Genomic DNA, 41,512 nt, shown 5'->3' on the forward strand with positions numbered 1-41,512 from the left:
TTCCATACAACACGAACCCTAGATTCTAAGGCCTGCTTGAGTATTGATTCAAATCCGATTTCATAGCAAATGGCTGCCAAGATGGAACCTCCTTCTGACAACGGAAGCAAGTTGAGTTCACTACCGGGTAGGTACCGACGAGCATTTGGAAGCCAATCTCTTAGGAATGGGAAACTCTCTTCCCCAGGTAGGTATTCACCGAAAGGTACCAACTTTTGCTTTATTTGTGAGGCTCTAACGATTCCAGTTGAGCCAATCATTTGAGCGACATTGTAATAAGCGAATTGCTCCCCCCGAATCACTTTGGGATCATCAACTGTGCTAGATACCATGAAAAGAGGACGCTGCCACTTTACAACTGCCTGTCTAATCTGTTGCCTTTGCTCCACCTGATCCACCCAAGATAGTGGAAATGGGACCTCGGGCCAGAAAACTGCTTCAATGTTTGGGTCAGTCTGAATCAATTCATTGCTTTGCTTCAAAAGACTTAGCAGCTGTTCTTTTGAAACGGGATTTTCCTCATCTGGAATCGAGGTGAAATTAGGTTGAACCCAGCCAATTTGTAATTCTTGGAAGGGTCTCTTTTTACTTCGGTGTAATTCATAACTACCCCAACTGAAAATGATAACTGGAATGAAAGTGATCAAAATTAGATGATTTCTCATCCTCCGATAGTCATGCTTAAATCGTAAAAAGCTATGTATAATCAGCCAGTTGACCCAGATCAACAGTAAATGCAAGGTTGGGGTTCCTGCCCAATGAACAACCTGTAACCAAGCAGCCTGTTGGCCGAGGGCATGGACAGGAAAAACGGGAGCAAGAGATGGGATCCACTCGATCAAGCAAACCCACAATAATGCAGTTCGTAACGCTCCAGCTGGTTTTTCAATCCAGTGCAGACGGGCTATTAGTAGCCCGAAAATCAAATAGGGAATGCTAGCAATGAGACAAAGAAAAAACCAAAAAATGATTGAGATCCACCATGGTAAACCTGGTTGATAAGTCAGCGTGGTGTGAAGTCCCCAGGTTTGACTGATCCAGAGAATTGTTCCAAAACACCCACCAAGCCATGCTCCTTGCTTAGGAGTTGCTCCATACAGAGCTAGGCCAAGAGGGACCAAAGAAACCCAGATTAGAAAAGATGTGCCGCTCCAGTTGAGTGTAGGAGAGCAGATGGATAGGAGCCCCGTTGATCCTAAGGCAAGGATCGTTCGGTTCTGAGGGAGGAAGGCTTTGGGCAGCGGCAAGTTGTCTTATTGCAGGGCAGCTTGACGGACCCAATCTTTTGGTTCCTGCTGGATCAAAAAATCGAATTCGTCAGGACTGATTGTCCGAATTGCTCTCGCAACAGTTAAACGCAATTCAGGATCAGGGTGATCATGAAATTGCCACGCTAGATCACGCACGGCCTTTGGTTGATCTGCCGAAAATGCTGAAGCGTAGGCTTCCAGTCCGTGGCGCAGCAGAAGAGGTGGTGCAGTCGGCTGAAGCAAAGATTCCAAAAAAGTAGAAACCTCTGGAGTGGGATAATGCTCTAGAACTCTCAGAGCACGAAATCGGTAATAATTGGGAAGGTAATCATCTTGAATAATACTAAGTAAGTGAGGAATCTCTTCCTCACCCAGAGTTGTGTAAAATTTAGGAGGGTCCCAGTGGCGGCCTTCCAGGCTCTCCTTCACTTGGCTGTAGGAAACTTCAGCTTGGACAGGAAAGACAAATACGAACGTCCAAATGCTGAAGGCTAGCCAATTTGAAAAACTCCTCATGATTTCTCTTTCGTTGGTGCTTTAAACAGGGTTACTTTTGTTTGTTCGCCTTGGAGCGCGGCTCGAATCAGGGTATTTTCCCCTACCATCACTTCGACAACGCATTTTGTACTTTCACTGTAAAATCCTGCTTTGTCTCGGATGCTAGTGAGGGATCGAACCAGGCGATTTCGATTGCTTCGCCATTCAGTGATTGTGGGGTCATCCATGAGCAGCAATGCAAGGCATTTCCCACCTTGTTCAAAATTTGCCCTCACTTTTAATAATTCAGGATACTCCTTGTGAACTTCTTTGACAAACTTCATCGCAGGTGTGTCTTCATCATCTTTTTCTTTATTTTCCCCACTACCACCTGATACCTTTTTCTCTGAACTTTCTCGTCCAAAATCCATATTTCCATCTTTAGGTTTTGGACTATTGAGGGGCTTTTCTTCCACGGAAGCCGCTGGTTTGTCTTCCTTAAAGACTTCCTTGAACAGATCGGTGTAGGTGTTGATGATAGCGATTGTAATTACCAGGAGAAGTATGATTCCTGCGATAGCTAAAATTCTCTCCAGTTTCATTCCATCCCCTCTTTGCGGCTAGAGTAGCCATGCTTCAATTCGTGAGTTCGAACTCCAATAAAGCTCGTGAGTTGGAGGAAATTCTGCAAATTTCCATCCAAATGAAACCACTAGAACTGATGGAGATTCAGACAGATGATCTTACAGAATTGGTCGTTCATAAAGCCAGAAACGCCTTCCAGTTAAGCCCAACCCCACTGCTTGTCGAAGATACTTCTCTGTATTTTGAGCAGTGGGGGAATCTACCTGGACCACTCATCAAGTGGTTCATAAAGAGCCTCACCCTAGAAAAATTGGTGGAATTATTGTCTCAGGGAGAAAACCACAGAGCTCGTGCAGTCTGCGTCTTAGCCTTCACCTCTGATGGAGAAAAAGTCCATTGCTTTGAAGGAGAAGTGTTAGGTGAGATTGTTGCCCCAAGAGGTAAACATGGATTTGGATGGGATCCAATTTTTCAACCGATTGGCAGTCAAAAAACTTTTGGCGAGATGACTTCTACTGATAAACAAAGCTTCTCGATGCGAGAAAGGGCAGCAATAGCGTTTAAGCAGTCCGCAATAGCGCAGGCAATGCAAAATTGACATTTTCATCAACAAGTTTCAACTCTCTTACACTATGTTGAGGAGCTAACTCACAAAGCTTTGCAACGATGCTTTGTACTACGTCCTCGGGAGCTGAAGCACCAGCTGTAATGCCAATAGACCTCACCCCCATCACATCAGCTCTTTCAATCTGAGACGCCTCCTCGACCCGGCGAGCTTCCGTGCCCTGCGCCTTGGCAACCTCAACCAGCCTCAGTGTGTTGGAACTATTGGACGCTCCGACTACTAGAATTCTCTCTACCTGAGAAGCCAACTCCTTGACGGCATTTTGACGGTTTTGAGTTGCATAACAAATGTCGTCTTTCGGAGGGCCTTCAATGCTTGGGAAGCGTTGCTTTAAGATCTTTATAATCTCAGAGGTGTCATCAAGTGAGAGGGTAGTCTGTGTCAAATAGGCGACTTGATTTGGATCAGGGAGTTGAACTTTTTCAGCATCTTGAACAGTTTCAATGACGATCATTTGCTCTGGAGCTTCCCCCATTGTCCCTTGGACTTCAACATGATCCGCATGGCCAATGAGCAGAATAGTAAAGTCTTTGCGGCGGTAACGCTGTGCCTCTCCATGTACCTTAGTCACAAGTGGACAGGTGGCGTCAACTACTTCCAAACTTTGTTCTTGGGCTTGTTGTCGTACTGATGGGGATACTCCGTGTGCAGAGAAGATAGCATGGGCTCCCTTGGGGATGTCCTCGATTTCTTCAACAAAGATCACACCTTGAGCTTGTAGGCGTTCTACAACTTGCCGATTGTGCACAATTTCATGGCGTACATAGATAGGCGCCCCCCACTTTTGGAGTGCCTTTTCCACAATCAGAATGGCGCGATCAACTCCAGCACAGAAACCGCGAGGACTAGCGAGCACAATTTCCAGCTTTTCTTCATTCATTGCATCACAAGTGTAAACAGGTCAGGGAGAAATATTCTATCATTTCTGAGTTCCTGAAGATTAATGTGCTTCTAGCCAATTGTCACCCAAACCGATTTCTACGACAAGTGGGACTTCCAAGACGATGACATTTTCCATTTCTTCTTTGATGATCGAACTAGCTTTTTGTATTTCTACCTCAGGTACGTCGAAAACCAACTCATCGTGAACCGAGAGAACCATTCGAGTATCCATTGCCTCCGAACGGAGTCTTCGTTCAACAGAAATCATCGCAAGCTTAATAATCTCAGCCGCACTCCCCTGAATTGGAGTATTGATTGCTGCGCCCTCTGCAAGACGCTTTGATAACCCTTTCCCGTTTATGTCTGGTATCAGTCGCCTGCGTCCCAGAAGAGTACTCGCATAACCCTCTTTCCGAGCTTTTTCGAGAAAATGTTCCTGCAGAGCGTGAATAGTGCTGTAGCGCTGAAAATATGCTTCAATAAAATGCTTTGCTTCTGCTTTGGGGGTTTGGGTCACAATGGAAAGTCGCTCTGGGCCCATTCGATAGATTAGTCCAAAATTGACTTCCTTTGCCTTGGATCTCTGTTCTCTAGTCACTTCTTCAGGCTTAACCTGGAAAATTGTAGCAGCTGTCAATGCGTGGATGTCTCTTTCATGTCTGTAGGCATCTAAAAATGTAGGGTCTTTTGAATAATGTGCGGCAACGCGAAGTTCTATTTGGCTATAATCTGCAGCTAGGAGTTGATTGCCAGGTTTTGAAGGCAAGAAAACCTTACGAATGCGGCGACCTTCGGCACTTCGAACTGGAATGTTTTGTAGATTTGGATTGTCTGACGATAGCCGGCCTGTTGCAGTCGAAACTTGGTGAAAGGTTGAGTGAATTCTTTTTGTTATTGGGTGAACGTAAGTCGGTAATTGATCGATGTAGGTGTTTTTGAGTTTGTTTAAAGAACGGTAGTCAAGAATGGTTCTGGGAAGTGGATATTCACTCATTTTCTCCAAAGTTTCTTCATCGGTGGAGAGCCCCATGCCAAGTTTGATTTTTTTGGGTTTGATACCACAGGCTTCGTGTAATTTGAACTTTGCATACAGAACTTCCTGGAGTTCAACCACAGAGTTTAGATTGAACTCTTGGTCTGCAATGCTTTGAACTTTGGATCTCAATTCGTTCAATCTTTGTTCAAATTCTTTTGAGATTTCTGACAATTGTTTGGTGTTTACTCGTATTCCCTCGTATTCCATTTCGGCAATAGAGTGTGCAAGGGGCAACTCCAGGTATTGAAATAAATCTGCGAGTTGATTCTGCTTTAAATGCTTCGATAAGCTCTCCCAAACCTGCAAAGTAGCTGATGCACGTTCTCCAAAATACTCCCTACGTTCTGGATCAGGTTCAGCCAGCATCGAAAGCTGTGCAGAAGAATTGCTTGGCAGCTGTTGAGTCAGTTTTTTGTTAAGACGCCGCTGAACAAGGAAATCTAATTCGAATCGTTTCTCTAAAGAATCTGTCAGATGAGCAGCAATCATCAAATCACCAACAATACCCTGAACTGATATTCCCTGATTCTGGCAAAGTTGACACATCTGTTTCAGATCACCAACTACTTTTGGGACAGTGGCATCTTCAAGAAGCTCTTTGAGTTGCTTTGGAATTGTCTCACCAAATGGCCAGTAAATGGCTTGTTTGCGCTGGGCGCTTAGGGCTATTCCCATCCATAGGACATCATGCTGATTAATAAAAGTTGCGTCAGCAACCATCGCCAGAGGTTTTTCCTGTGTGATTAAGACAGAGGAAAGCCAGTCCTGCCAGGAATTCTCCCCAATGATGTCTGTTTCAACTTCGATGGGTTCCAGGGCAGAAGGATTTTCCTGTTCGGAATCAGTTGGTAGGCTTGGTTTTTCGAGATGCTTTGCTGGACTAGATTTAGAAACTGCCGTTAGGCGCTTCAAAAGCGTATTGAATTCAAGTTCTTCAAGGATTTGATGAAATTCGACATTATCAGAAAGCTTCATCTCACTTGGCTTCAAATCCTCGAGTTGAATGCTCAAGGGTACTTCTCTGAAAATAGTTACCAATTCCCGCGAAAGAATGGCGGCCTCACGATCTGTCTCCAGTTTTGTGCGGAGGGAAACACTCTTGATGTTAGCTAAATTCTCGTAGACTGAAGGAATAGATCCAAATTCTTGAATTAATTTAATAGCTGTCTTCTCTCCTACTCCTTTCACTCCAGGAATGTTATCGGAGCTATCACCCATTAGTCCTAAAACTTCGATGACTTGCTTGGGCGTACACCCAAATTTGTTGAAAACACCAGCTTTGCCGACCCGATCACCGTTGTGGTTGAGTAATGTGATTTTGTCGGTGATTAATTGCATGTAGTCTTTGTCACTGGTGACCATGACACCTTCCAAATCCGACTTGAAGCACCAATGCATCAAGGTGCCGATGATGTCATCAGCTTCGTAGCCAGGTATGATCAGGTAGGGTAAATGTAAGGCTTCAACCAGTCTTGGTAGATAAGGCAGTTGTTCCACCAAATCTTCTGGCATTTTCTCTCGTGTCGCTTTATAGGCCGGAAATCTCTGATGTCGGAATGTTGGTTCGCTTGAGTCAGAAGCAACCGCTAAGTATTCAGGTTTGTCTTCCTCTAATATTTTAAGAATTTGCTGAATTACTCCCCTTAAACCACTTGTATTGAGACCTTTTGAATTGATCAAGGGGTTCCGAATCATTGCAAAATAACTACGGTAGAATAGTGCCATCGAGTCAATGGCGAAGAGGCGTGAGGATGCTGACATCTGTTATGCTTCAGTAATAGCGGAGGTGTGAATCAGTTGTGACGATCGGAATTTAACTCCTTCAAAAGTGCATATTTTAGGAAGGTGTAAAAGAATGTACTAAAGCCTGCAATGAGTCCCGGAAAACCATCTCTGAATCCTTGTCGCAGAAAATAAAGACGAATGAATGCAACAAGCGGATTGAGGAATAGGTTCCAGTAGTGGAATTTCTTGTTTCTTCGAGAATAGTCTTCTGCTGAAAGTTTCGCATAATTCAGAGTTTTTTCGAAGTGATGGTTTATATTTCTGTAGGAATAATGGATGAGGGGCGACTCAAGAGTAAAGATTGAAACCCCAGAATTTTTCAAAACTAAATCCTCATGAACAATTTCTCCCACCCATTCTGGATTAGAACAGCGATTGACCAGTCGAGTTTTAACATCTGGGTACCATGCATAATTCAAAAGGCGGCCTAGATAGAAAGTTTTGCGTTTTAAAGCAAAGGCTTTTGACGGATCTGATGAGCTGACTACTAATTTGATTTCTCTTGACAACTCTGTTGACAATTCTTCGTCAGCATCAAGAAAAAGCAGCCAATCTCCTGAGGTGATTGTCAGCGCATGGTTTTTTTGCTTTGAGTAACCTAGCCAGCTTTGAATAGCAAATTTAGCCCCTGAATCTTTTGCAATAGACTCAGTTCGATCTGTTGAACCTGAATCCAAAACCAAAACTTCAATTTCCAGCTTTGACTGTTTAAGTTCTCTTAAGCTTTCAAGTGTCCTGGGTAAATTCTTTTCCTCATTTAAAGTGATAATGATGACACTTAAATGCATTGGTGGCTGGATGTAGAGGGCAAAGAATAAATGAGATAGAATTTGTTGAATCGTATGGTTTGTCTAGGATAGACAGACTAGACAGCTGAAGAGAAATTACCTAAACAAATTTTTTCCAGTAAGTTTTGGAAAAGAGGTCTTACGTGCTGTTGTTGGAACTTGATGCTCAAATCTATCTCAGCCAGATACACTTGAATATTTTCGAGTTCGGTTAGAGTAAAGCCTTTGGTGTTCTGGAGTAGTTGTCGTCCAAGAAACGGATGGATACGCAGTTTGGAAAAAATTTCTGTTTCAGAAAGCCGCTCATTCAAAAAATATTTAACTATTAGAAGTCGGCGGACCTGAGAAGTTAGAACACCGAAAAGCTTTACACCATCTCTGGGATTTTCTTTGAGATGAGTTTCAAGAAATTCTAGAGATTGAGCGAGTTCTTTTTTTGAAACGCTCTCGCTTAGAGCATATACAGAATAGTGTTTATGGCCCTTTACAATCTTAGGAATTTGATTTGTATCAACGACTGAATCAGCACCTAATAAGAGGTAAAGCTTTTCTAACTCATGGTCCAAATCATTAAGATTGTTACCAACTAATTGAATTAATTCGATAGCCACATTTTCAGGAATCTGCAGTCCTTTACTCAATGCACGTTGGCACGTCCATTCAATTGGTTGATCGTTATCATAGGCTACAAACTTACGAACCCTGCCACCTTTCTTACAAGCATTTAAAAGGGGTTTGCTTAAATCATTCTCACGAATTGTCTGACTACAAAGGATTAGACAGATTTTCTCCAAGGGTGAGTTGAGAAAATTTAGAATAGCATGAAACAACCGTGTTTCCTTGCTTTTGTCACTTTGACTTCTCGGATTCTTTATCCTTTCAATATTGTCTAGACGCAACACTCGGCTTTCTTCTAAGAAAGGAAGTGATTCAAGACTTTGAATTAACTCGCTAAGTTGGCCTTCATTTTCACTTCCCTTCAAAATTTCTTCAACACTGAAGCGCTGAAAACCAAGATCACGTGTGTCACATGGTAAGATTTTATTTATGAGTTCAAGTACCTGCTCATCTATCAGGAGGTTTTGATTACCATAGAATAAGAATACCTGTGGATCGCCTCTCATACGGTTTATCGCTCATGAAATCGAGAAATTTTCTGTCTCACTTCCATGGCTGATGCAGCTTCATGCAAAGCAAAATCTGCAATCTCTTCTGCCTCAGAGAGAGTAAACATTGACATCCGTTCCTTAACTAGAGGAATCAAAGATGCGCTCATTGAAAGTTGGCGTAATCCCAAGCCAACTAAAATGACACTACCGTCAGGGTCTGAAGCCATCTCTCCACATAACTCTATGGGCATATTCACCTCTGCACAATTCTTGGCCAAATGTTTAATAATTTGGAGAACTGCTGGGTGTAGTGGGTCATAAATATCTGATACATTTGAATTATTACGATCTACTGCCAATACATATTGTGTTAGATCGTTTGAGCCAATTGAGCAGAAATCTATTTCTGACATCATTTTGTGGCTAATGAAAATTGCAGCGGGTACCTCAAACATCACACCAATTTTTAGCTGAGGTGCATGATATCCCTCTTCAATCAATTCTTGCCGACATTCCTCATAAATTCCCTTGACACCCTTAACTTCTTTTAGATTTGTAATCATTGGGAACAACAGTCGAACATTCTCACACCCTTCCGAAGCTAGGAGAATCGCCTTTATTTGAGTTTTGAGAACCGCCGGGTGTTTCAACTGTCTACGAATTGCTCGAAAGCCTAAAAATGGATTATCCTCTTTTTGAAATCCCATATAGGGCGCAGCTTTGTCCGCTCCTAAATCAAGAGTTCGAATAACAACTGGGAAATCACTTGGTACCCTTTCAATGATTTTTCGATAAGTTTCACATTGATTTTCAAGGGAGGGGTAGCTGTCTAAAGATATAAAATAAATTTCAGAACGGTATAACCCAATGCCCTCAGCTCCAAAGTGTTTTAGCTGTAGAGTCTCACTTTCTAGGGCAACATTTGCCAAAATGTGTATACGCTCTCCGTCCTTAGTTAAGCAGGGGAGAGTTCGAAATCTCTCCAGTTGGCTTCGATGGCGATCTTGGGCTACTAGTAGTGCGGAGAAACTCTCAATAGTTTCCTCACTCGGTCGAATAACTATTAAGCCATCTCCTCCATCAACAGCAAGCATATCTCCCTCATGAATTTCATGAAGATACGCTTCACTAACGCAGATTGCAGGGATCAAAAGGGATCGTGCAAGGATAGCAGCATGTGATACAACCCCACCGCTAGAAGTGATGATCCCTTTAATTTTTGTACTATCGATGCGGGCTATATCACTTGGTAGAACCTGCTTTGCTACCAAAATTCCCTCTTTGTCTGTGATCTCCCCGAAGCTATGACCCAAGTGGTGTAGCAACCGAATTCCGACATCTTTAAGATCCTGGCTTTTCTCTCGCAGATACGGATCTTCTATGTTGCTGAAAGCGATTAGGTATTCGTGGATGACTTGGTAGATAGCCCATGCCGCACTATTGCCCTGGCCGATGTACCCTTCAATCTTTTCCTGAAAAACAGAGTCTTCCATAAACATAATATGGGCATGGAAGATTGCGGCCTCATCAGGACTCACTAATCCTGAGAGTCGGTCAATCAAGCCTAGGACATCTTTGATTGTTTGGTCCAGGGCAGTACGAAAAGCTTTGTTCTCTTCATGAATGCTCCATGGAGACGTCCGTACTGGCTCTTCCATTGAACCTTGTTCAAGAACAAGCGCTTTTCCTAACCCAACACCTTCGGCTACTCCTTGACCTCGAAGCGTATATGTTTGAGGCACTGGGTGAGAGAAATCAACTAAGGTGCTGCTATCCAATTCCTTAATCAACAAAGCCTTGGAGACAAGGCCCGCAATTTGGGAGGCAATGGTTGTCATCAAACGTTCTTCGTTTTCTGAAAAACTTCGACGTTTGAAGGTATGAACCGTAAGTACACCGATGGCACGGCGGTAGATCAGAAGTGGGACTCCCAGAAAAGACTGGTAGACTCCCTCACCAATATTCGGGAATAACTTGAATCGAGGATGTTGATGCATCTCGAGTACTTGTAGAGGACGAGATTCCTGCAGCACAAGACCGGTGAGTCCTTCATCAGGTCTCATGGTAACGGCATCGACAGCCTCTGGGACTAAGCCGATTGTGGACTTTAGCCGTAGTTGATTTTCTCGTGCATCGTAGGCGTAGATCGCGCAGGCATCGACCCTCATGCGCTCCGCGATCATTTTGGCAGTTTGTTGAAGTGTTTCGTCTGCGTTATGGGAAGTAGTGATGATTTGGCTGACGTCAGCCAAAATTTGTAAGGCAGCGTCCTGGGATAGTTGGATCTGATTCATTGCATACTAAATTGAAATCATAATGCATTCTCATCAACCTCACCGGTTCGAATGCGAAGTACCTTGTTCAATTCATAAACAAAAATTTTCCCGTCCCCGATTTTTCCCGTCTTGGCTTTGTCTTGGATCACATGGAGAACTTGTTCAAAATTTTCGTCTGACACTGCAACTTCTACCTTGATTTTCGGTAGAAAATCAATCTCGTATTCTGCCCCACGGTAAAGCTCTGTGTGGCCCTTTTGTCTCCCAAAACCCTTAATTTCTGAAACGGTGAGACCTTTGATCCCGATCGCAGCTAAGCCATCTTTCACTTCATCAAGCTTAAAAGGCTTAATGATCGCTTCAATCTTTTTCATCGCCTACTCCTATTATTGAACTTAGCAATTACCCTCCCCGGACTTTGATCCTTAACCTTTCTTCAACGCTTGTGCCAGTGCATTAATTCTCAGCATTGATCAGGGGTGACAGGGAAGAATAAGTATAGGATCTTGCCTAAAATTTAGACAGGATGCTCAAATTCTTGAAGATCTCATCTTATTTTTTTCGACTTATTCTGTTTTGTTTAGCTTTATTTTCCAATCTAACAACAATCCTTCGTTTTCAGGCAGTGGATATTGTTTTTCATCCAGCCTGATTTGTACTACCTCAGTATTACCAATGGAAAGGGTATAAAATTCTTTAGCTGTTTCCCAACTTAGAAATTCGCCAGCCTTCAGATAATGAAGGGAAGGTTGATCCTTATCAGATTGGACAGCTATCCAAACAGATTCCTCTGCTCGCAATTCAAGGATTGGAGAAATGGAACGATTTTCTGTGGGAGCTAAATAATTAGCTGATGATTCTGCCTGAATAGTTGGTTTGATTTCTTCAGTTTCAACACCTTGTTCCATCGTGATATTAATCATTTCATTTTGGCTAGTCTCATCTCCAGATCTCTTTCCCTGTTCATCAGAAAGATTTTCATCAACTTTTGATTCAGTGATGCCCTCACTTGTCACACGAGTAGTTGCTTCAGTTTGTGGTGCATCCTTCTGCTCGTCCTTGTTTCTAGAAATGGAGTTTTCTTTATCAGAGACAGTAGTTTCAGTGATATTTTCAATACTCTCAACTGAATCCCAAGAATTCAGTTGCCAAATCAGTAAAAGCGCAGCACCCAATCCCAACCCAGAGATCCATTTGCGAAGATTAATACTCTTTTGTTTGCTTTCTAAGGGATCCAAATGAACAGGCGTAATTTTTTCTTCAGATGTAGGTCTTTGCTCAATAACTTCTTTGAACAACTCTAATTCTGATGGGGGCATCTGTAAAAACTGAAGATAAATTCTCAAAAAACCTCTCATGAAAACCTTGCCTGGTGGGGCTTCCAGATTTCCTTCTTCCAAATGCCGAAGAACAAGTACGTCTAATCGCGTTTGACTGGATACATCTTCCAGAGACCATTCTTGAGAAATTCGGTGATTTCGGAGAAGCTGGCCTAATTGCTGTTGATTGGAGATATTTTCTGAGGAGTTAGCCATTCAGGTTCTTTTGTCAACTTTCATGACTTGTTCGTAAATCAGACGGACTTTGTCAGAGGTTTGTCCTAAAGTACTGGTGATATCATCAAATTGCCCTTGGCGAGGGAGAAGAGTTTCCAAATGCAACGTTTGAGTTCTATTGAAGTTTAGGGTGTTTACTGACTGGTCAAACAAAAGACGAAGAGCTGTTTCAATTTGCCTAATCCAGCGATAAGCTTCTTGTAAAAAAGTGGCTTCATATGAGGAAATAAGCGCTTCCTTTCTAATAACTTCCAAAGCTTTCAACGTCTCGGGAGTACGTAGTTTGGGAAATCTTTGAACAAACTTTAATTGAAGATACTGTGTCAAAAATTCAATGTCTAGTAAGCCACCCTTCCCCTCCTTCAAGTTCTTTTGTTCAAAGGTCTCTCCTGAAAGTTCTTCTTCTTTGCGTCCTCTCAGATAGGCGATTTTCAGATGCAGATCATCTGGAATTTCCCATTCATAAGCTGATTTTGATAACAACTTGTCTACAGATTCTCTCCACTTTTCATCTACGTCCCCTCCTACTACCCTAGCTTTAATAAGTGCCTGATGTTCCCAGGGCTTTGATTGTTGATGGTAAGCATCGAATGAACTAATCGTTGTAACGAGTACGCCTGCATTTCCAGAGGGTCTCAACCTTGTATCTAATTTGTATGCGTACCCACAACTAGTAACCGAGGACAGAAAAGATATAATGCGCTGAATAAGTTTTGCGTAAAAGAGTTGATTAGATACTTGTAACTGCCCATCAGTTTCTCCAATACCTGAATAAAGAAAAATAAGATCTAAATCGGAATGATAGGTTAACTCTCTCCCCCCAAGCTTTCCCATGCCAACAATACTGAATTTTGCAGGTTCCCCATTTTCATCTCTCGGTATGCCATGACGCTGAATGAGGTCGCGAAAACAAACTTCATGAGCCTTTTGAAGAACAATCTCAGCAAGTATCGTCAAGCCTTGACGTGCCTGATTGTATTCAAGAAGACCATCTAATTCTGCACTGCCTAAGAGGAAGGTCTGGGTATGTTTGAAGCGTCGAATGGCATCCAATTCCTCTTCCTGATGAGCGCATTTATCTAAAGCTCTGTCAACTTCTTCCTTCAAATGTTTAGCATCAATTCGTAATGCTTTAGGCTCAAGTTTGTTCAGCAAGTCTGTGTTTGTCAGTAGGTGGTTCCACAAGGTGTCACTGGTTGCAGCAATCGAGGCTAAGCGACTCCAAGAGGCTGGATGATCGAAAAGGGGCCTGTATTTCTCGAGCTGTGCACCTATGGTTTCGAAAAGTCGAAAGAATCGCTTGTCTAGTAGATCTTGTCCAGATTGACGAAGGATAGGAGTGAGTTGTCTTGCCAATGACTCCAGTAAATGAGCCTCTTCAGGTTTGAAATTCCGGAGTCTTGTGCTGTTGCGAAGTGCTGCCTCAACTTCAAGATGCTTTTGGTCAAACAAACCTCCAAAGATGCTGCGGACTTTTGCCATGGTGTTGCGGAGATGATGAAACATGCTCTGCCGATCCGCCTCTGCATTTGAAGAGTAGAACCCCATCATCCGTGCAAAGCACTGTTGCTCAAATTGAGTACTTGGCAAAGTGTGAATTTGCTGTTCATCGATCATCTGTAATCGATGCTCATACTTTCGTAAGATGAGGTAGCACTCTCTAAGTGTACTCCCATCTTCGACAGAAAGAATACCTGCTTGGGTTAGGGCAGATAACACCTTCAAGGTATTTTGTTCTCGCAACTCAGAGCGGATGCCTCCATAAAGCAATTGAAAAATTTGAACAAAAAATTCGACCTCTCGAATCCCACCAACACCTAACTTTACGTTGAGTTGACTCTCCCGAAGATGCTCTTTTTCAATCTTTTCTTTGATCTCAACAACGCCTTCTAGAAGATTTTCGTCGACACTTTTTCGGTAAATATAAGGGTTGATGGATCTGAAAAAAATCTCACTAATTTCCTTGTCTCCAGCAACATAAGATGCCTTAATCAAGGCTTGTTGCTCCCAAAGTGCTGCTCTTGACCAGTAGTAAGCCTCTACCTGCTGTAATGGTAAAACGAGAGCTGAGGTATCACCACCAGGACGCAAGCGCATGTCAACACGAGCTAAAAAACCTTCTTCTGTGTGCTCGGTGCACCACTCAATAAAAATTCTAGCAATTTTTTGACGCAGCTTTTGATCTTTTGCTTCATCGCCTGTGATGGGATTTTCATCATGAACAAATATCAGATCAACATCGGATGAATAATTTATTTCTTGGCCGCCCAATTTGCCCATACCTAGGATGAGAAAAGGTGGCCGTATTCCATTTGCCAACAGATCTTTGCTTGAAAGTTCAAACTGTTTAGCCTCCAAAGTGGCTGCACGAAATGCCCAGTCAAGTGTGATTTTTGTCAACGATGTAAGTTCTGCCAAAATTACTTCTTCTGTTGCGAGATTTAGCAAATCACGGACGGTCAGTCGGTAATATTCTTGGTATTTGAACCGTCTGAGGAGATTTCTCAGATCTTTAGAACGCCAGATCGTTTGAGAGTTAATTCTGCTAATCAGAATCTTTGATAGTTCATCATCGAATCTGGGTCGGTCTAAATTGTTTGATTCCTGTAGTTCCTTAACCCAACTTGGATAGCGAATCAGTCTTCTGGAAAGAAAATGGCTATAACCAAGGACGGCTAATGATTGATTGACAACTGATTCATTGCCTTCAAGGCAATTGGGAAAATATTCGAGTAGATTCTCTAGATCAGCTATTGCCTGCTGGGGGAATGGAGAACACATAATCCAAGACTTTAATCCAGGAGAGATTTTTAAACCTCTCTGAGAAATTGATTCAAATCCAGAACTTAGTTGTTCTTCATGATTGGGTTCTACCATGAATTTATTAGGGTCTTTATTTGGGTGTTGGGATCCGACTTTTTCTCAAAGATTTAACTTTGCTAGATTCTAGGGTGGGAAGTCTAAAAACAGCTTTGTGCACTTTTTGCAAACCGACCCGAACCAATAAAATTTTTGCAAATTCACTGTAGGATATGAACAAATTTAAGCTCCAAACAGCGCTGAAAGTTCGCGAGAGACTTGAGAAACTATACCAAAAATCCTTTGCTGAACAAGTACAGGTCACCCAGAGATTGACGGATCAATTGAATATTTTGGAAGAAGCATTTCAAGAAAACAATTCTGCTGTCGATCTAGCTAAGCGAAATGGTTTCACGATTGCTGACTTGGCTGGAGCGAATGGATTCGGCCAGCGGCTGAAATATCACCAAAATGTAGTGCAAGATCAAATGATTGAACAGCAAGAGTTGATGGAACGTCGCAGGCAAGAACTGGTTTCGGCAACTCAGCAGAAGCGCGTTCTGGAGATTTTGCGTGAGAAGCACGAACTCAGACAGAGGGAGAAGCTTCAAAGAGAGGAAACTTTTGAGTTAGACGAAGTTTCACTGAATCTAAGACGTTATCGTCAGGAATCCTAATTCGAAATAGAACACATCAGCCAATGTTTCTTCATTCACATCGTATTTCTCTTCAACTCATGATGCCCTTGCTGGTAATCTCTCTACTGGTGGCAAGGCCCGCTTATAGCATTCCAACCACTCTTGAAGAAGGGCAACAATGGATTGGGGAACTGTGTGCAGATTTCGGGATTGAATTCTGTGCGTATGTCACTCAGGAAGATGAGGTGGCTGCAAAAAAACCTTTGAGGTTGACTGCTACAGAGCGTCAGGTTCTAACCAGATTGGTTGAGCAGCAGGAAAATCTAGAGAGAAGAGGACGTGATCTTGATCGCCGCGAAACCCAATTACAGGCCCTTCAGGAGGACGTTCAACGGCAGATAGTTCAACTTGAGCGAATACAACAGGATATTGAGCAGTCGATTGAAACGAAGAAGGCTCAGGATATTGAGCAGCTTGAAAAAGCTGTTTCTTTTTACACTCGGATGGATCCTGCAGCTGCAGCTTTATCAATAGTAAATTTAGATCAAAAAACAGCTGTGAATATCTTAATGAGAATGAAAGATAAACAAGCATCTGCAGTACTAGAGAGTATGACTGCAGAGCGATCCTCAGAATTGATAGACTCAATTGCGCGCAAGCGCTAAAAACTAGGAGCCCCAAAGATGATAGATGCCTTACAACTAGCTCCCACTTCTAGCAAATCTCCGTTGGCAAAGAAGCTTGAACCATACAGTAGTTCTTTCAAGGAAACTTTGCAGCAGGCTGATGGTTCAGATCAAGAATATTTGGAAACAAGTTCAAATGTGCGTGATCCTGTAGAAACCAGACCAGACAACCGAGAAGAGATCCGTAGAAAGATAGCCGAAGGTAAGGAGAGCAAAGGTGATCATCGTATCAAGATTGTTGACTCAGATGAGGAGATGCCACGGGGACCAGAAGAAATAGCTGTCTTGGAAAGAGCGTTGCGAGCACTGGATGAGAAAGCCAAGGTACTTGAGTTTAATGACAGTGAATTTGTTGGCGGACTTACTGAAGAACAATCAGTAGAACTGGCTAGATTGCGAGCACTGATTGAAGGTTTGCTAAGTGGTAAAAAACCTTCTGAAGAATTAATTGCTGAAGATCAGGAAGCTTTCACTGCACTTCTAGCCACCCTGAATTTAGAGGAAGGTGATGCAGCTAGACTAGAGCGCGATCTTGGATTTTCTGGATTTGGAGAACCGACCGGAGAGGAAGTGCGCAATGACGGTAGTATCACTGTGAACGGTTTTGGTAGTGGTTCTAGTTCTCGAGCTAACGATCCAAATCTCGGCGAATTAAAAGAGAAAGTTGGGGACAGTTCAGAAAGTGGGAATCCTGATCTTGAACTCGTAGCCCTCAAAGAACGTAAGAATTTGATGAATTTGACAGAAGCGCAGAAAGCTGAAGAACTTGATGCCAATGATCCTAGATTCAATTCTGGCACAATTGATTCTGATCGCGCTGAAATGAGTATCGAAGAACAAATTCAGATGGCTAAAGCAAACCGGCTTGTGAATCAAGAATTGGAAGCTGCTACGAAAGCGGCTTTTTCTAAACAGGAAATCTTAAAAAACTCGTCAGGATTAGCGATTCATAAAGATTTGACGCAGCAACAAAAGCTTGAAGAAATCCTGATGCATCAACATGTTGATGGAAAGAATCTTGAGGCAGAACAAACTTTAGAATCACTAAAAGCTCAACAAATGATTCTTGGTGGCAATACTTCAACTAATGCCAATTCCATCGACCATGCCCGCTTAGCCACATCGATGAGTGGATTGAATGCCATTGCTCTGGAAATGCAGCAACAGCGTGAGAATGCAAGTGTAAAAGATTTTCTCAACAATGGAGAACAGGAATCAAATAATTCTGGCAATCTCCCCCAAAGCCAACTCTCAAAGATTGCATCGGCGTCTGACGCCAAATCTGCAAGTGGTATGACCTTTGCGCAAGTTGAGGATTTGTTGGCAGAATCTCCGTTTGATATGTCTCAATTGACGCGCAATCTTCGGAAAGGTAGAGAAGGAGAATCCCAAGAAGTGACGTTGCGTTTGCGCCCTGATGAGTTGGGGACATTGACAATGAAAGTAAAGCAGCTTGGCGATCGCTTGCAGGTTGAGATGCAGGTTGAAAATCCTCACGTGAAACAACTTGTTGAATCAGATCTGGAACAACTTCGAAATCGTTTCCTTGATAAAGAATTTAATTTCTCTGAAATGGAGCTCACTGTGAATATTGATGCACGCTCAGACGCAGATTCACAGGCGTTTGCGAATCAGGGCCGTTACCAGGAGGATACAACGGCAGTCAGTCAAAAACAAAGATTGAACGCTGCTCAGGAGAGTGCTTCAGTAGTTCGTCCACAAACCCGCTCAGACGGCAGCTTGAACCTCTATGCTTGATGCAAAAAGGAGATTTTGATGAATATCAATGATGTCAATCAAACTATTAATGTTGCGCAGACATCCCAACGTCAACTGGCCACTAATAATTCAAAAGATGGCAAAGAACTTGGTAAGCAGGACTTTCTGAATTTGCTAATGACACAAATGTCCCATCAAGATCCGATGGATCCAATGAACACGGACAGCATGATGCAGCAGATGGCTTCACTGGGTACGGTGGAACAACTCCAAAATCTAAATGCTAAGACCGATTCGCTGCTGAATTATCAAGAACAATTGATGCGTTCAGGTTCTGCTGGTTTCTTAGGTAAGGATGTAGAGGTTCAAGCAAAAGAAATTCAACTGATGAACGGAGCATCCGCCCCAGTTTCTTATGAACTGGTTGGTGATGCAGATGAAGTTGTTATTCAAATTATGAATGACATTGGTGATGTCGTTCGTCAAATCCCCCAAGAAGCAAGAAGTCAAGGTCATCACAATGTGCTCTGGGATGGCATGGATAACGAAGGTGACCCTCTAACTGATGGCACATACTCAGTTAACGTGGTTGCCAGAACACAAGAAGGAGCATTTGTAGATACTCTGCTCTCAAAGTCAGGACAGGTTCAGGATATTCGTTTTGAAGGTGGAGGTGCACAAATCAAAGTGAACAATGAGTGGATCTCAACAGGAGATATCAAAGGATTGGGTGATAAGACAGATCGAAGATTCGCACAAGCCCAGCCGATGCCCCTGCATACAGAACTGCAACTTCGTCAAGCTTATGGCCGCTTAAGAGACCAAGAATAAATTCTTTCCCCATAGCAACTAATTAGGAGCAATTCATGGCACTACTTGGATCATTGCAAACAGGCGCCAGTGGCGTTCGAACTCACGGAAAAGCGATGGCTGTCGTTGGTAACAACATCGCAAATGTCAACACCTTTGGCTTTAAAAGAAATGAAGTTGCATTCGAAGATGTAATGGGGAATGAGTATCCTCAGGGAGCATCTTTTACTCAGGTCACTAATGGGGTAAAAATCGGTGCAGTGAAGCAAGACTTCACTCAAGGCACCTTTGAAAATACAAGTTCACATACGGACATGGCAATTGGTGGAAATGGGTTTTTCACTCTAATCAATCCTAGATCAGGCCAGGAAATTTATAGTCGAAATGGTCAATTTACTTTTGACAAAGAGGGTTTTCTTTCCACTGAACGCGGAATGCGTGTACAAGCAATTGAAGTTGATCGAAACACCAAAGAAAGCAAGGGTCTGCCTGGATCATTGAAAGTTTTAGGATTAGTGGACCCGCCTCAGGTAACAGGTAACGGAGCTGATGGCACTGGAATTCGAGTATCCGCAAATTTGGATTCAAATGCAGTAATCAAAGATGTCCCTTTTGATCCGACCAATGTCCGTGACTCGATGTACAACTTCTCGACATCAGTAACGGTCTACGATCGATACGGAGACCCACATACAGCCACGGCAGCCTTCAGAAAACGCCCTGACTTGCCAGAGCAAATCGATCCAGCAACTGGTCAGCCAATTCCTGGAACAGGTGTGATTAATCAGTGGGAGTACTATCTAATGTTTGATGGTGGTTCGATCGGGCAGATGCCAGGGAATCAAATTGCAGTTGGTGGAGGCTTTCTGCAGTTTACTGAAGATGGAAAGTTGATCGCTGCAACTAGTGGCAGCTTTGAAGCTCAACCTGGAGGAGTCGATGCTCAAGGGAATCCTCTTCCATCAGGCCCCCCTAGATTAGTTCCCCAGCCTGTTGACCCGGAGACTGGAGTTCCTCAATTCGCAGTACCGTTCAATGGTGAAACTCCTGTTGTGATTGGTGTTCACTTAGGTGATGGTTACAACCCTGATGATCCCACAGATCCTAGAACTGGGCTCGATGGCTTAACTCAATTTGCAGGTCAATACTCAGTTAGCAAAGCCAACGCAGATGGTAATCCTTCTGGACAACTTGAAAATATCTTTGTGGAACCAGATGGCACAGTTAATGGAGTATTTGATACAGGTTACAGCAGGCCGGTAGGCAGACTGATCCTGACAAAGTTTGACAATCCCGGCAAGCTGATGCAGATTGGTGATAATATGCTTCAGGAATCTCTTGGAGCAGGTAAGAAAGTTGCGGGTGAACCGGGCACACCAGGATTCGGAGAGGTGCGTAGCAAGAGTCTTGAGCAATCCAACGTGGATCTGTCTCTAGAATTTGTGAAAATGATCGAATCGCAAAGAGCTTTCCAAGCGAATGCGAAGACCGTCACCGCAACTGATGAAATGATCACGGACCTGGTGAATATGAAGAGATAATTCTTGAAGCCTCTGTAGGGGCCATCAACACATTTTTGCAGCCATGTTGAAACTTTCCATGGAATTTAATCTCCTGAGAAAGCCATTATTAGTGGCTACTATTCTAATTGGGCTGCAAACCGGAGTCATGGGACAGACAACGGAAGCCCAAAATCAGGTAGATCAATTTTCCGCTGTAAGCATGGAAGCACAACGGTTAATTTTCGAAATGTCACAGATTGAAGGTGACAGGGCAAAAGGCATTGCCCTTAAAAGACCAATTAGGAAAAATGTAGGGCGATTCGGTAATACGATTGAATATAAATCCCCCCGAAGAAGACCAAGTTCGTCACGCAAATTGATAATTGGACGTTCCCAGTCTTATATGTCCGCAATCCCCTAATTCATGAGGCTAATTTCGTTCAAAATGAGATTAGCCGCATTCAAATAGTCAGTCCGTCCCACAATCGGCCTTCCTACTACCAAAAGATTAGCTCCCTCTGAGACTGCCCTTGCAGGGGTCACAGTACGCTGCTGATCTCCTCTATCATCTTTGAACCCCCGAATACCCGGGCAAACTCTTAATAGAGTTCTATCCGGATCAGTTTGATCAAGCAGATGTAAGTCCTGTGGAGAACAGACAACACCAGTTATTCCAGTTTTGCTGGCTTCTCTAAAAAGCTTGAGGAGGGTTTCAGTAGGAGATCCTCCATAAATCCTTTTACATTCATCAGGAATTGAAGAAGTTAAGAGAGAAACCCCTAGAATTCCTACCCCTTTGTCAGCAATCCTTTCTAGTGTTGATCGGCCCATTGAGAGATGCACAGTTGCTAAGTCAACATTTAAACTCGAAAGCCAAACGACAGCATTTTCAACCGTGTTCGGAATATCATATAGTTTTAGGTCGACAAAGACTTTCCCAAGTTTTTTCAGTTCAGCAACCCATTCAGTTCCCACAAAAGTCAGAGAGTGACCAATTTTAAAACCCCACAACCCATTTGATTGTAAATGGGACAAGTCACTTGCCAACTGTAAAGCCTTATCCGGGGCCATGCCATCCAGTGCTACAATCAATTCACTCATAAGCGGGCTCCTGTGATTGATGAATGAAAATCTCTAGCCTCATGCAATGTGGTCAGTGAATAGACGGGTACATTTTTTACAGCTAGACCACTAGGAGAACGTCGATCAACTCCCACGATAATAGCTTCAAATTTAACATCAAAAGCCTTCAGGACTTTTTCCATTCCATTGATTTTTGTAGATGCACTCGTAATCACATCATCTACAAAGACAATAACATCTTGACTTGTAGGAACCGTACCGACAAAGCTTCCTCCGTCTCCATGCTTCTTCACCTCTTTACGATCGAATAGATAACCAACGTCTTTACCTCGAAGTTCAGCCAATTCTACGGACACAACACAAGCCAGAGGTATCCCCTTGTAAGCGCTGCCATAGATCAAATTACATTCTGGGATTTCTAGCTGAATGGCTTTCGCCAAAAATCTTGAAAGCTTTCTGAGCTTTTTTCCTGAGTTGAATGATGAGGAGTCAAAAAAAACATCTGAATTGCTTCCATCTTTCAGAGTAAAATCGCCAAATTTGAAGGCCTGACACTCAACTGCAAACTTTAAGAACTCTTGCCCTAAATTCGTCTGCAACGTATTCATAAAACTCGGTTATCCTAAGAAATGATTTGGAGAGTGAATTGTATTTAGTTGGGTAATTTTTCAATCATGCACTAAGATTGCGTTTTTCCAGTGCTTTCAGTAACTTGATTTCTTTTATCTGGGGCAGAATCGGAACTGTGCCTTGAGAATATATTCTTCTAGCTAGAGAAAAATGATGAGCCAACATCGTTTCGAAACTCTTCAATTACATGCCGGCCAAGTACCTGATCCTACAACAAAATCCCGTGCAGTCCCAATCTACCAAACTACATCTTATACTTTTGACAATGCAGAGCACGGAGCAAACCTATTTGCTTTAAAAGAATTTGGAAACATCTACACACGGATCATGAACCCTACTACAGATGTTTTCGAGAAGCGAGTAGCAGCACTAGAGGGAGGCGTTGCTGCATTAGCAACAGCATCAGGGCAATCAGCTCAATTTCTCGCTCTAACGAATATTATGGAGACTGGTGACAACATTGTCAGCACATCCTTTCTCTATGGGGGAACATATAACCAGTTCAAGGTTTCCTTCAAGCATCTTGGATTGGGTGTTCGGTTTGCCGATGGAGATGGAGTAAATAGTTTTGCAGAGAAGATTGATGATAAGACAAAAGCAATTTATATCGAAACGATGGGTAATCCTAGGTTCAATATTCCTGATTTTGAAGGCTTGGCTCGACTTGCAGAAATGAATGGCATCCCTCTAATTGTGGATAATACTTTGGGTGCTTGTGGAGCCTTGTTTCGACCCATCGATTATGGTGCGAACGTTGTGGTTGAATCTGCAACCAAGTGGATTGGTGGTCACGGAACCAGTATCGGTGGAGTAATCGTGGATGCAGGAAACTTCAATTGGGGCAATGGTCGCTTCCCCTTGTTTACAGAACCTTCTGAGGGCTACCATGGAATGAAATTCTGGGAGGTCTTCGGAACAGGGGGTCCAGTTTGTCAAATGCTTGGATTGCCTGCCGAGTTAAATATTGCATATATCACTAGAGCCCGAGTAGAAGGTCTGAGAGATTACGGATCAGCTTTGAGCCCATTCAATTCCTTCATGTTGCTTCAGGGCTTGGAAACATTATCTCTACGTGTTGAACGGCATAATGAGAACGCTCAGGCTTTAGCAGAGTGGCTTGAAGCTCACCCGGCTGTAGAATCTATAAGTTATCCTGGATTGAAAAGTAGCCCTTACCACGATCTGGCAAAAAAATACATGAGCCAGCGCGGGCATGGAATGATGTTCTCTTTCACTATGAAAGGTGGCTATGAGCAGGCGGTTAAATTTATCGATGGACTGGAATTAGCCAGTCACCTTGCCAATGTAGGAGATGCCAAGACATTGGTTATTCATCCTGCTTCAACGACCCATCAGCAGCTCAGTGAGCAGGAACAGAGATCTGCAGGTGTGGAACCAACGATGGTTCGTGTCTCTGTTGGGCTTGAGCATATCGATGACATTCGTGAAGACTTTCAACAAGCCTTTGATAAAGCTGCTGCGTAAACTGTAGATAAATGGAGGCGAGGTTCATTGGGATCTCGCTCTCCATCTATCCTCTTCAAATATTCCGATAGTAACTTTCATAAATGACCCTAGTCATCGATCGGTCAAACCATATTTTTCCGCTTATTTGTCAGGAACGTATTTCTTGGATTACATCAGAGGATGCTGAGCGCCAGGATATTCGTCCCTTGCGGATTGGTATTTTGAATATCATGCCCTTTGGAAAGGACTATGAGTTCAATCTCCTCCATCCACTGGGTTTGTCTATTCTTCAAGTTGAGCCAGTTTGGATTCGTTTGGAATCACACGAGTACTTGTCTGGTGATCAACAACATATGTCTGACCTCTATCAGACCTATGAAAAGGCAACTCAGTTATCTGGGCTGGATGGTATGGTTGTTACGGGCGCCCCAGTTGAAAAAATTCATTTCCATGAAGTGCGCTACTTGAGTGAGATTTCAAAGATCATTCAAGACTCACAATTAAATTGTCCAAGTACTTTGGGGATTTGCTGGGGAGCTTTTGCTCTGGCTTTTCTGCTTGAAGTGGACAAGTTGACCTACGACAACAAACTATTTGGTCTCTTTAAACTGCAGAATCTTGATTTTGGACACCCTATTACAGGAGAACTGGATGATGAATTCTGGTGTCCACAAAGTCGCTATGCGGGTATTGATGACAGCCTGATGGAAGGAGCACAAAGGGATGGAAAATTGAATCTGCTAGCCTATGGAGAAAGGGCTGGGTATTCGATTTTTGAAACTCCTGATCATCGATTCGTGATGCACAGCGGTCATCCAGAGTACAATTCAAGGCGAATTGTGTATGAGGCTGAACGCGATAAACTAGCAGGAGATGTTTTGCCTCCAGAGAACTTTGATCTCAGTAATCCACTAAACTGCTGGCGAGGGCACCGCAATACCTTTTTTACCCAGTGGTTGAAGTTCTGTTATCAGCAGATCAGTATGCCTAGGTGAGTGTTAAACAGAGATCGACTAGAGGTGATTAGTCATCGTCGAAAGATGACCCAGAGCGCTCCATTACCTCCCCAGCGTGGTGGAGCCTCTCGGACCTGTGCAATATACTTTTTTCCATTTTTTACCAGCCACTGCTCTACGATCTGCTTGAGCACAGGGCCAGCTTGTGAACGGTTGCCTTTACCAGTAACAATCAATAGTGAGTCAAGTCCGTGTAAAGTACCGTAATGAACGTAATTCTCCACCAGCATTAAAGCTTCGTGCCGATTTTTACCATGGAGATCAAGAGTTTCGTCAGGAGCGGTATAGCTTTGAAAAGCTTTGCGAGAGGTCTTTATTTTGGCTGGTTTTGATTTCTGATCAGGCAATAAACTTGGGTCTGAATCTTCCTCTTTGTCAGGAATTTTACAAATACTAGTAAAGATTTGATCCATCCAATTTGATTCTGTCGTTGAATCATTGAAAGAAAGGCTGGATTTTCTTTGATTATGAGGTGGGTTGGTTTTGGACTTCAATGACACCTCCTGACCAAAAAGGTAAGGGAGACAGGGACAGTTGCCCCTGATCAATTTTCTCAGAAATAATAGCGGGCGGCGAGTGCGTTGTAAAATCCTTGTTCTGTGCTTCCGAGGCCCTGCTGACGTCGGAGCCCAAGTTCTGCGGACAAGCCAACATTTGGGTAGTTGATAGGGAAAAATTCTGAACCAGTGAAGAGCCTGAAAAGAGTCCCTCGTTCATCTTCTTCGCTTTCGAAGCCAGCCCCAGCACCGAGGAAGAGATTATGTCCACCTTCATTCAGAACTACTCGAGCGAATCGGCCTTCTAATGAGAAATGAGTGATATCCATTTCTTCATGATAGCCAATCAACAATTCGAGGGAATCAATAGGGCTTAGCCAGTTTTTCAAACTTATACGCTCTTCTGGGACCGCAGATGGACGGTAATGGAGGCCAATTCCGAGCTTTCGAGCAAGATTTCTTTCGGCAGCTTCAAATTCAATCAGGCGAATGTCCACTCTTTCAACCTTGAGTACACCGAATCCTCGATCTGACTCAAGGTAAAGCATCTGCTCGTCCATACCCTGAATGCGGCCACTCAGCGATTCCCCACTGTTGAGGTGAACCACGGCTCCGTATGCTGTGGCTGTCAAGGTCCATCCGATGAGCAAGACCAGCAGCAATCGTAGTTTTGAGAACATTCTACCTCTCTGAATGATCGTAACAAACCGATGAATCCAACACCGGCGCAGTGACAGATTTCCCGACTCATGCAATAGATGCACCGCCTTTTTTCCGTGCCTTGGCACTCTGCGCCATTGGGGCAATTTGGGGAAGTTTCCTACAAGCTGTGTTAGATCGTAGACGAATTCGTCAAAAACAAATCCCACTCGATGGTGGTGATCAATTTGCTCAAAGATTGAAAAAATTGAATAGCTTGTCTCCGTCTAGATCTTTCTGTTTTGATTGTGGGTCGCAATTAGCTTGGTACGACAATATTCCGATTTGGTCTTATTGCTGGTTACAAGGTCGATGTCGTCTCTGTAGAGTACCATTCAGCAATAAATCATTTCGCATGGAACTTGGGTTGGGTTTGGGGCTTGGTCTTTTAGGCTGGAGCATCAAAATAAGCTGTTTGCTTGGAGCTCTCACATTTTTATGGGTGATTGTCTGGACGGTCTTTTTAAATGCACCATCTAGGTGTGTGGTGAAATCGAAGTAAAGTTTTGCAAAAGAATTAATTGGAGATGGTTTAGTGAAGATCATTCCTGCGATTGACTTAAAAAATGGCTGTTGTGTTCGTTTACTTCAGGGGAAAGAGGATCAGGAAACAGTGTATGAGGAAGACCCAGTTGAAACAGCTCTAAGTTTTGAAGAGCAGGGTGCTGAACAAATTCATCTAGTAGACTTGGATGGTGCTTTTCGAGGTGAATCCAAAAACTTGGAGCAAGTGGAACGTATTGCTCAAGCAGTCAAAGTCCCTTTAGAACTTGGTGGTGGTATTCGAAGTTTAGATGACATATCAAGAGTTTTCGACTTGGGAGTGAGTTTCGTTATTATCGGAACGATTGCTGTAAAAAATCCGAAGATTTTAGAGGAAGCAATTCAAAAGTTTGAGAATCAACTAATCTTGGGTCTTGATGCTAAAGATGGGAAGGTGGCTGTCTCAGGTTGGGTAGAAGTCACAGAATTTAGTGATGAGGAATTTGCAAACCAGTGGAAGCAACTCGGTATCAACAGAGTGATTTATACCGATATTGCCTGCGATGGTATGTTGACAGGTCCAAATTTGAGTTCACTCCGGAGGATGGCGATAGCGACTGGGTTAAAAGTAACAGCATCCGGGGGAGTTTCTTCACTTGATGATTTAAAACAACTGGCGGAGTTAGAGCGAGACGGAGTGGATGAAGTAATCGTGGGCAAAGCGATCTATGAAAGACAGTTGGATTTGAGAGAAGCGTGTTTGTGGCTCAATAAATATGCGGCTTGAAATGTTTCAGTATGAAAAGAGAAATTGATATTTTTCTTTTTTTTTTCACTTCAAATATTTTGATGATTCCAATTTGGTCCTCAGAGGAATAGTCTCTAACAGATCAATTTGATATATCATATTTGGTTGTTCAGGATCAGTAAATTTTGTAATCAGGAGTTAGTGGATGGAGATGCAATATAGAAGGGTGGGTCAAGCAGGAATCAAAGTGAGTGTTTTGTCTTTCGGATCCTGGGTTACTTTTGCCAAACAGCTCCCCTTGGATAATGCTCTAGCTTGCATGCAAGCAGCACATGAGGCAGGGGTGAATTTTTTTGATAACGCAGAGGCCTACGAAAGGGGAGAGTCCGAAAAATTGATGGGTCAAGCTCTAAAAGAACTTGGCTGGGCCCGTGAAACCTATCTGGTCTCCACCAAGTTTTTCTGGGGAATTGTGCCGGGGGTCAATACGAAAAACACCTTGAATCGCAAATATCTCAGACAAGCAATGGATCGCTCGCTTGAGCGCTTTGGTCTGGATTTCATCGATCTTGTTTTCTGTCATCGTCCTGATCCCGAAACTCCTATTGAAGAAACCGTTTTTACCATGTCAGAAATGGTTAGTTCCGGGAAAGCTCATTATTGGGGTACTTCTGAGTGGTCTGCTCAGGAATTGTTGGAGGCCTATGAAATCGCTGAAAGATATCACCTTCACAAACCAACGATGGAACAACCCCAGTATCATCTTTTTCATCGTGAAAGATTAGAGGAAGAATATGCTCCACTTTTCAAAAAATATCAGATGGGCACTACAATTTGGAGTCCGCTTGCCTCAGGCATGTTAACTGGCAAATATCTGGATGGTATTCCGGCTGACAGCCGAGCCAACCTCCCTGGATATGAATGGCTCCGAGAGAAACTAACAGATCAGACTACCCTGAATAAGGTGAGGAACCTCAAAGTCATTTCAGATCGACTGGGCTGTTCTCTTTCCCAACTGGCTTTGGCTTGGTGTGTGAGTAATCCAAACGTTTCCACCGCAATTACAGGGGCAAGCCAAGTGGAACAAGTCCATGAAAATATGAAATCCTTGGATGTGTTGGAATTGATTACTCCTGAGGTGAAACAGGAGATCGAAAAAATAGTAGGCTGAGTAGGAGTTGTAGTTTGGAGTTCAACAACACATTTACCAGTATTTAGCAATGATTTAGTAACAGACAAAGCTTTTGCAGAAAATTACCCTTATGAGACAACTGATGTGGATGGTAACCCTGTCATTCTTGTCAATGTTGATGCTGACTATAAATATTTGGGCAGATTAGTCATCACTTTTGATGAAAAAGGAAATATTCAACCAGATTCAATCGATCCACAGATGAGCGCAGCATATGCTGCAACTGAAGAAGTTATAAATTCGTTTGGGGGTATTCGCAATGTTGGGGTGATTGCAATCAGGAATGCAGTTCAGGACGTCATTACAAGTCAATTCGGGAATGTCGTAGGTTACACAAAAGTCTACCTTGATGGGTGACGCAGCAAAGTTAGAACAGAAGAAACCAATTTGGGTAATTTAAGTGCCGATGCGAACTTGTGGTACGCAAATGAATTGAGTGAAAAACCAGTCCACCTATCTTTAAAAAATGGGGGTGGAATTAGAACAGGAATTGGCTCGGCGCTAATCCCCCCTGGTGTTACAGATTACAGTAAAGCCGTCTTTGCTCCTCCGTTAGCAAATCTAGAGGCTAAGACTGCTGAGGGGGCGTTGAGTGAAGGCCATATTAGAGCAACTCTACGTTTTGACAACGGCTTGGTTGTGGTATCTGTGACGGCCGCAGAATTAAAAGATTTATTAGAGAATGGGCTTGTAGACACAGCAGATGGAAGGACACCTGGGCGCTTTGTACATGTAGCTGGAATGAAATTTAGTTATGATAGCACTATGAGACCAAGATCAACTTCCGGTACTGGTCAGCGGGTAAGATCTTTAGTTATTCTTAACTCAGATGGGACTGTCAAAGATACGATCGTCAAGGACGATGATATTTTGGGTAATCCAGATCAGAGATTCAACATGGCGACTCTGAATTTTTTGGCAAACGGAGGAGATGATTATCCTTTCCAGGAGTTGAGTAATCCAAATCGTTTGAATCTTTATGCAGGCAGATGATATGGAGAAAAAGTCGACTATCCAAGTGCAGACACAACTAGAGATCCTGGTCTTTCTTCAGAATTCAGTTACACTGATGGTGAACAGCATGTGTCCGCTGAATACATGTCCGCATTCCATCTTTCTGCTTCTGAAGCCTATGGTTTAGAGGAAAAAGGCGTTAACGAAGATAGCAGAGTTGTCAAGCTGCGCTAAGTAGGGTACTAAAATCTCACTGAAACAGCGTTATAGCTTTGATGAACCATCTGGAAAAATAATTTGGCTACATTAATCAATGGTCGCACCTCCATCAATAACCAGGTGGGCGCCTGTTACGAAAGAGGCTTCATCTGAAGCGAGAAAGAGGATGCCATTGGCTATCTCGACGGGCTCTCCCATCCGCTTCATTGGGGAATCCTGCCCGAACAATGTCCGGCCCTCTTCAACACTGATCCCGATGAATTTCATATGATTTTCGCTGGCTTGAGTGAAAATTGCTCCCGGACATACACCATTCACTCGAATATTTTCTGAAGCTAAATCTAGTGCAAGACAACGAGTCATCTGCATAATTCCGCCTTTAGATGTGTTGTAGGGTACAAAAGCCGGCTGTGCAATAAAAGAACTAACAGAAGCCACATTGACGATGGCACCACCTCCATTGGCCCGCAGATGTGGTAAGACAGCCTGAACCATATTTGCATAACCGATGATGTTCACTCCCAAAACCTTTTGCCAGTCCTCTGCGGTAGCTTCCTCAATTTTGCCAAAAACAAAAGCCGCTGCATTATTGACAAGGATCTGAAGACTTCCAAAGGATGAGATTGTGGCTTGCACGGCCATCTCAATTGCTTTGGAGTCAGATACATCTGCTTGCTGATATTCAGCTTGTCCCCCTGCATCTCGAAGCATTTGTGCAGTCTGCTTGGCATCATCTCCATTGATGTCAACAACCATTACTCTAGCACCTTCCTCTACAAAACGTAGGGCTGTTGCTTTACCTATTCCTGCCCCAGATCCGGTGATGATTGCGTTCTTGTTTTTCAGTCTCATAACTACCTCTGTGCAAATTCTGTCAGATTAGGCTCTGTAAATTCGCATTGCATTTAATGCAAAGAGAGCCTCTTGTTCCTCTTGACTTCGATGATCCACTAGTCGTTGAAATTCTTGATACATACTTTGAGCATTCCAACCGTCCAGTTTTTCTACAGGATAATTTGAGGCGAAGATGCAGCGCTGGACTCCGAATAAATCAATCACCTTATTCACTGTCTCCTTGATGAGGGCATCCTTATGCCACTGCTTGTTTGGGTAGGTCAGCATTGAGAGTTTTATCGATACCTGTTCAAGGTTAGCCAACGCTTGCAATCCTTCCCAATATTTCTGTCCTTCCAAAAGATTTTCTCTTTTGGGTGTGCCCAGATGATTTAGAATCACAGGAATTTCAGGATTTCTTTGAAAAATCTCAGCAGATTGTTTGTATTGATGGGGATTACATTGCAAGTCAAACGAATAACCTGCCTCAACTAATGTGCTAAAGCCTTGTTGCCATTTGTTCGAATCTAACAAGTTACCAAGTCGATTGTTTCTGGGCCAGGAGGGTTCATGGTTCAAGATTTGACGAATCCCACAAACATTCGGAATTTTCTGGAGCCGAGCTAACAGTACCAGCCACTCAGGGCTTTCCAGAGGTCCTGTAGCCACAATCTGATAAGGGAGGCTTGATTGTGAACATTGATCAGTAACCCACTTGGCTTCTGCTAAACATGCATTTTCGTAGAGAGGCCCATCGTGTTCTATGTGGCATACGCTGACGGCCTCAACAAAAGTTCCTCCGATCAGTTCAAAACCTTCCATGCTAAGATCAGTTTCATAGCGTTGAATAGTGTAAATGGGGTCTTCGTCTGGAGCAAATAATTGGGCTGAATCATGGCCACTCGGACTGTTTGGGCGTACATCCCAGATGTGAAAATGTGGATCCCAGACTTTCATTCTTCCCCTGTGTTTTGTTTAAAGATGCTAACGCACAAAAGCTTCGTGCAACCCCCCATCAACGTTGATAAGTTGTCCTGTGGTTCGACAGAGACGTTCAGAGGCTAGCAGAAAAATTGCCTCTGCCTGGTGTTCTGGTGAAATCTCTGATTTAAGCAGAGTTCGCTGAGCATAGAAATCTGCCAGACGCCTTCTCAGGATTTCAGTATCCTCATGCTCATCGAAAGTTAATTGATATTTTGAAAGTGAGGAAATTAATCGTTTTCTAGGGAACATGCTGCTTCCTTCCAGCACTGTCGCAGGTGCTAACGCATTGACCCGCACCAGAGGAGCCATTTGAACCGCCAATTCTCTGACTAAATGATTCAAAGCAGCTTTCGAACTATCATAGGCCAGGCTGCCCACTTTACTCACAGTTGCGTTCACAGATGAGGTTAAAATAAGGTTCGCAGGCATTTCTTGTCTAAGCCAAACTGTGTAGGCCTCTTCAGCAACCATCGCAGGGCCGATCACATTCACATCGTAAGTCTGGCGCCACTGACTATCCGAGATACGACCAGTTGCATCAGGTGGAAAAAACACTCCGGCAGTAATAATCAAAGTGTCCATCCCTCCGTAAGCCAACACTACATCTTCAAATAGCTGATTTAGACTCTCACTGTTGGTGATGTCTGCTGATCTAGCGAGGGTTGGACCACAGGTGCTCAGCCTACTGCCAGCCACCCCAATGCCAACTCCCACTTTTTTCACTAACTCTTCAGCTGTAGTTTTGGTGGCCAGGGAATTAGCATCTGCACAGACAACATTAGATCCCTCCCCAAGCAAGCGGTGGCAAACAGATTTACCAATCCCAGAGCCTGCTCCAATTACCACAGCGACTTGTCGTGACAACTCCTGTTCAGGAGGCATCCGCCGAAGCTTTGCTTCTTCCAGAAGCCAGTACTCTATATCAAAGGCTTCTTGCTGATCGATAGCAACGTATTCATCTACTGCTTCAGCTCCCCGCATCACTTCAATTGCACAATTATAGAACTCAGCGGTTACCCGGCTTTCACTCTTGTTTTTACCCCAAGCAATCATCCCAAGTCCTGGGATGAGGATAACACTGGGGTTGGTGTTTCGGAGCGCAGGAGAATCTTCATGCTTACAACGCTCATAGTAAGCAGAATAATCTTGTCGATAATTACCAAGCCCCTTCAAAATCAGTTCTTTCAAATCATCCAGACTTTGACGGTGAGGATCCCAAGGAACATACATTGGCTTGATCTTGGTTCGCAGAAAGTGATCTGGACAACTTGTACCCAATTCTGATAGACGAACAACATCTTCAGAGTTGACGAAGTAGCGCATCATCTCACCATCTTGCACAGTCGCAACAAGTCGCTTATCGCTGGATACCTGGCCACGGAGCCAGGGCAGAATTTCAACAAGTGTGGATCTGCTTGCAGCTTTGTTTAGTTCTGGATAGCGAATTCCACCGAAAGTCATCTCTCCTTTATCATGCTGGGCTAGATGCTCATCAGCTTTTTGGATGATCTCTACCGTCCATTCGTAACACTCCTGGTTACTTTCAGCCCAGTTGATTACACCATGGCCACCAAGCAATATTCCCCTTGCGCTGGGGTGATCTTTACAAATCTTCTGCAACTGCAGTCCTAGATCAAAACCTGGTCGTTGCCATGGCCACCAGATCAAATCATCTCCCCAGATCTTTTTCGTCAGCTCCTTGGAACGCTTGGAAGCTGCAATAGCGATCACAGAGTTTGGATGCATATGATCGACATGCTTGTGTGGGATGAAGGCATGTAAGGGGGTATCAAGCGAAGCAGCCCGAGGATTCAGATTGAAGGTGCAGTGTGGGTACATGCCGACCATCTGATCTTCTATGCTGGTCTTGTAGCCCTTCACTGGTGCAGAGGTGTATTTGGGGATCAGATTGAGCAATTTCTGCTGATACAGAGAAGAGAAATTTTCACGCTTGGAAGTGCGTAGATCTCCTCCTGATCCCTTAACCCAAAGAACCTCGGTTTGCTCATTACTAAGCGGATCAATTTCATGTAATTTTGCAGAGGTGTTCCCTCCACCAGTGTTAGTTATCCGTTGGTCGGACCCTAGCAAATTAGAGTGGTAGATCAGTTTGCCAACTGGATCAAGTGTATTTGCGTAGTTAGTGTCCCAGGTCGGATAAGGTCAATTCAAGGGTGTAGGGTATTTCATGGTAATTTCAGGTAACGTTGATAGGCCTTTTCCCAGATCGATTGATCCTGGGGAAGATATTCTTCAATTTCAAAAGAGTTTCGGACAGTTTGGCGTATTTCTGAGAGTGAACTCAAATGTCCGAGGGCAAGACTTTGAATCAGAACATTCCCAATTGCAGTTGCTTCGGACGGGCCACTGAGGACCCTACGTCCAGTGGCATTGGCTGCTAGCTGATTCAGGAGTTTGTTCTTGGATCCGCCACCAACAATGTGGAGCGTTCGCAGGCTTTTCCCCGTTGTTTCCTCAAGTTCATCAAGTACCTTTCGATATGAGAGCGAAAGACTTTCCAGTGAACTCCGAACAAAGGCTCCATGATTTTCAGGAACGGGTTGTTTCGATTCAATACAGTAGGCTGCTATTTTTTCAGGCATTTCACCGATTGTAGCAAACCGAGGATCGTTGGGATTAATTAGAGATCGTAGAGAGGATGCCACCGATGCCATTTCGGTGAGAGTAGAATAATCGTAAGAACACCCCTCTCTTGCCCACTTGCGACGACACTCCTGTATAACCCATAAACCACTGATATTTTTAAGTAAACGAATACTATGGTTTAATCCTACCTCGTTTGTGAAGTTGTACTGGCGGCTCTTGGAAGTGATCACAGGTGCCGCCAATTCAATTCCTAACAGGGACCATGTCCCAGAGCTAAGATAGGCCCAGTCTTTTTGTTCACTTTGTGCGGGAGTACCGACTACGGCTGCTCCTGTGTCATGTGAGCAACTTGCAATCACTTTGGTGTTGCTTGCTAGGCCTGTACTCTCTGCAACTTGTTCATTAATTTGCCCGAGTATCGATCCACAGGGTACAATTTCTGGGAAAAGATCATAGGGCAATCCAAGGGCATCAATCAGCGGCTTAGACCATTCATGCTTGCGGGGATTATAAAGCTGAGTTGTACTAACCATGGAAGCATCTCCCACTGCGACTCCAGAGAACATGTAGTTGAACCAATCACCCATTGGGATCAGTTTATTAGCAAAGGTCAGCAACTCAGGGCACTCTTCTTGGGCAGCAGCGAGCTGATAGATTGTATTGATTGGCATGAACTGAATGCCAGTTTCCTCAAAAATAAAATCTTCACCGAGTTGCTTACAAACCTTCTTGTATGAGACCAGATTGCGTGGGTCCCGATAGTGCCGTGGGGGAGTAAGAATGGGTTCTTGATCACGAATAAGAACAAAATCGAGTCCCCATGAATCAGCACTCAAACTGGCAATTGGCAAGTTGAGCTGAGCTGCCTTGCGTACACCAATACGGAGTTCTTCAAAGATTTGTAGGACATCCCAACGGAGAGACTCTCCAACAGAGATGCTACCTGTTGGAAAACGATGAATTTCCTCTAGCTGAAGTTGTCGTTGATGGAGAATTCCAACCATTACACGAGCGCTTTCGGCACCACAATCCAGCGCAATATAAGCTTGTTTTTGAACCATTTGGGAAATGTAGGGAAGCCTCTAAAACTTATCTGATCCCAGTGAAAGTGTTGGTGGGGCTTACAAATAAGATTTATGAGTAGGTTTTGTAAACTCGTTTTGCATTTTCAGAGAAGAGTTTTTTTTGATCATTTGGACTAAGTGATTTGACTAAACCTCTTAATGCACCAAATAGCCTTTCTGCTGGCCAACCATCATTTAATTCAACAGGAAAATTTGAGGCAAAAAAACAGCGATCAACCCCGAAGATATCAATAATTTTTAAAACCGTATCCTCCACAAGGGGGTTGTTCTGCCAATCTTTATCAATGTAGGACAGCATGGAAAGCTTTACAGAGTTTTGAGGCAGATCAGCTAGAGCTTTAATTCCCTCCCAGTAAATTTTTCCAGTGGTTAAGTCTTGTAAGATTGGACTTCCGAGATGTCCAAGGACTAATGGGATTTCAGGATTTCTTTCAGATAATCTTGCTGCTTGCTTAAATTGATGAGGGTTGATTTGCAAATCAAAGATGAGTTCAAAATCTTTAAGTTTTTCGAATCCAGCACACCATGCTGGATTATCAAGCAAATTCCCCAAGCGTTCATTTCTTGGCCAAGAAGGCTGATGGTTCAAGATTTGTCGAATCCCTACTACTATTGGATTTTGAGCAATTTTGGCGAGATGTTTTGAACAATTTGGGTCTTCGAGGGCCAAGGTTGCGACAATATAATAATCTTTTGTTGACCGACTAATTTGCTCGGAGACCCACTTGGTCTCCGCTAAGCAGTACTTAGCATAGTCATCACCACTAAGATCAATATGGCAAACACTGACTGCCTCGACAAAGACTCCTCCGGTTAAATGAACACCATAGGTCTTTAAGTCTTTCTCAAAATCCTGAATTCCATAAATTTCCTGGCCATGTGGAGCAAACAGAACATTGCAGTCGTGTCCACTGGCAGTTTTCAATGAAATATCCCAAATGTGAAAATGAGGATCCCAAAATTCCATGTTTCGTGTTTCAAAACGATTAACAGACAGTTTTTGAAGACTAGTTAACCTTGTGATTTATCAGATTGAAGGTCAGTCCATATGCCACTGTAGTGGCAGCAAGAATGGGAAGTTTTTCTGAGAATCTATTTCGATCTTCATAATTGGAGTCATATGCTCACCCCAGTGTCTATTCACATCACTAGCGTTGATCGCTGCAATTGTTTGCTCCAAGTTTTCCGTTTCAAAATAGCCAAAAAGTGTCAGGCCATGCCGAAAAATGGAGTAGTTTCGAACTCCTGCCTTTCGAAGCATGTCAACCATTTCTGGCCATATTTCATCATGACGCTTTTTGTATTCATCCTCATAGCCAGGACGTACTTCTAAAACCCATGCAAATTGTTGATTCATACAACTTCCCGTTGAAGCTCAGTTGTTGGTGGTGAAGACTGCCTTCTAAACTCCTGAATCCGATAAATCGAATCGGGATTCGGAGGGCGTGGAAACGGCATGATGATATGTTCAGGCTCGCTCCTAGGGTGCAGAGTACCTTTCCCTAGTACAATCTTTTCTTCAAATTCTTGAAAGTCTCCGTAAACTGCAAAATCAACCAGAGGCCAGGCATCTGCAGAAGCGTATTCAAAAAGGAGCAGTCGACGTGGACGATTTGAGAAATTTGGACTAGAGCCATGTAGGGCTTTGACATGATGGAAACTTGCTGAACCAGCCGAACCTGTCAACTTTACTGCTGTGGAAAGATCAATGTTCTCAGAATCAGGATTAACTGATCCACTGAACACCCCTTGGAAGTGATGGTTCAGAGTTTTGCCCCGATGGCTGCCCGGAACAATCATCAGCGGAGCGTTATTTTCATCAATATCATCAATCATAATGCCTACTGCTAGTAGATCGGCATTGGTGTGCGGATAAAAAGCCCAGTCTTGATGCCAGTCAACAGCTGCACCTCCATGAGCCTCTTTTATGTTGAGCTTGCTGTTCCTGAAGCGGATGTTTTCACCAATTAATTTGCTCAGGATCTCAAGTATTTTAGGCTTTCTGACAGCTTCTGCAAAAATAGGATGTTGTTCGTGAGGCACCTTGATTCTCTGGACCCTCGGTTTCTGGCTAGAGTGATTGTGTTCCAGGTCAAATTTTTCATCGGAAGTTATGTGACTCCTTGATTGTTCAATCAATTCATCTGTGGCAAGTTGAAGATCATGAACTTCTTCTTTGTTAAACAGGCCTTCAATACAGGTAAAGCCCACTTGCTGATACTCCTCGATCATATTCATGATTTGCTCAATTACAGATTATTGCTTCTTTTGATTTGGCGGATTTGTAGAGGGCTTCGAGAACCTGAACAGTTTTGAGACCCACCTCATGGTTTCCACAATTTCTCCGACTTTTCCCTCTACAGATGTCGATGAATCGATTCATCGACTCTTGCGTAGAATAAGAACCAAATCCGCCATTCTTTTCAATCTGAACGAGGATGTCTTTTTTATCGAAACGTCTGATTTGCAAACGTTCCCGCTCTGGTTCTACATCTAAAAGCATCATTCCTTCGCTGCCATAGATTTTTAGATCTAGTTGAGGCGGACAGTGCTTTGGTAGTCCTGCTGCACCTGATAAAACAGCAGAGGCACCGTTGCCAAAACTAATAATAGCTGAGTCGTAATAATCTGCACCTGTCTTAGAATTTACTGTGCGAGCAAATACACTTGCTGGTTCCAAAGATGTCACAAAAAAAAGGGCTGCAAGAGCATGGGATAGTTGGCCCCATCCATAGCCTCCAGCACGATTTGGATCTGCCCATGTGGATGAATGAGGTCGGTACATGTGCTTTTCTGTTTCAGCCATGGGCTCACCACCAAAAAGATCCATTAAGGCAGAAGACATATGTAAGGCAACGTGCTGGATTTTACCAATACTTCCCATTGCAACTTGGTCGGCAGCAGACTCCATGTATTGGGTATGATTCAGCCCGTAAGGTGTCATCAAAGTTTTTCCTGTTTTCCGAGCAATTGAACAAAGTGCTTCTGCATCTTCTGTCGAGGTTGCCATTGGTTTTTCTACCAAAACATGACAACCCTTTTCTAAGGCATACTTGGCATGCTCTGCATGGAAAACATGCGGTGAAGCTACGATTACACCATCTGGGTTGAGTGCATATAGTTCCGTATGATCTTCACTGACGAATGGAATCTCAAAATGTTTTTGGATTTGTTGTAGTTCCGCTGAGCCAATTCTAGAAACTCCAACAAGCTCTGCGTTTGAATTGGCTAGGATATGAGGAAGATGAAACTCACAGGCCCACCATCCAACTCCCACTACAATAATTTTTGATTTTTTACTCATTTGGAATTACCGGATTAAAACATTCAAAAAATTTTACCTCAATTTTCCAAACGGAACGATGCAATCAATTTTTGGTGGCAAAACGGAACGGATCACGAGACTATTTCGAGGTTTTTCTCTAGTTATTGGTTCAAAAATCTTGCACTGACCTGCATCATATATGATATAGCTGGCAATTCTTATTACACTCCTTTGATTTGTTCAATAGAAAACTTGGGAGGTCCAACCCATGATTACTTGGCAGGAATCTAATATAGAGCGACCCAAATCATTGGTTCAGATCGCTGCGGACTCAATCCGGAGGGGGATTATACTTAGTGAGTTGGTCTTGGGGCAGCCTCTCACGGAGGCTGGTTTGGCAAAAACTCTTGGTATCAGTAAAACTCCGGTCAGAGAAGGCCTATCTCTATTGCGTTCAGAAGGCCTTGTGGTCGCAGAGCCCCATCGTGGCTACAGAGTTTTTAGTATGACACAAGAGGAGCTAGTCGATTTTTGTGAATTACGTTTTGCCTTGGAATCCCAGGCATTACGTTATGCGGTCCAGCGTCAACCATCAAAGCTTGCTAAACAACTCCAGCAAATTTTGACCGAAATGGAGGACAACTTCAGTCCAGAGAATCGTGAAAAGTACTTAGAGTTAGACACAAACTTCCACAAGAGCTTTTTCAGCTATGCCGAAAGTAGATTCCTGCTTCAACATTACGAAAATATCAATGCTATCATTGAGACTGTACGCCACTACATTTCTGGGACTGATGCAGCAACGGGTAATGCTTATGAGGATCACAAAAAGATTACGGAATGTCTCATCAATAGTGATCTTGTGGGGGCACTGGGACATTTAGAGGTGCACATTGTCAACTGGTCCAAACGAAGTAATTTAAAGGCAAATCTCTTGGAGGTGATGAAGTAAACGAAAGGCAATAGTTTTCACTTCCTGCCAATTTTCTCTTGCCATCCTCTCCCTCCAAGAGTACCAAATTTGCTGAATGTTTCACCGAGTCAATCATATTCCAAAGAACCCTAGTAACGAATCTGCATGAGTGCCGCAACCCGACAGCCCATCCGATTGCAAGACTACAAGGTCCCCCCCTACTTGATTCCAAAAACAAAACTCCGGTTTGAACTGGGAGAAGAAAGCACCGAAGTTCAGTCGAATCTGAGTTTACAAAGAAACCCTCTTGCCAAAGAAGAAGATCGCCTTTTGCGCCTTCATGGAGAAAGTATTGAACTCCTAGAGTTGAAACTCAATGGTGCTGCTTTGAGTGAGGATGATTACCAAAAAGATGAAGAATTCCTGACAATCCCAAACTTTCCAGAGGAAGGAGAACTAACAATTCGGACTAGGATTCGACCTCAGGACAACACGACTCTGGAAGGCCTTTACAAGTCTAATGAACTCTTCTGTACACAATGTGAGGCAGAGGGCTTCCGTCACATCACCTACTTCCTTGACCGCCCTGACGTCCTTTCCAGATACACGACTACAATTGTGGGGGATCATCAGACTTATCCCACCTTGCTTTCCAATGGGAACCCCATCGACTCAGGAAGCTTGTCGGATGGGCGCCACTATGTCACCTGGGAAGATCCATTTCCAAAACCAAGTTACTTGTTCGCCCTTGTTGCAGGAAATCTAGAATGTCTTGAAGACTCCTTTCAGACAGTTTCAGGCAAACAGGTAGCCCTGAGAATTTATACCGAGCATGGTTACAAGGAGCAGTGTCATCATGCGATGGAATCACTGAAGAAGGCGATGCGCTGGGATGAGGAGCGCTTTGGTCTAGAGTACGATCTCGAAATCTACATGATTGTCGCTGTTCAAGACTTTAACTTCGGAGCAATGGAAAACAAGGGACTGAACATTTTCAATGCTCGTTACATCCTCTCACGATTTGACACTGCAACCGATGAAGATTTTGAAAACATCGAGAGTGTGGTTGCTCATGAGTATTTCCACAATTATACGGGGAATCGGGTCACTTGCCGTGATTGGTTTCAACTGAGCTTAAAAGAGGGGTTGACCGTCTTTCGTGATCAGGAATTTACCTCAGAGTTGAACTCTCGGCCCGTCAAAAGAATTCAAGATGTCAGATTTTTACGAGATTACCAATTTCCGGAAGATGCAGGCCCAACGGCCCATTCTGTCCGTCCAGAAAGTTTCCTCGAAATCAATAACTTTTACACCGTTACTGTCTATGAAAAGGGCAGCGAATTAATTCGCATGTTGCAAACCCTGATCGGACGTGAGGCCTTCACCCAAGGTGTGCAGCACTATTTAAAAAAGCATGACGGACAAGCAGCCACGGTGGAGAATTTTCTGAAAGCCATTGCAGAGAGTTCCAAGACCGATCTGGAGCCTTTCCGAGCTTGGTATCGTCAGGCAGGCACTCCAAGAGTTTCTGTTCGAGGGCAGTACTCTGCAAATAAGCAAGAATATGAGTTACATTTCGAGCAATCCTATCCCCAACTGAGCTCTGCAGGGGATCGGCAGGCCGTTCCAATCCCAATTCAAATCGGTTTGTTGAACAAAGCAGGTGGGAGCATCTCATCAGCAGAAACGGACGTGTTTTTACTTGAAAAGCCCAAAGATAGTCTGGTGCTCACTGGAATTTCAGAGCAGCCCATTCCGTCGTTACTTCGGCAATTCTCAGCCCCAGTACGCTTGGAATATGAATACTCACCTGAAGAGTTGGCCTTGCTCTACCAAAGGGATTCTGATGAGTTCAATCGCTGGGATGCAGGTCAGCGTTTGGCCACGATGGGGATTCAGCAGAGCCTTCAAAGTCTGCAACAGGGGCAATTGCCTGCTGAACCAACACTGCTTTTAGAAAGCTTCGAGGCGATCTTGAGGTTAGGACATTCTGATCTCTCCTTCTTGAGCCAATTACTGACCTTACCTTCTGAAGGTTACCTGAGCGCACAGTTCCAACCAATCTCACCGAATCAGCTCCGGGAGGCTCTCTGGGGGTTGCACGATGCATTGAGCAACCAACTTAATGAGATTTGGCAGCAGAAATACAAAGAGATTGTGCAACCTCCTGCTGAAAGTTTAACTGCAGAAGCTGTTGGAAAGCGCCGCTTCCGCAATCTTTGTTTGAGTTACCTTGGAAGAAGTCAGGAAACCACTGGAGAAGAATTAGCTTTCCAACAATTTGAGCAAAGTCAGAATATGACTGAGGCAATG

Annotated in this window: 35 protein-coding genes and 2 pseudogenes; 14 read left to right on the plus strand and 23 right to left on the minus strand. The window is 43.6% G+C overall.

Features of this window, described 5'->3' with window-relative positions:
• The 3 genes from P8O70_05960 to P8O70_05970 form a co-directional block, all read right to left on the minus strand.
• Positions 1-1,247: hypothetical protein (locus tag P8O70_05960; protein ID MDG2196421.1), on the minus strand; the 1,247-nt coding region annotated here is incomplete at its 3' end.
• A gap of 6 nt (positions 1,248-1,253) precedes the next feature.
• Complete coding sequence (locus tag P8O70_05965) at positions 1,254-1,766, minus strand: HEAT repeat domain-containing protein (protein ID MDG2196422.1); 513 nt, start codon at positions 1,764-1,766, stop codon at positions 1,254-1,256.
• On the minus strand, positions 1,763-2,329 hold the full coding sequence (locus P8O70_05970) for a hypothetical protein (GenBank protein MDG2196423.1): 567 nt from the start codon (positions 2,327-2,329) through the stop codon (positions 1,763-1,765). Before P8O70_05970 ends, P8O70_05965 begins: the two co-directional genes overlap by 4 nt.
• A gap of 29 nt (positions 2,330-2,358) precedes the next feature.
• On the opposite strand from P8O70_05970, the gene P8O70_05975 reads away from it, so the two are divergent.
• Positions 2,359-2,910 carry a non-canonical purine NTP pyrophosphatase gene (locus tag P8O70_05975; GenBank protein MDG2196424.1) on the plus strand — a complete coding sequence of 184 codons (552 nt, stop codon included), beginning with the start codon at positions 2,359-2,361 and terminating at the stop codon, positions 2,908-2,910.
• Here the strand turns inward: P8O70_05975 and ispH are convergent.
• From ispH to P8O70_06015, 8 genes are all read right to left on the minus strand, one after another.
• Positions 2,873-3,817, minus strand: coding sequence for a 4-hydroxy-3-methylbut-2-enyl diphosphate reductase (gene ispH, locus P8O70_05980; GenBank protein ID MDG2196425.1), 945 nt, complete (start codon positions 3,815-3,817; stop codon positions 2,873-2,875). The genes P8O70_05975 and ispH overlap by 38 nt on opposite strands.
• Positions 3,818-3,877: 60 nt before the next feature.
• On the minus strand, positions 3,878-6,616 hold the full coding sequence (gene polA, locus P8O70_05985) for a DNA polymerase I (protein ID MDG2196426.1): 2,739 nt from the start codon (positions 6,614-6,616) through the stop codon (positions 3,878-3,880).
• Between the two features lie 32 nt (positions 6,617-6,648).
• Entirely contained in the window at positions 6,649-7,428 is a 780-nt protein-coding gene (locus P8O70_05990; GenBank protein ID MDG2196427.1) for a glycosyltransferase family 2 protein, read from the minus strand.
• A 77-nt stretch (positions 7,429-7,505) separates the two neighbouring features.
• Positions 7,506-8,552 carry a DNA polymerase III subunit delta gene (gene holA / locus P8O70_05995; GenBank protein ID MDG2196428.1) on the minus strand — a complete coding sequence of 349 codons (1,047 nt, stop codon included), beginning with the start codon at positions 8,550-8,552 and terminating at the stop codon, positions 7,506-7,508.
• A 5-nt stretch (positions 8,553-8,557) separates the two neighbouring features.
• The gene (ptsP, locus tag P8O70_06000) at positions 8,558-10,831 is read right to left on the minus strand and encodes a phosphoenolpyruvate--protein phosphotransferase (protein MDG2196429.1); all 2,274 of its coding nucleotides are present in this window, start codon (positions 10,829-10,831) and stop codon (positions 8,558-8,560) included.
• Positions 10,832-10,848: 17 nt separating this feature from the next.
• Complete coding sequence (locus P8O70_06005) at positions 10,849-11,187, minus strand: P-II family nitrogen regulator (protein ID MDG2196430.1); 339 nt, start codon at positions 11,185-11,187, stop codon at positions 10,849-10,851.
• A gap of 192 nt (positions 11,188-11,379) precedes the next feature.
• Positions 11,380-12,111, minus strand: a complete 732-nt coding sequence (locus tag P8O70_06010; GenBank protein ID MDG2196431.1) for a DUF4115 domain-containing protein — start codon at positions 12,109-12,111, stop codon at positions 11,380-11,382.
• Positions 12,112-12,348: 237 nt separating this feature from the next.
• Positions 12,349-15,150, minus strand: coding sequence for a hypothetical protein (locus P8O70_06015; GenBank protein MDG2196432.1), 2,802 nt, complete (start codon positions 15,148-15,150; stop codon positions 12,349-12,351).
• A gap of 251 nt (positions 15,151-15,401) precedes the next feature.
• Between P8O70_06015 and P8O70_06020 the strand changes: the two genes are divergently transcribed.
• The 5 genes from P8O70_06020 to P8O70_06040 are packed head-to-tail and all read left to right on the plus strand — an operon-like array spanning position 15,402 to position 20,562.
• The gene (locus P8O70_06020; protein MDG2196433.1) at positions 15,402-15,845 is read left to right on the plus strand and encodes a flagellar FliJ family protein; all 444 of its coding nucleotides are present in this window, start codon (positions 15,402-15,404) and stop codon (positions 15,843-15,845) included.
• Positions 15,846-15,868: 23 nt separating this feature from the next.
• Positions 15,869-16,471 carry a hypothetical protein gene (locus P8O70_06025; GenBank protein MDG2196434.1) on the plus strand — a complete coding sequence of 201 codons (603 nt, stop codon included), beginning with the start codon at positions 15,869-15,871 and terminating at the stop codon, positions 16,469-16,471.
• A gap of 18 nt (positions 16,472-16,489) precedes the next feature.
• On the plus strand, positions 16,490-18,250 hold the full coding sequence (locus P8O70_06030) for a flagellar hook-length control protein FliK (protein ID MDG2196435.1): 1,761 nt from the start codon (positions 16,490-16,492) through the stop codon (positions 18,248-18,250).
• An 18-nt stretch (positions 18,251-18,268) separates the two neighbouring features.
• Positions 18,269-19,042 carry a flagellar hook assembly protein FlgD gene (locus P8O70_06035; protein ID MDG2196436.1) on the plus strand — a complete coding sequence of 258 codons (774 nt, stop codon included), beginning with the start codon at positions 18,269-18,271 and terminating at the stop codon, positions 19,040-19,042.
• 35 nt (positions 19,043-19,077) lie between these two features.
• The gene (locus P8O70_06040; protein MDG2196437.1) at positions 19,078-20,562 is read left to right on the plus strand and encodes a flagellar hook protein FlgE; all 1,485 of its coding nucleotides are present in this window, start codon (positions 19,078-19,080) and stop codon (positions 20,560-20,562) included.
• A 378-nt stretch (positions 20,563-20,940) separates the two neighbouring features.
• Here P8O70_06040 and pyrF read toward each other — a convergent pair whose 3' ends face one another.
• Complete coding sequence (gene pyrF / locus P8O70_06045) at positions 20,941-21,624, minus strand: orotidine-5'-phosphate decarboxylase (protein MDG2196438.1); 684 nt, start codon at positions 21,622-21,624, stop codon at positions 20,941-20,943.
• The gene (pyrE, locus tag P8O70_06050) at positions 21,621-22,214 is read right to left on the minus strand and encodes an orotate phosphoribosyltransferase (protein ID MDG2196439.1); all 594 of its coding nucleotides are present in this window, start codon (positions 22,212-22,214) and stop codon (positions 21,621-21,623) included. The genes pyrF and pyrE overlap by 4 nt, the downstream gene beginning before the upstream one ends.
• Before the next feature lie 175 nt (positions 22,215-22,389).
• Between pyrE and P8O70_06055 the strand changes: the two genes are divergently transcribed.
• Together P8O70_06055 and P8O70_06060 are read left to right on the plus strand one after the other, a co-directional pair.
• Complete coding sequence (locus P8O70_06055; protein ID MDG2196440.1) at positions 22,390-23,721, plus strand: O-acetylhomoserine aminocarboxypropyltransferase/cysteine synthase; 1,332 nt, start codon at positions 22,390-22,392, stop codon at positions 23,719-23,721.
• An 83-nt stretch (positions 23,722-23,804) separates the two neighbouring features.
• Positions 23,805-24,698 carry a homoserine O-succinyltransferase gene (locus P8O70_06060; GenBank protein MDG2196441.1) on the plus strand — a complete coding sequence of 298 codons (894 nt, stop codon included), beginning with the start codon at positions 23,805-23,807 and terminating at the stop codon, positions 24,696-24,698.
• Positions 24,699-24,730: 32 nt separating this feature from the next.
• Here the strand turns inward: P8O70_06060 and P8O70_06065 are convergent, their stop codons facing one another.
• Positions 24,731-25,213 (minus strand): Smr/MutS family protein, encoded by a 483-nt coding sequence (locus tag P8O70_06065; protein MDG2196442.1) that lies wholly within the window; start codon positions 25,211-25,213, stop codon positions 24,731-24,733.
• Positions 25,214-25,272: 59 nt separating this feature from the next.
• Complete coding sequence (locus P8O70_06070; GenBank protein MDG2196443.1) at positions 25,273-25,896, minus strand: hypothetical protein; 624 nt, start codon at positions 25,894-25,896, stop codon at positions 25,273-25,275.
• A gap of 554 nt (positions 25,897-26,450) precedes the next feature.
• Here P8O70_06070 and hisA point away from each other — a divergent pair.
• From hisA to P8O70_06090, 4 genes and pseudogenes are all read left to right on the plus strand, one after another.
• Positions 26,451-27,185: a 1-(5-phosphoribosyl)-5-[(5-phosphoribosylamino)methylideneamino]imidazole-4-carboxamide isomerase gene (gene hisA / locus P8O70_06075; GenBank protein MDG2196444.1), complete on the plus strand. Its 735-nt coding sequence runs from the start codon at positions 26,451-26,453 to the stop codon at positions 27,183-27,185.
• A gap of 172 nt (positions 27,186-27,357) precedes the next feature.
• Positions 27,358-28,317, plus strand: coding sequence for an aldo/keto reductase (locus tag P8O70_06080; GenBank protein MDG2196445.1), 960 nt, complete (start codon positions 27,358-27,360; stop codon positions 28,315-28,317).
• A gap of 105 nt (positions 28,318-28,422) precedes the next feature.
• Positions 28,423-28,695: a hypothetical protein gene (locus P8O70_06085; protein MDG2196446.1), complete on the plus strand. Its 273-nt coding sequence runs from the start codon at positions 28,423-28,425 to the stop codon at positions 28,693-28,695.
• A 21-nt stretch (positions 28,696-28,716) separates the two neighbouring features.
• A pseudogene (locus P8O70_06090) lies at positions 28,717-29,331 on the plus strand (5'-nucleotidase).
• A 267-nt stretch (positions 29,332-29,598) separates the two neighbouring features.
• Here P8O70_06090 and P8O70_06095 read toward each other — a convergent pair.
• The 8 genes and pseudogenes from P8O70_06095 to P8O70_06130 form a co-directional block, all read right to left on the minus strand.
• Positions 29,599-30,363 carry an SDR family oxidoreductase gene (locus P8O70_06095; GenBank protein MDG2196447.1) on the minus strand — a complete coding sequence of 255 codons (765 nt, stop codon included), beginning with the start codon at positions 30,361-30,363 and terminating at the stop codon, positions 29,599-29,601.
• Positions 30,364-30,390: 27 nt separating this feature from the next.
• Entirely contained in the window at positions 30,391-31,302 is a 912-nt protein-coding gene (locus P8O70_06100) for an amidohydrolase family protein (protein MDG2196448.1), read from the minus strand.
• Between the two features lie 27 nt (positions 31,303-31,329).
• Positions 31,330-33,480 (minus strand): annotated as a pseudogene (locus P8O70_06105) (bifunctional rhamnulose-1-phosphate aldolase/short-chain dehydrogenase).
• 35 nt (positions 33,481-33,515) lie between these two features.
• Positions 33,516-34,997: a rhamnulokinase gene (locus P8O70_06110; protein ID MDG2196449.1), complete on the minus strand. Its 1,482-nt coding sequence runs from the start codon at positions 34,995-34,997 to the stop codon at positions 33,516-33,518.
• A 73-nt stretch (positions 34,998-35,070) separates the two neighbouring features.
• On the minus strand, positions 35,071-35,988 hold the full coding sequence (locus P8O70_06115; protein ID MDG2196450.1) for an amidohydrolase family protein: 918 nt from the start codon (positions 35,986-35,988) through the stop codon (positions 35,071-35,073).
• Between the two features lie 72 nt (positions 35,989-36,060).
• Entirely contained in the window at positions 36,061-36,378 is a 318-nt protein-coding gene (locus P8O70_06120; protein MDG2196451.1) for an L-rhamnose mutarotase, read from the minus strand.
• On the minus strand, positions 36,375-37,259 hold the full coding sequence (locus P8O70_06125; GenBank protein MDG2196452.1) for a phytanoyl-CoA dioxygenase family protein: 885 nt from the start codon (positions 37,257-37,259) through the stop codon (positions 36,375-36,377). Before P8O70_06125 ends, P8O70_06120 begins: the two co-directional genes overlap by 4 nt.
• A 7-nt stretch (positions 37,260-37,266) precedes the next feature.
• Positions 37,267-38,325 carry a Gfo/Idh/MocA family oxidoreductase gene (locus P8O70_06130; protein MDG2196453.1) on the minus strand — a complete coding sequence of 353 codons (1,059 nt, stop codon included), beginning with the start codon at positions 38,323-38,325 and terminating at the stop codon, positions 37,267-37,269.
• A 229-nt stretch (positions 38,326-38,554) separates the two neighbouring features.
• On the opposite strand from P8O70_06130, the gene P8O70_06135 reads away from it, so the two are divergent.
• Together P8O70_06135 and pepN are read left to right on the plus strand one after the other, a co-directional pair.
• A complete protein-coding gene (locus P8O70_06135) occupies positions 38,555-39,238 on the plus strand; it encodes a GntR family transcriptional regulator (protein MDG2196454.1) in 684 nt (227 codons plus the stop codon).
• Positions 39,239-39,364: 126 nt separating this feature from the next.
• Positions 39,365-41,512: aminopeptidase N (pepN, locus tag P8O70_06140; protein ID MDG2196455.1), on the plus strand; the 2,148-nt coding region annotated here is incomplete at its 3' end.

Source organism: SAR324 cluster bacterium (genome assembly GCA_029245725.1).
In the GTDB taxonomy this organism is placed as follows: domain Bacteria; phylum SAR324; class SAR324; order SAR324; family NAC60-12; genus JCVI-SCAAA005.

Excerpts from the sequence above, each read along its gene's own strand:
- pyrE (MDG2196439.1), bottom strand. The coding sequence starts at position 22,214 with ATGAATACGTTGCAGACGAATTTAGGGCAAGAGTTCTTAAAGTTTGCA.
- pyrF (MDG2196438.1), bottom strand. The coding sequence starts at position 21,624 with ATGAGTGAATTGATTGTAGCACTGGATGGCATGGCCCCGGATAAGGCT.
- P8O70_06015 (MDG2196432.1), bottom strand. The coding sequence starts at position 15,150 with ATGTGTTCTCCATTCCCCCAGCAGGCAATAGCTGATCTAGAGAATCTA.
- P8O70_06080 (MDG2196445.1), top strand. The coding sequence starts at position 27,358 with ATGCAATATAGAAGGGTGGGTCAAGCAGGAATCAAAGTGAGTGTTTTG.
- P8O70_06135 (MDG2196454.1), top strand. The coding sequence starts at position 38,555 with ATGATTACTTGGCAGGAATCTAATATAGAGCGACCCAAATCATTGGTT.
- polA (MDG2196426.1), bottom strand. The coding sequence starts at position 6,616 with ATGTCAGCATCCTCACGCCTCTTCGCCATTGACTCGATGGCACTATTC.
- P8O70_06120 (MDG2196451.1), bottom strand. The coding sequence starts at position 36,378 with ATGAATCAACAATTTGCATGGGTTTTAGAAGTACGTCCTGGCTATGAG.
- P8O70_05975 (MDG2196424.1), top strand. The coding sequence starts at position 2,359 with ATGCTTCAATTCGTGAGTTCGAACTCCAATAAAGCTCGTGAGTTGGAG.
- P8O70_05990 (MDG2196427.1), bottom strand. The coding sequence starts at position 7,428 with ATGCATTTAAGTGTCATCATTATCACTTTAAATGAGGAAAAGAATTTA.
- P8O70_06125 (MDG2196452.1), bottom strand. The coding sequence starts at position 37,259 with ATGAATATGATCGAGGAGTATCAGCAAGTGGGCTTTACCTGTATTGAA.
- P8O70_06030 (MDG2196435.1), top strand. The coding sequence starts at position 16,490 with ATGATAGATGCCTTACAACTAGCTCCCACTTCTAGCAAATCTCCGTTG.
- P8O70_06060 (MDG2196441.1), top strand. The coding sequence starts at position 23,805 with ATGACCCTAGTCATCGATCGGTCAAACCATATTTTTCCGCTTATTTGT.
- P8O70_06025 (MDG2196434.1), top strand. The coding sequence starts at position 15,869 with ATGTTTCTTCATTCACATCGTATTTCTCTTCAACTCATGATGCCCTTG.
- P8O70_06115 (MDG2196450.1), bottom strand. The coding sequence starts at position 35,988 with ATGGAATTTTGGGATCCTCATTTTCACATTTGGGATATTTCATTGAAA.
- P8O70_06130 (MDG2196453.1), bottom strand. The coding sequence starts at position 38,325 with ATGAGTAAAAAATCAAAAATTATTGTAGTGGGAGTTGGATGGTGGGCC.
- P8O70_06005 (MDG2196430.1), bottom strand. The coding sequence starts at position 11,187 with ATGAAAAAGATTGAAGCGATCATTAAGCCTTTTAAGCTTGATGAAGTG.
- ispH (MDG2196425.1), bottom strand. The coding sequence starts at position 3,817 with ATGAATGAAGAAAAGCTGGAAATTGTGCTCGCTAGTCCTCGCGGTTTC.
- P8O70_06040 (MDG2196437.1), top strand. The coding sequence starts at position 19,078 with ATGGCACTACTTGGATCATTGCAAACAGGCGCCAGTGGCGTTCGAACT.
- P8O70_06055 (MDG2196440.1), top strand. The coding sequence starts at position 22,390 with ATGAGCCAACATCGTTTCGAAACTCTTCAATTACATGCCGGCCAAGTA.
- P8O70_05965 (MDG2196422.1), bottom strand. The coding sequence starts at position 1,766 with ATGAGGAGTTTTTCAAATTGGCTAGCCTTCAGCATTTGGACGTTCGTA.
- ptsP (MDG2196429.1), bottom strand. The coding sequence starts at position 10,831 with ATGAATCAGATCCAACTATCCCAGGACGCTGCCTTACAAATTTTGGCT.
- P8O70_06110 (MDG2196449.1), bottom strand. The coding sequence starts at position 34,997 with ATGGTTCAAAAACAAGCTTATATTGCGCTGGATTGTGGTGCCGAAAGC.
- P8O70_06100 (MDG2196448.1), bottom strand. The coding sequence starts at position 31,302 with ATGAAAGTCTGGGATCCACATTTTCACATCTGGGATGTACGCCCAAAC.
- P8O70_06070 (MDG2196443.1), bottom strand. The coding sequence starts at position 25,896 with ATGTTCTCAAAACTACGATTGCTGCTGGTCTTGCTCATCGGATGGACC.
- P8O70_05970 (MDG2196423.1), bottom strand. The coding sequence starts at position 2,329 with ATGAAACTGGAGAGAATTTTAGCTATCGCAGGAATCATACTTCTCCTG.
- P8O70_06095 (MDG2196447.1), bottom strand. The coding sequence starts at position 30,363 with ATGAGACTGAAAAACAAGAACGCAATCATCACCGGATCTGGGGCAGGA.
- holA (MDG2196428.1), bottom strand. The coding sequence starts at position 8,552 with ATGAGAGGCGATCCACAGGTATTCTTATTCTATGGTAATCAAAACCTC.
- P8O70_06020 (MDG2196433.1), top strand. The coding sequence starts at position 15,402 with ATGAACAAATTTAAGCTCCAAACAGCGCTGAAAGTTCGCGAGAGACTT.
- P8O70_06035 (MDG2196436.1), top strand. The coding sequence starts at position 18,269 with ATGAATATCAATGATGTCAATCAAACTATTAATGTTGCGCAGACATCC.